Source organism: Nocardioides marinquilinus, from assembly GCF_039543705.1.
GTDB lineage: Bacteria > Actinomycetota > Actinomycetes > Propionibacteriales > Nocardioidaceae > Nocardioides > Nocardioides marinquilinus.
The window spans coordinates 1-56,950 of sequence record NZ_BAABKG010000002.1 but is presented as its reverse complement, the minus strand read 5'-3'; the positions used below and the strand labels follow the sequence as shown (position 1 = coordinate 56,950).

General features: G+C 73.2%; 50 protein-coding genes, 3 tRNA genes and 1 pseudogene (1 of these 54 cut by a window edge). 12 read left to right on the top strand and 42 right to left on the bottom strand.

Annotation, left to right across the window (positions count from 1 at the left end; translation table 11 throughout):
• On the top strand, positions 1-185 hold the 3' end of the coding sequence (gene serC / locus ABEA04_RS06320; RefSeq protein WP_345455813.1) for a phosphoserine transaminase. Its footprint begins 943 nt before the window's first position; 185 of the gene's 1,128 nt are visible here — the last part of the coding sequence; its start codon lies beyond the left edge, outside the window; the stop codon is at positions 183-185.
• Between the two features lie 67 nt (positions 186-252).
• On the opposite strand, the pseudogene ABEA04_RS06315 reads toward serC, so the two are convergent.
• From ABEA04_RS06315 to ABEA04_RS06295, 5 genes and pseudogenes are all read right to left on the bottom strand, one after another.
• A pseudogene (locus ABEA04_RS06315) lies at positions 253-773 on the bottom strand (O-acetyl-ADP-ribose deacetylase).
• Positions 773-1,780, bottom strand: a complete 1,008-nt coding sequence (locus ABEA04_RS06310) for a DNA topoisomerase IB (RefSeq protein WP_345455810.1) — start codon at positions 1,778-1,780, stop codon at positions 773-775. The pseudogene ABEA04_RS06315 and the gene ABEA04_RS06310 overlap by 1 nt, the downstream one beginning before the upstream one ends.
• Before the next feature lie 39 nt (positions 1,781-1,819).
• Positions 1,820-2,842 carry a hypothetical protein gene (locus ABEA04_RS06305; protein WP_345455807.1) on the bottom strand — a complete coding sequence of 341 codons (1,023 nt, stop codon included), beginning with the start codon at positions 2,840-2,842 and terminating at the stop codon, positions 1,820-1,822.
• Positions 2,839-4,032, bottom strand: a complete 1,194-nt coding sequence (locus tag ABEA04_RS06300) for a class I SAM-dependent methyltransferase (protein ID WP_345455804.1) — start codon at positions 4,030-4,032, stop codon at positions 2,839-2,841. Before ABEA04_RS06300 ends, ABEA04_RS06305 begins: the two co-directional genes overlap by 4 nt.
• A 244-nt stretch (positions 4,033-4,276) precedes the next feature.
• Positions 4,277-5,569: a hydroxyacid-oxoacid transhydrogenase gene (locus ABEA04_RS06295; RefSeq protein WP_345455801.1), complete on the bottom strand. Its 1,293-nt coding sequence runs from the start codon at positions 5,567-5,569 to the stop codon at positions 4,277-4,279.
• A gap of 224 nt (positions 5,570-5,793) precedes the next feature.
• Here ABEA04_RS06295 and ABEA04_RS06290 point away from each other — a divergent pair, with 224 nt between their 5' ends.
• The 5 genes from ABEA04_RS06290 to ABEA04_RS06270 all read left to right on the top strand — a co-directional run bounded on the left by ABEA04_RS06290 (position 5,794) and on the right by ABEA04_RS06270 (position 11,576).
• Positions 5,794-6,060: a hypothetical protein gene (locus ABEA04_RS06290; RefSeq protein WP_345455798.1), complete on the top strand. Its 267-nt coding sequence runs from the start codon at positions 5,794-5,796 to the stop codon at positions 6,058-6,060.
• The gene (locus ABEA04_RS06285; RefSeq protein ID WP_345455795.1) at positions 6,057-8,192 is read left to right on the top strand and encodes a GspE/PulE/PilB domain-containing protein; all 2,136 of its coding nucleotides are present in this window, start codon (positions 6,057-6,059) and stop codon (positions 8,190-8,192) included. Before ABEA04_RS06290 ends, ABEA04_RS06285 begins: the two co-directional genes overlap by 4 nt.
• Entirely contained in the window at positions 8,189-9,781 is a 1,593-nt protein-coding gene (locus ABEA04_RS06280) for a hypothetical protein (protein WP_345455792.1), read from the top strand. The genes ABEA04_RS06285 and ABEA04_RS06280 overlap by 4 nt, the downstream gene beginning before the upstream one ends.
• A 140-nt stretch (positions 9,782-9,921) precedes the next feature.
• The gene (locus ABEA04_RS06275) at positions 9,922-10,515 is read left to right on the top strand and encodes a hypothetical protein (RefSeq protein ID WP_345455789.1); all 594 of its coding nucleotides are present in this window, start codon (positions 9,922-9,924) and stop codon (positions 10,513-10,515) included.
• A 2-nt stretch (positions 10,516-10,517) separates the two neighbouring features.
• Entirely contained in the window at positions 10,518-11,576 is a 1,059-nt protein-coding gene (locus tag ABEA04_RS06270) for a PstS family phosphate ABC transporter substrate-binding protein (protein ID WP_345455786.1), read from the top strand.
• 25 nt (positions 11,577-11,601) lie between these two features.
• Here ABEA04_RS06270 and ABEA04_RS06265 read toward each other — a convergent pair whose 3' ends face one another.
• The 25 genes from ABEA04_RS06265 to ABEA04_RS06145 all read right to left on the bottom strand — a co-directional run bounded on the left by ABEA04_RS06265 (position 11,602) and on the right by ABEA04_RS06145 (position 40,316).
• Positions 11,602-12,531: an NUDIX domain-containing protein gene (locus ABEA04_RS06265; RefSeq protein ID WP_345455783.1), complete on the bottom strand. Its 930-nt coding sequence runs from the start codon at positions 12,529-12,531 to the stop codon at positions 11,602-11,604.
• 10 nt (positions 12,532-12,541) lie between these two features.
• Positions 12,542-13,342: a lysophospholipid acyltransferase family protein gene (locus ABEA04_RS06260; protein WP_345455780.1), complete on the bottom strand. Its 801-nt coding sequence runs from the start codon at positions 13,340-13,342 to the stop codon at positions 12,542-12,544.
• 19 nt (positions 13,343-13,361) lie between these two features.
• Positions 13,362-14,606: a geranylgeranyl reductase family protein gene (locus ABEA04_RS06255; RefSeq protein ID WP_345455777.1), complete on the bottom strand. Its 1,245-nt coding sequence runs from the start codon at positions 14,604-14,606 to the stop codon at positions 13,362-13,364.
• Between the two features lie 62 nt (positions 14,607-14,668).
• Complete coding sequence (locus ABEA04_RS06250; protein WP_345455774.1) at positions 14,669-15,331, bottom strand: DUF4232 domain-containing protein; 663 nt, start codon at positions 15,329-15,331, stop codon at positions 14,669-14,671.
• Positions 15,332-15,342: 11 nt separating this feature from the next.
• Complete coding sequence (locus ABEA04_RS06245; RefSeq protein ID WP_345455771.1) at positions 15,343-15,936, bottom strand: DUF4232 domain-containing protein; 594 nt, start codon at positions 15,934-15,936, stop codon at positions 15,343-15,345.
• A gap of 190 nt (positions 15,937-16,126) precedes the next feature.
• Positions 16,127-19,999 carry a DNA-directed RNA polymerase subunit beta' gene (locus tag ABEA04_RS06240; RefSeq protein WP_345455768.1) on the bottom strand — a complete coding sequence of 1,291 codons (3,873 nt, stop codon included), beginning with the start codon at positions 19,997-19,999 and terminating at the stop codon, positions 16,127-16,129.
• 95 nt (positions 20,000-20,094) lie between these two features.
• On the bottom strand, positions 20,095-23,601 hold the full coding sequence (rpoB, locus tag ABEA04_RS06235; protein WP_345455765.1) for a DNA-directed RNA polymerase subunit beta: 3,507 nt from the start codon (positions 23,599-23,601) through the stop codon (positions 20,095-20,097).
• A gap of 259 nt (positions 23,602-23,860) precedes the next feature.
• Positions 23,861-24,898 (bottom strand): J domain-containing protein, encoded by a 1,038-nt coding sequence (locus ABEA04_RS06230; RefSeq protein WP_345455762.1) that lies wholly within the window; start codon positions 24,896-24,898, stop codon positions 23,861-23,863.
• Positions 24,895-25,626 carry a hypothetical protein gene (locus ABEA04_RS06225; RefSeq protein ID WP_345455756.1) on the bottom strand — a complete coding sequence of 244 codons (732 nt, stop codon included), beginning with the start codon at positions 25,624-25,626 and terminating at the stop codon, positions 24,895-24,897. Before ABEA04_RS06225 ends, ABEA04_RS06230 begins: the two co-directional genes overlap by 4 nt.
• A 65-nt stretch (positions 25,627-25,691) precedes the next feature.
• On the bottom strand, positions 25,692-26,978 hold the full coding sequence (locus ABEA04_RS06220; protein ID WP_345455753.1) for an MCE family protein: 1,287 nt from the start codon (positions 26,976-26,978) through the stop codon (positions 25,692-25,694).
• Positions 26,975-28,501: an MCE family protein gene (locus ABEA04_RS06215; protein WP_345455751.1), complete on the bottom strand. Its 1,527-nt coding sequence runs from the start codon at positions 28,499-28,501 to the stop codon at positions 26,975-26,977. The genes ABEA04_RS06220 and ABEA04_RS06215 overlap by 4 nt, the downstream gene beginning before the upstream one ends.
• Positions 28,498-29,688, bottom strand: a complete 1,191-nt coding sequence (locus tag ABEA04_RS06210) for an MCE family protein (protein WP_345455750.1) — start codon at positions 29,686-29,688, stop codon at positions 28,498-28,500. Before ABEA04_RS06210 ends, ABEA04_RS06215 begins: the two co-directional genes overlap by 4 nt.
• Entirely contained in the window at positions 29,685-30,683 is a 999-nt protein-coding gene (locus ABEA04_RS06205) for an MCE family protein (RefSeq protein WP_345455748.1), read from the bottom strand. The genes ABEA04_RS06210 and ABEA04_RS06205 overlap by 4 nt, the downstream gene beginning before the upstream one ends.
• 70 nt (positions 30,684-30,753) lie before the next feature.
• Positions 30,754-31,794, bottom strand: a complete 1,041-nt coding sequence (locus ABEA04_RS06200; RefSeq protein ID WP_345455746.1) for an MCE family protein — start codon at positions 31,792-31,794, stop codon at positions 30,754-30,756.
• Positions 31,791-33,077, bottom strand: a complete 1,287-nt coding sequence (locus ABEA04_RS06195; RefSeq protein WP_345455743.1) for an MCE family protein — start codon at positions 33,075-33,077, stop codon at positions 31,791-31,793. Before ABEA04_RS06195 ends, ABEA04_RS06200 begins: the two co-directional genes overlap by 4 nt.
• The gene (locus tag ABEA04_RS06190) at positions 33,074-33,901 is read right to left on the bottom strand and encodes an MlaE family ABC transporter permease (RefSeq protein WP_345455740.1); all 828 of its coding nucleotides are present in this window, start codon (positions 33,899-33,901) and stop codon (positions 33,074-33,076) included. Before ABEA04_RS06190 ends, ABEA04_RS06195 begins: the two co-directional genes overlap by 4 nt.
• Positions 33,902-33,914: 13 nt before the next feature.
• Complete coding sequence (locus ABEA04_RS06185; protein WP_345455737.1) at positions 33,915-34,700, bottom strand: MlaE family ABC transporter permease; 786 nt, start codon at positions 34,698-34,700, stop codon at positions 33,915-33,917.
• A gap of 8 nt (positions 34,701-34,708) precedes the next feature.
• Positions 34,709-35,665: an ABC transporter ATP-binding protein gene (locus ABEA04_RS06180; RefSeq protein WP_345455734.1), complete on the bottom strand. Its 957-nt coding sequence runs from the start codon at positions 35,663-35,665 to the stop codon at positions 34,709-34,711.
• Between the two features lie 310 nt (positions 35,666-35,975).
• Entirely contained in the window at positions 35,976-36,368 is a 393-nt protein-coding gene (gene rplL, locus ABEA04_RS06175) for a 50S ribosomal protein L7/L12 (protein WP_345455731.1), read from the bottom strand.
• A 61-nt stretch (positions 36,369-36,429) separates the two neighbouring features.
• On the bottom strand, positions 36,430-37,125 hold the full coding sequence (gene rplJ / locus ABEA04_RS06170; protein ID WP_345455727.1) for a 50S ribosomal protein L10: 696 nt from the start codon (positions 37,123-37,125) through the stop codon (positions 36,430-36,432).
• A 300-nt stretch (positions 37,126-37,425) separates the two neighbouring features.
• Entirely contained in the window at positions 37,426-38,157 is a 732-nt protein-coding gene (gene rplA / locus ABEA04_RS06165) for a 50S ribosomal protein L1 (protein ID WP_345455725.1), read from the bottom strand.
• Positions 38,158-38,248: 91 nt separating this feature from the next.
• Positions 38,249-38,677, bottom strand: coding sequence for a 50S ribosomal protein L11 (gene rplK / locus ABEA04_RS06160; protein WP_345455723.1), 429 nt, complete (start codon positions 38,675-38,677; stop codon positions 38,249-38,251).
• A gap of 110 nt (positions 38,678-38,787) precedes the next feature.
• Positions 38,788-39,828, bottom strand: coding sequence for a transcription termination/antitermination NusG family protein (gene nusG / locus ABEA04_RS06155; protein ID WP_345455721.1), 1,041 nt, complete (start codon positions 39,826-39,828; stop codon positions 38,788-38,790).
• An 85-nt stretch (positions 39,829-39,913) separates the two neighbouring features.
• Positions 39,914-40,168, bottom strand: coding sequence for a preprotein translocase subunit SecE (gene secE / locus ABEA04_RS06150; RefSeq protein ID WP_345455719.1), 255 nt, complete (start codon positions 40,166-40,168; stop codon positions 39,914-39,916).
• Positions 40,169-40,243: 75 nt separating this feature from the next.
• Positions 40,244-40,316, bottom strand: a tRNA-Trp gene (locus tag ABEA04_RS06145).
• 109 nt (positions 40,317-40,425) lie between these two features.
• Between ABEA04_RS06145 and ABEA04_RS06140 the strand changes: the two genes are divergently transcribed.
• From ABEA04_RS06140 to ABEA04_RS06130, 3 genes are read left to right on the top strand one after another with little or no spacing between them, the layout of a single operon-like run.
• A complete protein-coding gene (locus tag ABEA04_RS06140; protein ID WP_345455717.1) occupies positions 40,426-41,730 on the top strand; it encodes an aspartate aminotransferase type Ic in 1,305 nt (434 codons plus the stop codon).
• Positions 41,720-42,748 carry an adenosine deaminase gene (locus ABEA04_RS06135; protein WP_345455714.1) on the top strand — a complete coding sequence of 343 codons (1,029 nt, stop codon included), beginning with the start codon at positions 41,720-41,722 and terminating at the stop codon, positions 42,746-42,748. The genes ABEA04_RS06140 and ABEA04_RS06135 overlap by 11 nt, the downstream gene beginning before the upstream one ends.
• 7 nt (positions 42,749-42,755) lie before the next feature.
• Entirely contained in the window at positions 42,756-43,262 is a 507-nt protein-coding gene (locus ABEA04_RS06130; protein WP_345455712.1) for a DUF4190 domain-containing protein, read from the top strand.
• Here the strand turns inward: ABEA04_RS06130 and ABEA04_RS06125 are convergent.
• From ABEA04_RS06125 to ABEA04_RS06085, 9 genes are all read right to left on the bottom strand, one after another.
• Complete coding sequence (locus ABEA04_RS06125; RefSeq protein WP_425577009.1) at positions 43,259-44,356, bottom strand: UDP-N-acetylmuramate dehydrogenase; 1,098 nt, start codon at positions 44,354-44,356, stop codon at positions 43,259-43,261. The two genes, ABEA04_RS06130 and ABEA04_RS06125, sit on opposite strands and share 4 nt — an antisense overlap.
• Positions 44,335-44,742 carry a MaoC/PaaZ C-terminal domain-containing protein gene (locus ABEA04_RS06120; RefSeq protein WP_345455706.1) on the bottom strand — a complete coding sequence of 136 codons (408 nt, stop codon included), beginning with the start codon at positions 44,740-44,742 and terminating at the stop codon, positions 44,335-44,337. The genes ABEA04_RS06125 and ABEA04_RS06120 overlap by 22 nt, the downstream gene beginning before the upstream one ends.
• Complete coding sequence (locus ABEA04_RS06115) at positions 44,739-45,146, bottom strand: FAS1-like dehydratase domain-containing protein (RefSeq protein ID WP_345455704.1); 408 nt, start codon at positions 45,144-45,146, stop codon at positions 44,739-44,741. The genes ABEA04_RS06120 and ABEA04_RS06115 overlap by 4 nt, the downstream gene beginning before the upstream one ends.
• Before the next feature lie 68 nt (positions 45,147-45,214).
• Complete coding sequence (gene rpmG / locus ABEA04_RS06110; RefSeq protein ID WP_345455701.1) at positions 45,215-45,385, bottom strand: 50S ribosomal protein L33; 171 nt, start codon at positions 45,383-45,385, stop codon at positions 45,215-45,217.
• Between the two features lie 45 nt (positions 45,386-45,430).
• Positions 45,431-45,507 (bottom strand) — tRNA-Met (locus ABEA04_RS06105).
• Positions 45,508-45,518: 11 nt separating this feature from the next.
• Positions 45,519-45,591: transfer RNA gene (locus ABEA04_RS06100), tRNA-Thr, on the bottom strand.
• Positions 45,592-45,638: 47 nt separating this feature from the next.
• Complete coding sequence (locus tag ABEA04_RS06095; protein WP_345455698.1) at positions 45,639-47,045, bottom strand: amidase; 1,407 nt, start codon at positions 47,043-47,045, stop codon at positions 45,639-45,641.
• A gap of 22 nt (positions 47,046-47,067) precedes the next feature.
• Positions 47,068-48,435, bottom strand: a complete 1,368-nt coding sequence (locus ABEA04_RS06090) for an FAD-binding oxidoreductase (protein WP_345455695.1) — start codon at positions 48,433-48,435, stop codon at positions 47,068-47,070.
• Positions 48,432-49,013 (bottom strand): DNA-3-methyladenine glycosylase I, encoded by a 582-nt coding sequence (locus ABEA04_RS06085; RefSeq protein ID WP_345455692.1) that lies wholly within the window; start codon positions 49,011-49,013, stop codon positions 48,432-48,434. The genes ABEA04_RS06090 and ABEA04_RS06085 overlap by 4 nt, the downstream gene beginning before the upstream one ends.
• Positions 49,014-49,062: 49 nt before the next feature.
• Here ABEA04_RS06085 and ABEA04_RS06080 point away from each other — a divergent pair, with 49 nt between their 5' ends.
• Positions 49,063-49,992 (top strand): hypothetical protein, encoded by a 930-nt coding sequence (locus ABEA04_RS06080; protein ID WP_345455689.1) that lies wholly within the window; start codon positions 49,063-49,065, stop codon positions 49,990-49,992.
• Here the strand turns inward: ABEA04_RS06080 and ABEA04_RS06075 are convergent.
• The 3 genes from ABEA04_RS06075 to ABEA04_RS06065 form a co-directional block, all read right to left on the bottom strand.
• On the bottom strand, positions 49,979-51,121 hold the full coding sequence (locus tag ABEA04_RS06075) for a PAS domain-containing sensor histidine kinase (RefSeq protein ID WP_345455686.1): 1,143 nt from the start codon (positions 51,119-51,121) through the stop codon (positions 49,979-49,981). The genes ABEA04_RS06080 and ABEA04_RS06075 overlap by 14 nt on opposite strands.
• 90 nt (positions 51,122-51,211) lie before the next feature.
• The gene (locus tag ABEA04_RS06070) at positions 51,212-53,578 is read right to left on the bottom strand and encodes an FdhF/YdeP family oxidoreductase (RefSeq protein ID WP_345455683.1); all 2,367 of its coding nucleotides are present in this window, start codon (positions 53,576-53,578) and stop codon (positions 51,212-51,214) included.
• 106 nt (positions 53,579-53,684) lie between these two features.
• A complete protein-coding gene (locus ABEA04_RS06065) occupies positions 53,685-54,872 on the bottom strand; it encodes a homogentisate 1,2-dioxygenase (protein WP_345455680.1) in 1,188 nt (395 codons plus the stop codon).
• 19 nt (positions 54,873-54,891) lie between these two features.
• On the opposite strand from ABEA04_RS06065, the gene ABEA04_RS06060 reads away from it, so the two are divergent.
• Together ABEA04_RS06060 and ABEA04_RS06055 are read left to right on the top strand one after the other, a co-directional pair.
• Positions 54,892-55,716, top strand: coding sequence for a hypothetical protein (locus ABEA04_RS06060; protein WP_345455678.1), 825 nt, complete (start codon positions 54,892-54,894; stop codon positions 55,714-55,716).
• The gene (locus ABEA04_RS06055) at positions 55,713-56,822 is read left to right on the top strand and encodes a fumarylacetoacetate hydrolase family protein (protein WP_345455675.1); all 1,110 of its coding nucleotides are present in this window, start codon (positions 55,713-55,715) and stop codon (positions 56,820-56,822) included. Before ABEA04_RS06060 ends, ABEA04_RS06055 begins: the two co-directional genes overlap by 4 nt.
• Positions 56,823-56,950 lie beyond the last annotated feature (128 nt).

Below are 56,950 nucleotides of genomic sequence, written 5' to 3'. Positions count from 1 at the left end.
TCGAGGGCGTCGACGCGGCGCAGGTCGCCGCCGTCCTGCGGGCCAACGGCGTCGTCGACACCGAGCCCTACCGCAAGCTCGGCCAGAACCAGCTGCGCGTCGCGATGTACCCCAGCGTCGACCGCGCCGACGTCGAGGCCCTCACCCGCTGCGTCGACTGGGTCGTCGAGCACCTCGAAGCCTGACGCCGAGCGCGGTAGTCCCTGACGTTTGGGGGTCCGCAGGCGCGTTCGACCCCCCAGACGTCCGGGACTATCCCCCAGGGGCCTCGTCGACGGCTGCGCGCACGGCGTCGAAGGTGTCGCGACCGAAGGCGACGATGCGGGCCTCGGTGACGTCGGTGGGCGTCGTGCGGAGGGTCTCGACGGCGGCGCGGACGGCGTCGTCCGGGGCCAGCCGTAGACGCCGGCCGAGACGAGCGGGAAGGCGACGGTGCGGGCACCGAGCTCGTCGGCCACGGCGAGCGCGCGGGCGTAGCACGAGACGAGCAGCGAGCGGTCGGTCTCACCGCGCGTGAAGTTCGGCCCGACGACGTGGACGACCCAGGTGGCGGGCATCGCGCCGGCCGTCGTCCAGCCGGCGTCGCCGGTGGCCAGGCCGTGCGGGAAGCGGCGGCGGCAGTCCTCGAGGACGGCCGGCCCACCGGCCCGGTGGATGGCGCCGTCGACCCCTCCCCCGCCGCGCATGCGGCGGTTGGCGGCGTTGACGACGGCGTCGACGTCCTGGGTGGTGATGTCGCCCTGGACGACGGTCACCTCGGCGTGACCGGCCATCACGCCACCTCCTTGATCAGCCTCAGCGTGGCCCGCTCGAGCGCGGCCTGCCGCTCGTCGGGCGTGGCGAAGCGGCGGCGGGTGGTCCTCTCGATCGTCAGGCCCCGCTCGTAGGCCTCGATGACGCGCGGGTCGACGTAGCTGCTGCGGGCCAGGGTGGGGGTGTTGCCGAGGAAGGCCGAGACCTCCTTCATCGCCCCCGACACCGCCCGCTTGCGCGACGCCTTCGTCTGCCCCGGCTCCGAGCTCTCGGCCAGCGCCGCGGCGGCGAGCACCGTGGCGTGCCAGGTGCGGAAGTCCTTGGCCGTGGCCTCGAGCCCGGTCGTCTCGCGCACGTAGGCGTTGACCAGGTCGGGGATGACCGAGCGCCAGCTGCGGCCCTCCTTGTAGGCCATCAGCCGCGGGTCGTCCTTGGCCTTGCGGCGCCGCATGATGTCGACGGCCTCGATCACCGTGCGGTCGTCGATCTCGATGCGGTGGTCGACCCCCGACTTGCCGACGAAGGTGAAGACCAGCCTGTCCTGGTGCCGCTTGACGTGCCGCCGCTCGAGCGTGGTCAGCCCGAACGAGCCGTGGGTGTCGGCGTAGACGTCGTTGCCGATGCGGAAGTAGCCGAGGTCGAGCAGCCGGACGGCGGCCGCGCACGCCCGCTCCAGCGGCATGCCCTCGCGGCCGAGGTCGCGCAGCACCAGCTCGCGTGCCTTCACCAGGCCCTTGCCGAACAGCAGCATCCGGTCGAACTTCTCCGCGTCGCGCCGCGCGCGCCACTCCGGGTGGTAGAGGTACTGCCGCCGCCCGGCGTCGTCGGTGCCGACGGCCTGCAGGTGGCCGTTGGGGTAGGGCGTGATCCACACCTCGCGCCACGCCGGCGGGATGACGAGGTCGCGCACGCGCTGCACGTCGTCGTCGGGCAGCCGCCGGCCCGCGTCGTCGAGGTAGACGAAGCCCTTGCCCGCCCGGCGGCGCGTCCAGCCGCGCTGGTCGGGCGAGGTCCGCCGCAGTCTCACCACGCGCGCCACCCTAGGAACGGCGCTCGCGCCCCGGCCTCACCCACGGGGACGGGCGCGGCGCACCACCCCGACCAGCAGCAGCACGAGCGCCACCAGGCCCGCCCCGCCCCCGAGCAGCCACGGCCACGCCGGCCGGTCGTCGTCCGGCACCGGCATCGGCGGCGTCTCGGACGCCGCGTCGGGCCCGTCGGTGGTCGACTGGCCCGGTGTCTGACCGGGCGTCGGGCTCGGCGTCGGGTCGGGCGGTGGGGGCGGGACGACGACCCGCCGCAGCGCCGGCGGCAGCGGCACCCGCAGCACGGCCGTGCCGGCGCCCTCGGTGCTGAGGAACAGCGTGCCGTCGTCACCGACGGCCAGGCCCTCGCCCTGCGGCTGGTCGGGCAGCCGCAGGTCGGCGACCTCGTCGAGCCCGGGCCAGGTGTAGACGACCGCCGAGCCGTAGTCGCGGACGACGACGTGCCGCCCGTCGGGGAAGAAGGCCCCGTCGGTGGCGATGCCGAGCACGGTGCCGACCTCGCGCAGCCGGGTGGGCCCGTCGGGATCGAGGCGGCGCGGCGCCAGCAGCACGCGCCCGCCGAAGATCCCCTTCGTCACCACCACCAGGCGGCGGGTGCGGGGGTCGAGCATCAGCGTCTCGGCGTCGGCCGGCCCGCCGGGGTAGACGAGCTCGTACGTCGGCGGCCGCACCGTGCGGTCGCCGCGGCCGACCGGCACCCGCGTCACGCTCACCGAGGCGCGCTCGGCGTCGTTGTCGCCGATGTCGGCCACCCACACCGCGCCGCGCCCGGCCGGGGCCAGCGCCTCGACGTCGACGGCGTCGTCGGTCCAGTCGGTGACGCCGACGGTCTCGCCGGTGGCGGGGTCGACGGTGAAGACGCGGCCGGTGTCGCCGGAGTCGTTGGTGGTCACGAACAGCCCGTCGCGCACGACCAGGCCGCTCGACTCCTCGATGGCGGGGTCGGCGAAGCGGAACTCGACGCGCGCCCGCTCGGGGGCGGCGTCCGCCGGGCCCGCCGCCGTCACGAGCAGCGCGGCGAGGAGCGGCGCCGCGCGCCTCATGCCTCGAGCAGCTCGCCCAGCCGCGGCCGCAGGCCCCAGGTCTCGACGAGCGCGGCGTAGTCGTCGGCGACGCCGTCGGGCACCACCCCGGTGCGCACCGCGCGCAGCAGCGTGTTGCGCGGGGTGTGCCGGCTCTCGACGAACTGGACGACGTCGACGCGGTAGCCCTGCAGCCGCAGCAGCGAGGCGCGCAGCCCGTCGGTGAGGGTGTCGGCGAGCCGTTCGCGCAGGATGCCGTGGCGGGTCAGCTCGGCGTAGGGGCCGGGCGTCGGCGCGCGCCGCAGCTGGGCGGCGACGTCGTGGTGGCAGCACGGCGCGGCCAGCACCAGCGCCGAGCCCCACCCGACCGCCCGGGCCAGGGCGTCGTCGGTGGCGGTGTCGCAGGCGTGCAGCGCGAGGACGACGTCCGGCGGCGGGTCGAGCACGGCGTCGGCGATGGTGCCCTCGACGAACTCGGCGTCGAGGCCGAGGCGGGCCGCCTGGCCCACCACCCGTTCGTGGGTGTCGGCCCGCACGTCGACGCCGGTGACCCGCACCGGCAGCCCGCGGACGCCGGCCAGGTAGCGCTGGGCGGCGAGGGTCAGGTAGGCGTTGCCGCAGCCGAGGTCGGCCAGCCGCAGCGGGTCGTCGGCGGTGGGCAGCCGCAGGTGCCCGGCGGTCAGGGCGTCGGTGAGGGAGGCCTCGAGCAGCCGCAGGAAGTCCTCGACCTGCCGGTACTTCGCCATCCGGCTCGGCTTGACCCGGCCGTCGGCGGCGGTGAGGCCGAGCACCGCGAACACCTCGTCGTCGGGCGGCAGCAGCCGCTGCTTGTCGCGGTCGTGCCCGCGCTCGGGGACGGCGGCCTCGCGCCGCGCCTCGGTGCTGAGCACCGTCTCGCCGCGCTTGGTCACCCGCAGCCGGTGGGTGCGGGTGGCGGTCTCGACGTGCCAGCTGCCGAACGGCTCGGCCAGCAGCTCGTCGACGGCGGCCTGCGCCTCGGCGCCGACGCCGTGGTTGGCGGTGTGGGCCTGCCGCTGGTCGTAGCCGGTGACCTGCAGGTGCCGGCCGGCCTTGAGGTCGACGTAGCGCAGCTCGGCGCGCCGCCACGGCGGCGGGTCGGTGCCGCGCCGGCGTCCGGACGCGATCGCGCGCACCAGCGTCTCGTCGTCGAGCACCGCCGCGCGCACCGTCTCGAACGGGTCGTCGCCCATCACACGACCGCCGCGACGACCACGACCACCAGCAGCGCCACCAGGGCCAGCGAGATGACGAGCCGGCGGTGGCGTGGGTTCACCCCGCCAGCCTAGGCCGGGGCCCTTCGACCGGCTCAGGGTCCGTGGGCGGCCGTCGGCGTGCCCGGCCGACCCCACGGTGGTCGAGGTGCGAGGCCGGCCACGGCCGAGCCTCGAGACCCCCGCAGCGACCACGCGGACGTTCGCGCACGGCGTCCCGTTCTCAGTAGTTCTCCATGGAGGCGCGGAAGACGCCGGCGAGGTCGTCGGGGGTGACCGGCTTGGGGGCGGTGGCGAGCAGGCGCTGCTGGGCGAGGGCGCCCTCGACCAGCGCGTCGACGTCGGCCTCGCCGTAGCCCACCTCGGCCAGGCCGCTGGGGATGCCGATGTCGCGCATGACGGCGGTGAGCACCGAGGGCAGCACGTCGGGGCCGTCGGGGCGGTCGGCCGCGGCCGGGTCGAGCAGCCGCGCGGCGCGCAGGTGACGCTCGGGAGCGGCGTCGAAGGTGAAGCGGAACGCCTCGGCCGCGGTGAGCGAGACCGCCGTCCCGTGGGGCACCATCGGCTCGGCGTCGGGGTAGTCGGCGGGACGGAAGTCGCGCACGCGGCCGGCGATCGGGTAGGCGTTGGCGTGCGGCACGTGCACGCCGGCGTTGCCGAGCCCCATGCCGGCGAAGGTGGCCGCGAGCGCCATGTCGTGCCGCGCGCGCCGGTCGGAGCCGTCGGCGACGGCCTCGCGCAGGCAGCCCGACAGCAGCGTCATCGCGCGCTCGGCCCAGAGGTCGGCGATGGGGTTGGCGCCGCAGAACGGCACCCGCTGCCCGGCCTGCTTGGCCTCGAAGTCGCCGTACCAGCGGGCGGTGTAGCTCTCGACGGCGTGGCCGAGGATGTCCATGCCCGAGGCGGCGGTGACGCCGGCCGGCTGGGTGAGGGTCAGCTCGGGGTCGACGACGGCCAGCGACGGCCGCAGCGCCGGGTGGCTGATGCCGCTCTTGACGTGCTCGGCCAGCACGTCGAGCACGCAGATCGCGGTGCTCTCGCTGCCGGTGCCGGTGGTGGTGGGCACCGCCACGAGCGGCAGCAACGGCTGGGACGGCGCCTGCGCGCGCCCCACGGGGGCGTTGACGTAGTCGAGCACGTCGCCGCCGTTGGTCACCAGCAGGTTGACCGCCTTCGCGGTGTCGATGGCCGAGCCGCCGCCGACGGCCACCAGCGCGTCGAACGGGCCGGCGTCGCGGGCGCTGGACGCCGCCCGGGCGAGCGAGGCGTCGGTGGGCTCGACGTGGGTCTCGTCGTAGACGGTCACCTCGAACCCTTGGGCCACCAGCCCCTCGGCGACCCGCGCGGGGTGCCCCGCGGCGGCGACGCCGGCGTCGGTGACCAGCAGCACGCGTCGTCCGCCCTGGGGACCGAGCAGGGTGCGCAGGTCGTGGCCGATCTCGGCGGAGGCGCCGTCGCCGAACTTCAGCGAGGGGGCGACGTAGGTGAAGACGGTCTCGGACGCGCGGTCGGCCACCTCGCCAACCTAGGCCAGCGGCCCGCGCCGGGGCCACGGACGGGAGGGATGGGGCGCCTGGGACAGGGGTGGTTCGACGGCCCGATCGTTACCCGCGCCAGGTTGACCTGTGCCGAACCGGGTGGCTTACTGCGCCAAGACACGTCCGAGGCCGCCACCACGACCACCGACCGGAGCACGCAGCACACCGGGGGCCTCGAAACATCTGGGGGGATGTGCACCACATGTCGACACCGACGCCTGCGCGCGCGCAGGCGGAGTCACCGCCGCTGCGCGGTCTGGCCGGCCTCGCCGGTCTCGTGGCGACCCTCGTCGCCGCGCTCGGCGTCGTGGCGCTGCTGCTGCTCGCTCCGCTGGTGCTGCTCGCCGCGCCGCTGGTCGCCTACCCGCTGCTGCGCGCCCGCGACCGCCGCGGCGCACGCCCCGCGCCGGCCGCCACCCCGCCCGTGTCCCCGCTGCCCGCCGACCGGTTCGGATCGGGCGCCTGGTGACGGCCGCCGCCCTCAACCTCCCCCGACTCTCCGACGGCGTGGACGACGAGCTCAGCCACGCCGTGCCCGAGCCGGTGTGCCGCGCCTTCGGCGTCGTGCCCTACGGCGAGCGGTCGGGCCGGGTGCTGGTCGCCGTGGTGGACGACGACCCCGTCACCGAGCACGTCGTGGCCGACGGCCTCGACCGGCCGGTGACCCTCGTGCGGCACGACGTCGACGAGATCGTCGAGACCATCGACCGCACCTTCGCCCCGCCGGCGTCCACCGGCACCTCGGCTCCCCGTCCGGCCGCCCCGGCGTCGGCCGACGACTCCGCCGGCGCCGCCGACCCCGCCGACCCCGGTGACGACGCCCGGCTGGCCCGGCTGCTCAGCGAGGCCGGCCTCGTCGAGCCCGGCCCGCTGCGCCGCGGCCTGGTCGAGCACGCCCGCACCGGCGACCCGCTCGCCGACGTGCTGGCCGCCCACGGCGCCGTCCCCGAGCCGGTGCTGCTCGACGCGCTCAGCGAGCTGCACCAGCTGCACCGCGTCGACCTCGCCGGCTTCGAGCCCGACCCCGCCGTCGCGCGACGGTTGCCGGCCCCGCTCGCCGTGGCGCTCGGCGTCCTGCCCCTCGCCGAGGACGCCGGCGCCGTGCTGCTGGCCGTGACCCGGCCGCTGGCCGACGACGACCTGCGCCGTGTCGAGGCCGAGCTGGGCCAGGCCTGCCGGCCGCTGCTGGCCGACCGCCTCGCCCTCGACGCGCTCGTGCAGTCGGTGCACGGGCCGGCGTGGGCGCAGGCCGCCGGCCACGCGCTCGACGAGGTCGCCCCGCAGTGGTCGGCGCGCACCCTGCTCTCCCCCGGCCAGCGGGCGGTGCTCGTGCTGGCGCTCGGCGCGGTGGCGGTGAGCGCCGCCGTCTGGCCGCTGCCGACCCTCGCCGGGCTGCTCGCCGCGACCGTCCTCGCCTACCTGGTGGTCGCCGGCTACCGGGTGCGGCTCGCGCTGCGGGTGCTCGGCGGCGCGCCGTCCGTGGTCCCCGCGGTCGCGCCCCCGGTCGACGACCGCGACCTCCCGTGCTGGTCGGTGCTGGTGCCGCTCACCGACGGCGCGGCGGGCCTGCCCGGCCTGCAGTGCGCCGTCGACTCGCTCGACCACCCGCGAACCCGCCTCGACGTGCTGCTGCTGTGCCCGGCCGACGACACCGCCACCGTGGCCTGGGTGCGCGGCCTCGCGCTGCCGCCGCCCTACCGGCTGGTCGTCGTCCCGGCCGGCGCCTCGGCCCTCGCCCACGGCCTGCACGCCGCCCGCGGAGAGCTCGGCGTCGTCCTCGACCCCGGCGCGCGACCCGACCCCGACCAGCTGCGGCGCGCGGCCGCCTTCCTCGCGCTGCACGACGGCGACGACGGCGTGGTCGGCGTCCGGCCCCGGGTCGTGGCCGACGCCGCCGAGGGCGGACTGCTCGCTCGGTGGACGGCGGTCGAGAGCGCCGTCCTCGGGGCGGTCGTCGCGCCGCCGCTCGAGTCCGACCGGGCCGCGCTGCCGCTCGCCGCCGGCCCCACGCACCTGCGGCTGGACGCCGTGCGGGCGGCCGGGGGCTGGAGCCCCCACCACCGCACGCCCGGCGCCGAGCTCGCCGTCCGCCTGCACCGTCTCGGACGCCGCACCCTGCCCCTCGACTCGACCACGCACGTCACCGCTGCCGTCGACGCCCCCGCGTGGGTGCGTCACCGCGCCCGGCTCGTCGCCGGGACCCTGCAGACCTGGCTCGCGCACGCCCGCCACCCGGCGCGGCTGGTGCGCGACCTCGGCCTGCGGGGCGCCGTCGCGTTCCACCTCACCGCCGGCCAGGTGCTGGTGCCACTGCTCAACCCGCTGCTCTGGGCGCTCGTGACGCTCCTCGTCGTGACCCGCGACCCGCTCGTCGACGGCGTGCTCGGCGCGCCGGTCGTCTACGCCGGCGGCGCGCTGGTCGTGCTGGCGCAGGTGGCGCTGGTGCTGGTCGGGGTGGTCGGCTGCCTGCAGCGCGGGCAGTTCCACCTGGCCCGCGCGGCCCTGCTGGCCCCGTGGGCGTGGGGCCTGACCAGCCTGGCCGCCTGGCGTGGCGCGCTGTCGCTGCTGCGACGCCCGGGGCGGGGCGGGGCCGAGGCGTGAGCACCGCACACGACACCGCCGCCACGGTGCAGTCCACGGGTCGGCCGACGCACGACGTCCCGCGGCGTCGGGGCGAGAGCCTGGCCGTGCTCGCCGGCTTCACCGTCGTCTACGCCGCCGTCGGTCACTGGCTGGTCAGCGAGCAGCAGGTCGTCGGGTTCGAGACGCTCGACCGGTGGTTCCGCGCGCTCACCGTGTGGCACGACGGGCCGGCGGCGCTCGCCTCGGTGGGCGTCGACTACCCGCCGCTGTCGGTGCTCGCCCTCACCCCGCTCACGCTGGTCGCGGGGCCGGCGGCCTCGCTGGCGCTCGTGCCGCTGGGGTCGGCCGTCTTCGCCGGCGCCACCATGGCGGCCCTGAACACGCTGCTGCGGCGGGCGCTGCTCGGCCTCCCGGCGCGGGCGGCCGTGCTCGTCGCGCTCGGGCTGAACCCGCTCGTCGTCCTCCACGCCGCCACCGGAGGACGGCCGTTCGTGTGGCTCGCGCTCGCCGTCACCGCCCTCGGCTGCGTCGTCGCCTGGTACGTCACCGCCGACGTGCGGTTCGTGGTGCTCGCCGGGCTCGCCTTCGGCGTGGCCGCGCTGGCCGGCTACGGCAGCCTGCTGTGGCTGGCCGTCGCCACCGTGATGCTCGCCGCCGTGCTCGCCCGGCTCGGCGCCTCCGCCCGCGAGGTCGAGGGCACGCTCGTGGGCCTCGCCTCGCCGGCCGCCTACGCCGTCGCCCTCTGGACGGCGCTCAACCTCGTCGTGCTGCTGCGCCCGTTCGCGTGGGTCGGCGACGGGCACGACCTCGGTGGCACGGCCGGCGCCCCGGTCGCGCCCGCCTCCCGCTCGCTGCACGACCTCGCCCTCGACACCGGCTCGCTGCTGCTGCACGGCGCCCCGCTGGCGCTCGTCGTCCTGCCGGCGCTGGTCTACGTCGGCGTCGCCCGCCGCAACCCGCTCGCGCTGTGGCTCGGGGTGCTGCTGCTGGTCGTCGGCCTGGCCCCCGCGGCCGGGGCGGCGCTGCGCCTGGGGCCGTCGCCGTTCGCGATGCAGGCGGCGCTGCCGGTGCTGCTGGTGGCCGTGGTCGGTGCGGCGTGGCTCGCCCGCTCGGCCGGTGACGCCCGGCACCGGGTGGCCGCGCTGCTCGTCGTCGGGCTGCTGGCCAGCGTGCCGTGGACCTTCCGCGCCCTGCCCGACTACCCCTACCAGGGGCTCGAGCGGCCCTTCCACGACGCCCTCACCACCGGCGAGAGCCAGGAGGGCGCCCTCACCGTCGACGGCGCCGTGGTGGGCTACGTCGACGAGCGCGACATGGCCGACGCCGTCCTCGACCGCGTGACCGACGGCGACGTCGTGCTCACCGACCCGGGGCAGACCTTCGCCGTGGTGCTGCTCACCGGCCGGCCCGCGCTGTTCGCCGACGCCGCGCGGGCGGGCGACGACGACCCGCCGGCCGACTACCTGCTGCTCTCGCGCGACACCGCCCGCGACCGGCTCGCCGCCCGTCTGCCCGACGCCGCGTCCGGCCTCGACCCGCGGCTGCCCGTCGTCCACGCCAACGACCGCTACGTGCTGCTCGAGCTGCCCGACGGGACGACGCCGTGACCGCCGCCCCCGACCCCCGCCTGCCGGTGGTGCTGCCGCCCGCCCGGCTGCGCGCAGCGCCCCCACCGGGGGCCGAGGATCAATATGCTCGTCCCCACGCCCCGCCCGCCGTCCCACCCGCCGCACCCCACGAGAGCGCGATGACAGACCGGACAGACCAGCCCCACCCGGAGTCCGACACCGACGCCGACGACGGTCCGCCGTCGCTCGAGGGCGTGGCCGACTTCAACGTCGTCGTGGCCGACGAGGCGGCCCGGGCCGCCCGCGAGCGCGCCCGCCTGGCCGCCGAGGCCGCCGAGGCCGCGCAGGCCGCCGCCGAACAGGCGGCCGCCGAGTCGCGGCGCCACCACGACCGCGTCGAGGACGCCGTGAGCCCGGCCGCCGCCTCGCTGCACGACGTCGCCGAGGTCTCCAAGCAGGTCATCGCGGCGATGCGGGCCATCAACCTGGCCCACCACGCCCACATCGAGTCGCTCGAGCTCGAGGCGGCCCGCCGCTGCGAGCTGGCCACCGCGCAGGCCGAGCTCGACGCCGAGCTGATCCGGCTGCACGCGCGACGCGAGGCGCACGCCGTCATCGCCGCGGCGCGGCTGCGGGCCGGCGAGATCGACGCCGACAGCGGCGAGCCCGACCAGCTGGGCGAGATCGGCGAGACGTTCTCCCGCTTCGCCGAGACCATCGAGATCGCCATGGCGCCCGGCCCCGAGGTGCCCGACCCGCGTCGGCGCGGCTGAGGGTGGTCGCGGCGGCACGTCCCGCGCTCGCGGCGCTGGCCCTGCTCGCCCTCGCGGGGTGCGCCGCGCCCGACGGCCCGACGACGGCCGCCCCGCCGACGCGTGAGGCCGTCGTCCTCGCCCCGGCCGACCTGTCGGGCACGGCGAGCGACCTCGGGCTCGAGGCGCACGAGGCGCCGCAGGACGACGTCGGCCTCGCGCGGCTGTGCGCCGGGGAGGCCGACGTCGTGGTGGCCGGCCGCACCGCGACCGCGGCCGAGCGGGAGCGGTGCGCGTCCGTCGGCCTCGACGTCGTCGAGCTGCAGGTCGCGGCCGGCGCCGACGTGCTCGCCGTCGGACCGCTGACCGACACCCCCGACTGCCTCGGCCTCGCGCAGGCCCGCGCCGTCCTCGCCGGCGACGCGACCCGCTGGAGCCAGCTCGACGCCGGCCTCGCCGACGCACCGCTCGCGACGACCGGCACGCGGACGGCGCTCACCGGTCCCGCCGACGACGTCGCGGCCGCCCGGCGGCTGCCCGCCCTCGAGACCGAGCTGGGCGACCTCGAGGCGCAGGTGCGCGCGGGCTGGGATGCGTGGGCCGCCGCCGACCGGACGACGCGGCCCGCCGTCCGCGAGCAGGTCGACGCGCTGCGCACCCGCCGCAACCAGGTCGAGGCCGACCTGGCCGACGCCGGCGCCGCGCGCGACCGGCTGGCGCCGACGCTGGGTCGCCTCGGCGTGCTCGGCCCGGCCGACCTCGACCCGCCGACCAGCCGGCCCCCGGACGGCGTCCGGCTGCTGGCCGTCGACGGCGGCGCGGGGTGCGTCGCCCCCGACGAGGCGAGCGTGACCGACGGTCGCTACCCGCTGACCCGTCCCGTGCTGCTCGTCACGACCACGCGGGCGCTCGGGCGCCCGGCCGTGCGGGGGCGGCTGCTCGACGCCGTGCGGCGCGTGCCGTCGGCGGCCGCCGCGCACGACCTGCTGCCGGCCCCGGCCGACCGCCTCGCCGCCGCCCTCGACGTGCTCGACGCCGCCACGCCCGCCGAGCCACCCCCGGTCGAGCGCCCCGTGTGGTGACGGCGTCCCAGAGGTCCTAGAGGTCCTAGAGGTCCTGGAGGTCCTGGAGGTCCTGGAGGTCCTGGAGGTCCTGGCGGTCGGCGGCGTCCAGGGCGCGCTCGACGAAGCCGACGACGGGCACGGCGCCGGAGCGGACGTCGGCGACCGGCGTCCAGGCGACGGCGTCGGTGGTGCCGTCGGGCTCGACGACGAGGTCGGCGTCGGGCGCCACGGCGGCGGCGAAGACCAGGCCCACCGTCTGCACCTCCTCGTCGCGGCCGTGGGGGGCGGTGCCGTGCACCGTCTCGGTGCCCACGGTCAGCAGCCCGCCCACCTCGCACGGCGCACCGGTCTCCTCGGCCACCTCGCGGGCGAGCGCGGCCTCGGGCGCCTCGCCGAACTCGACGCCGCCGCCGGGCAGCGACCAGCGGCCGGTGTGGAAGCCGCGCGGCGAGATGCGGGTCAGCAGCACCTCGGGCCCCTCGCTCCCGTCGCGGCGGGCGAGGGCGTAGGCGGCGACGCGCTGCAGCCGGAAGGGCCGGTAGACGTCGAGCGCCTCCTTGACCAGCGAGACCGTCGGCACGGTGCCGTCGAGCACCTCGGCGATCGGCCGCCAGGCGGCCTCGACGGTCGAGCCGTCGACCTCGACCACCCGCGGCTCGGGCGCGTCGACCGGCACCCAGCCGTCGTAGACGATGCGCAGCGAGTGGGCGTCGACGCGGCGGCCGCGCCGCCACGTGTCGGGCAGGTGCAGCGAGAAGGTGCGCGCGGTCGGCCCGATCGAGACGTCGAGCCCGGTCTCCTCGTGCACCTCGCGGACGACGGCGTCGCGCGGGTCCTCGCCGTGGTCGAGCCCGCCGCCGGGCAGCGTCCACAGCTCGTGGCGGGCGATGCGGGGCGCCAGGCGGCTCAGCAGGATGTGGCCGTCACGCACGATCACCGCGTAGGCGGCGACGCGCTGCACCCGGCTCGGCATGGCCTCCACCCTAGAGAGCGGCATTCGCCAGGCCGGGACCCCAGGTCGGGTCGATCGCCGACCGCGGCATCCGGTCGAGCTCGAACGAGGCCGCCCGCTCGACCGCGTCGCCGCCGAGGTGCGCCGGGTGCCACGGCGCCCACTCCCCCGGCCGCGGCTGGTGCTCGGGCAGGCGCTGCAGCTGCTCCAGGCCGGCGTGCAGCCGGGCGCCGAGCGCCCGCGTGGCGGTGGCGAGGTCGGCGTCCGGCGCCACGGTCATCGGCTCGCCGATGCGGACGTCGACGGTGCGGCCCCGGGTCAGCACCGGCTTCGGGAACGGCGCGTCGAGGGCGCGCTTCTGCGGCCACAGCCGCTGCCCGCCCCACACCGTCACCGGCACCAGCGGCGCGCCGGTCTCGCGGGCCAGCGCGACGGCGCCCGGCATCAGCGCCCGCACCACATACGCCGCCGAGATGCCGGCCTCGGGGAAGACGCAGACCACCTCGCCCGCGCCCAGCAGGCGCCGGGCCGTGAGGTACGCCGCCGCCGGCGTCTCGCGGTCGACCGGCACGTGCCGCATCGCGTCGAGGGCCGGCCCGGCCGGGGAGTCCCAGATGTCGGCGCGGCACATGAACCGCACCAGCCGGCGCCGGCCGAGCAGCGCGCGGCCGACGAAGACGAAGTCGGGGAACGAGACGTGGTTGCTGGCCAGCACCACCGGCCCGGACGACGGCAGCCGCTCCGCACCCGACGAGCGCACCGTCAGGTCGAGCGCGCGCAGGGCGACCCGACCCGCGGCGATCGCCGCGCGGTAGGTCAGGTCGGCGCCCACACCCGGTGTTCGGAGCCGGTCAGGCGAACGGCGGCCGGGCGTCGCGCGCGACCGAACGGCGTCCGGCGAAGCGCCACACGCGGGCGGCGCGGTCGCGGTCGTCGTCGGTGACCAGGTTGCCCATCCAGCGCAGCGCGAGGGTCATCAACAGGTCGGAGCGCATGCCGATCGGGCCGAGCCGCGGCAGCACCCACGGCGTGAGCACCAGGCCGGCCAGGCGGCGCGCGATCGAGAACGACTCGCCGTAGTGCTGCGCGAGCAGCGCCGGCCAGGCGTCGGTGAGGTCGGCGGTGCCGTCGCCGAGCAGGTCGGCGAGCAGCCGGCCGCCCTCGAGCCCGTAGTCGATGCCCTCGCCGTTGAGCGGGTTCACGCACGCGGCGGCGTCGCCGACCAGCGCCCAGTTGCGGCCGGCGACGTGGCTGACCGCACCGCCCATCGGCAGCAGCGCGGACGTCGGCATCCGCAGCTCGCCGGTGAGGGCGAGGTCGTCGCGCACCGACGCGGCGTAGGTCGCCATCAGCGGCTTGATGGCGACGTCGGCGGGGCGCTTGGCGGTGGCCAGGGTGCCGGCGCCGAGGTTGACCGAGCCGTTGCCCAGTGGGAAGACCCAGCCGTAGCCCGTCACGATCTCGCCGCGCTCGTCGCGCAGCTCGAGGTGGCTGCTGATCCACGGGTCGTCGCTGCGGTCGGAGTCGACGTAGGTGCGCCCGGCCACCGCGTAGACGGTGTCGCGGTGCCACTCGCGGCCCAGCTTCTTGCCCAGCGGCGAGCGGACGCCGTCGGCCACCACGAGCCGGTTGCAGGCGATCTCCCGGGTGGTGCCGCCCTCGCCCTTGAAGACGACGGCGGCCACGCGGTCGCCGTCCATGCGGACGTCGACCGCGCGCTCGCCGTCGACCGCGGTCGCGCCGCTCTTGACCGCCGTGGTGCGCAGGTGGTCGTCGAGCTCGGTGCGGGCCACCGCACTGCCCCAGTCGGGCAGCGTGCCGCCGGGCCAGCGCAGGTGCAGCGTCTGGCCGAAGCCGTGGGCGCGCAGGCCGTGGTTGACGGTGTGGGCACGCAGCCAGTCGGCGAGGCCGAGGCGCTCGAGCTCGCCGATGGCGCGCGGGGTGAGGCCGTCGCCGCAGGTCTTGTCGCGGGGGAAGACCGCCGCGTCGACCAGGGTCGTCTGCAGGCCCGCACGCGCCGTCCACGCCGCCGTGGCCGAGCCCGCGGGCCCGGCGCCGACGACGAGGACGTCGGTGTCGGGTCCGGACTGGTTCACGTCCCCATTCTTCCAGGGGCTCCCCCACCCCCCGGTGTCGGTCGGGGGGTGGGCCCACGCGCTCAGCCCGCCGCGAACGCCTGGTGGCTGAGCAGGTGCACGTCGGCGTTGGTGCAGACGTCGGTGCGATGCCGCACGAAGAGCGCGTGCGTCTCGTCGGGCAGGTAGAGCCTGAAACCGTCGACCTCGGTCGCGCCGCACCCGCCCTCGTCGTAGGCGCCGGTGCTGGCCTCGCGCACCTCGCTGGAGGCGACGCCGTCCGGCGGCAGCACGATGCGCGTCACCGGGGTGCCGGGGTCGCGGTCGGCCGCGGCGCCCACCTGCTGGCCGTCGCCCTCACCGACGTACGACAGGCCGCCGTAGCCCTGCACGAAGCACGGGGCGCCGCTGGTGTTGAGCACCGCGAGGCTGCCGATGCGGCTGCCCGCGCCGGAGTCGAGGTGGGCGAAGGAGGCCCGCACGTCGGACGCCGTGCACTCCGGCACGACCGGCTCGACCGGCGCAGACGCCGTCGGGGACGGCGACGCCGGGGTGGCGGACGACGCGCTGGCGCTCGGCTCCGTCGGGGCCGCCGGGGCTGTGGACGGCGACGCGGACGTCGTCGGGGCCGGCTCGCCGCCGGCGGTCGCGGCGGGGTCGTCGTCCCCGCAGGCGCTGACGCCGAGCCCGATGCCGACGACGAGCACCCCGGCGGCCAGCACGCGGGAGGTGGTCGTGAACCGCATGACGGCCCCGCTCAGGCGTGCCGGTAGGGGCGCTGGTGCAGCAGGTGCACCGCGTCGCTGCGGCAGCCGGTGGTCGGGTGGGGCACGTACTGCGAGCGGGTCTCGTTGGGCACGTAGACCCGCAGCCCGTCGACCTTCTCGGGCCGGCACGTGCCGCGGGGGTAGTTCTGCGCGGTTCCCTCCGCGATCAGGCTCGTGGCCCGCTGGCCGGGCTGCAGCACCACGGTGCGGACGGCGCCGGGCCGCTCGCGCACGGCCGGCGCCCCGACCTGGGTGCCGTCGCCGCCGCCGACGTAGGAGACCCCGCCGTACCCGCCGGTGCGGCAGGCGTGGTCGGAGACGTTGGTCAGCCGGATGACGCCGTACTCGGTGCCCGCGGCCCCGCCGCGGGGACGGTAGCTCGCCCTCAGGTCGCCGTTGTCGCACTGCGGCACCCGGGCGTGCGTGGACGTCGTGCTCGCGGCGCTGGTGGCCACGGCCAGGGCGGGGGACGTCGTCCCCGCGACCACGACCGGCACACCGGCCACCGCGACGACGGCCGCCACGGCCACGCCACGGGCCAGGCCTCGGCCCAGGCCCCTGGTTCGGTTCGAGATGGTGCGCATGGCACTCCCTCCTTCTGTGCTCCGCGACCCCTCCCCACGAGGAGCCGACAGAAGGTGAGACAGACGCACCGCCCCCGGAGTTGCCGTGCGCACCTGAGAATCCGCTGACCCGTCAGACATGTCTGACGGGTCACGGTGAAAACGACGCTGACCCGTCGGACATGTCCGACGGGTCAGCGTGCGAGGTGACTCAGTTCTGGTAGGAGCCGAAGTCGAAGTCGTCGAGAGCGACGGCCTGCGACCCGGTGCCACTGAACTCGTAGTCGTAGCTGTCGTAGCCGGTGACCGAGTAGGCCGCGGCGCGGGCCTCCTCGGTGGGCTCGACCCGGATGTTGCGGTAGCGCTCCAGTCCGGTGCCCGCCGGGATCAGCTTGCCGATGATCACGTTCTCCTTCAGGCCACGCAGGCTGTCGGAGCGACCGTGGATCGCGGCGTCGGTGAGCACCCGGGTGGTCTCCTGGAACGAGGCGGCCGAGAGCCACGACTCGGTGGCCAGCGAGGCCTTCGTGATGCCCATGAGCACCGGACGACCCGAGGCCGGCTTGCCGCCCTCGGAGACGACGCGACGGTTCTCCTCCTCGAACAGCACGCGGTCGACCAGGTCGGACGGCAGCAGGTTGGTCTCACCCGACTCGATCACCGTGACCCGGCGCAGCATCTGCCGCACGATGATCTCGATGTGCTTGTCGTGGATCGCCACGCCCTGGCTGCGGTAGACCGCCTGGACCTCGTCGACGAGGTGCTCCTGCGCCTTGCGGACGCCGAGGATGCGCAGCACGTCCTGGGGCGACTCGGTGCCCACGATCAGCTTCTGGCCGACCTCGACGTGGTCGCCGTCGGCCACGAGCAGCCGCGAACGCTTCGAGACGGGGTACTCCTGCACCTCCGAGCCGTCGTCGGGGGTGACCAGCAGCTTGCGGGTCTTGTCGGTCTCGTCGATCTCGACGCGACCGGCGGCCTCCGAGATCGGCGCCAGGCCCTTCGGCACGCGGGCCTCGAACAGCTCGACGACGCGGGGCAGACCCTGCGTGATGTCGTCGGCCGCGGCCGAGCCACCGGTGTGGAAGGTACGCATGGTCAGCTGCGTGCCGGGCTCACCGATCGACTGGGCGGCGATGATGCCGACCGCCTCGCCGATGTCGACGAGCTTGCCGGTGGCCAGCGAGCGGCCGTAGCACTTGGCACAGGTGCCGGTGCGGGCGTCGCAGGTCAGCACGGAGCGGACCTTGACCGTCTCGACGCCGGCGGCGATCAGCTCGCCGATCTTGACGTCGCCGAGGTCGCCGCCCGCCTCGACCAGCACCTCGCCGGACTCGGGGTGGGTGACCTCGGTGGCCGCGGACCGGGCGTAGGCCGCGGTCTCGGCGTTCTCGTCCTTGCGGACGACGCCGTCCTCGCCGCGCACGCCGATCACCTTGGGCAGACCGCGCTCGGTGCCGCAGTCGTCCTCACGGATGATCACGTCCTGCGAGACGTCGACCAGACGACGGGTCAGGTAGCCCGAGTCGGCCGTGCGGAGCGCCGTGTCGGCCAGACCCTTGCGGGCACCGTGCGTGGCGATGAAGTACTCCAGGACGGTCAGGCCCTCGCGGAAGTTCGACTTGATCGGCCGCGGGATGATCTCGCCCTTGGGGTTGGCCACCAGGCCACGCATGGCCGCGACCTGCCGGATCTGGTTCATGTTTCCGGACGCGCCCGAGTCGACCATCATGTAGATCGGGTTGGTGCGGGAGAAGTTCTTCTCCATCGCCTCGCCGACCTGCTTGGACGCCTCGGTCCAGATCTCGATGAGCTCCTGACGGCGCTCGTCGTCGGTGACCAGGCCGCGCTCGAACTGCTTCTGCACCTTGGCGGCGTCGCTCTCGTACTTGGAGAGGATCTCGGCCTTGTCGTCGGGCGTGGTGACGTCGTCGATCGAGACGGTCACGCCCGAGTGGGTGGCCCAGTAGAAGCCGGTGTCCTTCAGGGCGTCGAGCGAGGCGGCGACCTCGACCTTGCTGTAGCGCTCGGCGAGGTCGTTGACGATCGCGCCGAGAGCCTTCTTGCCCACCTCGTAGTTCACGAAGGGGTAGTCGGCCGGCAGCGTGTCGTTGAACAGCGTGCGGCCCAGTGTGGTCTCGAGGATGACCGAGGTGGCCTCCTCCTCGGTGCTGACCTCGAGCGGCGGGACGACGTCGGTCAGCCGCACCTTGATCGGGGTCTGCACCGAGATCTCGCCGCGGTCGAGGGCCATGATCGCCTCGGCCTGCGAGGAGAACGCCCGACCCTCGCCCGGGGCGCCGTCGCGCACCGAGGTGAGGAAGAACAGGCCGATGATCATGTCCTGGCTGGGCATGGTGACCGGGCGGCCGTCGGACGGCTTGAGGATGTTGTTGGTCGAGAGCATCAGGATCCGCGCCTCGGCCTGGGCCTCGGCCGACAGCGGCAGGTGCACCGCCATCTGGTCACCGTCGAAGTCGGCGTTGAACGCGCCGCAGACGAGCGGGTGGATCTGGATGGCCTTGCCCTCGATCAGCTGCGGCTCGAAGGCCTGGATGCCGAGGCGGTGCAGCGTGGGTGCGCGGTTGAGCAGCACCGGGTGCTCGGTGATGACCTCCTCGAGCACGTCCCAGACCTCGGGGCGCACGGCCCGCTCGACCATGCGCTTGGCCGACTTGATGTTCTGGGCGTGGGAGAGGTCGACGAGCCGCTTCATCACGAACGGCTTGAACAGCTCGATCGCCATCGTCTTCGGCAGACCGCACTGGTGCAGCTTCAGCTGCGGGCCCGAGACGATCACCGAGCGACCCGAGTAGTCGACGCGCTTGCCGAGCAGGTTCTGGCGGAACCGGCCCTGCTTGCCCTTGAGCATGTCGGACAGCGACTTCAGCGGGCGGTTGCCCGGGCCGGTGACCGGCCGGCCGCGGCGGCCGTTGTCGAACAGCGAGTCGACGGCCTCCTGCAGCATCCGCTTCTCGTTGTTGACGATGATCTCGGGCGCGCCGAGGTCGAGCAGCCGCTTGAGGCGGTTGTTGCGGTTGATGACGCGGCGGTACAGGTCGTTGAGGTCGGACGTCGCGAAGCGGCCACCGTCGAGCTGGACCATCGGGCGCAGGTCGGGCGGGATGACCGGGACGGCGTCCAGCACCATGCCCTGCGGCTTGTTGCCGGTCTTGCGGAACGCGTCGACGACCTTGAGGCGCTTGAGGGCGCGGACCTTCTTCTGGCCCTTGCCGGTGGCGATGGTCTCGCGCAGCGACTCGACCTCGGCCTCGATGTCGAAGCCCTCGAGGCGCTTCTGGATCGCCGTGGCGCCCATGTGGCCCTCGAAGTACTTGCCGAACCAGTTCTTCATCTCGCGGTAGAGCAGCTCGTCGCCCATGAGGTCCTGGACCTTGAGGGTGCGGAAGGTGTCCCACACCTCCTGCAGGCGGTCGAGCTCGCGCTGCGCACGGTCGCGCAGCTGCTTCATCTCGCGCTCGGCACCGTCGCGCACCTTGCGGCGCTGGTCGGCCTTGGCGCCCTCGGCCTCGAGCGCGGCGAGGTCCTCCTCGAGCTTCTTGGTGCGGTCCTCCAGCGAGCCGTCACGACGGCGCTCGAGCATCTCCCGCTGCTGGCCGACCTTGGCCTCGAGCGAGGTCAGGTCGCGGTGGCGGGCGTCCTCGTCGACCGAGGTGATCATGTAGGCGGCGAAGTAGATGACCTTCTCGAGGTCCTTCGGCGCCAGGTCGAGCAGGTAGCCCAGGCGCGAGGGGACGCCCTTGAAGTACCAGATGTGGGTCACCGGAGCGGCGAGCTCGATGTGGCCCATGCGCTCGCGGCGCACCTTGGATCGGGTCACCTCGACGCCGCAGCGCTCGCAGATGATGCCCTTGAAGCGCACGCGCTTGTACTTGCCGCAGTAGCACTCCCAGTCCCGGGTGGGACCGAAGATCTTCTCGCAGAAGAGGCCGTCACGCTCGGGCTTGAGCGTGCGGTAGTTGATCGTCTCCGGCTTCTTGACCTCGCCGTGGCTCCACTGGCGGATGTCCTCCGCGGTGGCCAGGCCGATCTTGAGCTGGTCGAAGAAGTTCACGTCGAGCACGGTGGCTGCAACCCTTCGTAGTACTGAAGAAAGAAGTAAGTAGGGGGGCGGAGGCCGGCGCCCCGTCGCGGTCGAGCCGGACGGGGCGCCGGGTCTCACACCTCTTCGACCGAGCTGGGCTCGCGGCGGGACAGGTCGATGCCGAGCTCCTCGGCGGCGCGGAAGACGTCCTCCTCCGCGTCACGCAGCTCGATCTGCGAACCGTCCTGGCTGAGCACCTCGACGTTCAGGCACAGCGACTGCATCTCCTTGACGAGCACCTTGAACGACTCCGGGATGCCGGAGTCGGGGATGTTCTCGCCCTTGACGATCGCCTCGTAGACCTTCACGCGGCCCGGGACGTCGTCGGACTTGATCGTCAGCAGCTCCTGCAGGGCGTAGGCGGCGCCGTAGGCCTCCATCGCCCAGACCTCCATCTCGCCGAACCGCTGGCCGCCGAACTGGGCCTTACCGCCCAGGGGCTGCTGCGTGATCATCGAGTAGGGGCCGGTCGAGCGCGCGTGGATCTTGTCGTCGACGAGGTGGTGCAGCTTGAGGATGTACATGTAGCCGACGGCCACCGGGTCGGGGAACGGGTCGCCGGAGCGGCCGTCGAACAGCGAGGCCTTGCCGTCCTCCTTGACCATGCGGACGCCGTCGCGGTTGGGCCGCGTGGCACCCAGCAGGCCGGTCAGCTCGTCCTCGCGCGCACCGTCGAAGACCGGGGTCGCGACGTTGGTGTTCGGCTCGGCCTTGTCGGCGTGGATGTCGATGAGCCGCTGCTTCCAGTCGGCCTTCGAGGTGTCGTCGGCGAGGTCGAGGTCCCAGCCCTGCTTGGCCAGCCAGCCGAGGTGCAGCTCGAGGATCTGGCCGATGTTCATGCGGCGCGGGACGCCGAGCGGGTTGAGCACCACGTCGACCGGGGTGCCGTCCTCCATGAACGGCATGTCCTCGATCGGCAGGATCTTGGCGATGACGCCCTTGTTGCCGTGGCGTCCGGCGAGCTTGTCGCCGACCGAGATCTTGCGCTTCTGGGCGACGTAGACGCGCACCAGCTGGTTGACGCCCGGGGGCAGCTCGTCGCCGTCCTCGCGGTCGAAGACGCGGACGCCGATGACCGTGCCGGACTCACCGTGAGGCACCTTCATCGAGGTGTCGCGCACCTCGCGCGCCTTCTCGCCGAAGATCGCGCGCAGCAGCCGCTCCTCGGGGGTCAGCTCGGTCTCGCCCTTGGGCGTGACCTTGCCGACCAGGATGTCGCCGGTCGAGACCTCGGCGCCGATGCGGATGATGCCGCGCTCGTCGAGGTCGGCCAGCATCTCCTCGGAGACGTTGGGGATGTCGCGGGTGATCTCCTCGGGGCCCAGCTTGGTGTCGCGGGCGTCGACCTCGTGCTCCTCGATGTGGATCGAGGTGAGGATGTCCTCCTGCACCAGGCGCTGGCTGAGGATGATCGCGTCCTCGTAGTTGTGGCCCTGCCACGGCATGAAGGCGACGAGCAGGTTGGTGCCCAGCGCGATCTCGGCCTCGTCGGTGCAGGGGCCGTCGGCGATCGGCGAGCCGACCTCGACGCGGTCGCCCTCGGCCACCAGCGGGCGCTGGTTGATGCAGGTGCCCTGGTTGGAGCGACGGAACTTGGCCAGCTTGTAGGTGGTGTAGGTGCCGTCGTCGTTGGCGGTCTCGACCAGGTCGGCCGAGACCTCCTTGACCACGCCGGCGTGGTCGGCGACGACCACGTCACCGGCGTCGACGGCGGCGCGGTACTCCATGCCGGTGCCGACCAGGGGCGCGTCGCTCTTGATGAGCGGCACGGCCTGGCGCTGCATGTTGGCGCCCATGAGCGCGCGGTTGGCGTCGTCGTGCTCGAGGAACGGGATGAGCGCGGTGGCGACCGAGACCATCTGGCGCGGCGAGACGTCGACGTAGTCGACCTCCTCGGCCGGGACCTCGGAGACCTCGCCGTCGCGCTGGCGCACCAGCACCCGCTCGTCGGTGAAGCGACCCTGGTCGTCGACGGTGGCGTTGGCCTGCGCGATGACGTAGCGGTCCTCGTCGTCGGCGGTCAGGTAGTCGACCTGGTCGGTGATGACGCCCTTCTCGACCTTGCGGTAGGGGGTCTCGACGAAGCCGAACGGGTTGATGCGCCCGTAGGTCGCCAGCGAGCCGATCAGACCGATGTTCGGACCCTCGGGGGTCTCGATCGGGCACATGCGGCCGTAGTGGCTCGGGTGGACGTCGCGGACCTCCATGCCCGCGCGGTCACGCGAGAGACCACCGGGGCCGAGCGCGTTGAGCCGGCGCTTGTGCGTCAGGCCCGCGATCGGGTTGGTCTGGTCCATGAACTGCGAGAGCTGCGAGGTGCCGAAGAACTCCTTCAGCGCCGCGACGACGGGGCGGATGTTGATCAGCGACTGCGGCGTGATCGCCTCGACGTCCTGGGTCGTCATCCGCTCGCGGACGACGCGCTCCATGCGCGCGAGACCGGTGCGCAGCTGGTTCTGGATCAGCTCGCCCACGGTGCGCATGCGGCGGTTGCCGAAGTGGTCGATGTCGTCGGGGCCGACCTCGATGGTGCCGCCCGGCGCCTCGATGTCCTCGCGGCCGTCGTGCAGGCTCACGATGTAGCGGATCGCGTTGACCACGTCGGAGATGGTCAGCGTCTGCTGGTCGAAGGCCTCGGTGAGACCGAGCTTCTTGTTGATCTTGTAGCGGCCGACCTTCGCGAGGTCGTAGCGCTTGGGGTTGAAGTAGTAGTTCTTCAGCAGCGTCAGCGCGGCCTCGCGCGTGGGCGGCTCGCCCGGGCGCAGCTTGCGGTAGATGTCGAGCAGCGCGTCGTCGGGACCCTGGGTGTGGTCCTTCTCCTCGGTGAGCTGGATCGACTCGAACTGGCGCAGGTCGGCCATGACGGCCTCGTAGTCGTACTCCTCGCCGGTGTCCTCGGCGATGGCCTGCAGGGCCTTGAGCAGCACGGTGATGTTCTGCTTGCGCTTGCGGTCGAGGCGGACGCCGACCATGTCGCGCTTGTCGATCTCGAACTCGAGCCAGGCGCCGCGCGAGGGGATCAGGCGGGCGGTGTAGACGTCCTTGTCGGAGGTCTTGTCGGCCGAGCGCTCGAAGTAGACGCCGGGGCTGCGCACCAGCTGGGAGACCACGACACGCTCGGTGCCGTTGATCACGAAGGTGCCCTTGGGGGTCATCAGGGGGAAGTCGCCCATGAAGACCGTCTGGCCCTTGATCTCGCCGGTGTCGTTGTTGGTGAACTCGGCGGAGACGTAGAGCGGGGCGGAGTAGGTGAAGTCCTTCTCCTTGCACTCGTCGACCGAGTACTTGGGGTCGTAGAAGACCGGGTTCTCGAACGAGAGCGACATGGTCTCGGAGAAGTCCTCGATCGGCGAGATCTCCTCGAAGATCTCGGTCAGACCGGACTTGCGGGACACGTCGTCGCCGGCGGCGAGACGACGCTCGACCACGGCGTCCCACCGCTCGTTGCCGACCAGCCAGTCGAAGCTGTCGGTCTGCAGGGAGAGGAGCTGGGGAACCTCGAGTGGTTCGTCGATCTTCGCGAACGAGACGCGGTTGGCGGTGCGGGTGGAGCTGGAAGCAGAGGTGCTGCGCGCGGCCAAGAGGGATCCTTCGACGTCAGAGCCGGTGAAAGCGGCCCGTCCACCACGACATCGCCACCGGGTAGGCAGATGCGCATCTGAGGGCAGGCGCAAAGCGCTACATTACACGACTCGGAGGCGCACGCCAACCACAGCGTGCGTCGACTCGACGAGCGTGCACCGATGATGACCCCACCGTCGGCGCCGGGTCAAGCACCCACGCCCGCCCGGCGGGCGTTCTGTGGACGACGGCGCCCGGCAGCGCCCGGGCCGTGACGGGTCAGCCGCCGTCGCAGGCCGCGCCGACGCCCGGCGTGCGGGGCACCGCGATGATGCAGCCGACGCGCCAGCTGCCGTCGGTCTCGTCGGTCATCCGCAGGATGACCTGGTCCTCGGAGATGAAGCTGCGCTGGATGTTCGTGGTGGGCCGGTCGACGAACAGCAGCACGTCGACGATGCCGCGCCCGGTGCCCGAGATGCCCGAGGCGACCGGCTCGACCTGCACGATCGTCTGGGTGCGCGGGGCGTTCTCGCGGATAGCGGCGAACAGCTGGCGGTACTCCTCGGCGAACTCGGGCGTCATCACCGCCACCGCCGCCTGCTCGGCCTCGTCGAGGCGGCGGTAGTCGTAGGCCAGCACCGGCACGACGGCGCTCTCGGCGGCGCGGCGGGCGGCGTCGACCGCGACCGCGTCGGGCAGGCCGTCGGCGTCGGTGCCGCCGGCGTCGCCCGAGGGCTGGTCGTCGGAGCCCTGGCTCGTCGACCCGGCGGCCGGCTCCTCCCCGCCGCGGGTCACCGCGACCACGCAGGCCACGACCAGGACGGCGGCGAGCAGCCCGAGCGCGACCACGAGCCACGGCCCGACGAACGCCGGGGCCGGCTCGTCGTCCTGCTCGGCGGCCGTGGCTGCAGGCTTGGCGGCAGGCGTGGCGGCGGGCTTCGTGACGGGCTGCTGGTCGGCGGGGTCGTCGCGCCGGACGGCCGGGGGCGCGGCGGGCGCGGCGGGCGCGGCGGCGGTCGGCGCGGCGGTCCGCGCGGCCGGTCGGTCGGCCGCGTCGGCGTCCTGCTCGTCGGCGGTGTCGTCGGTGTCGTCGGTGTCGTCGGGCTCGTCGTCCGCCTCGTCGCCGCCGCCCGCGAGGTCGGCGTCGTGCTCGGCGCGACGCTGCGGGTCGAGCAGCACCTCGGCGGCGCGGCTGCGCTGCCTGAACCGCCGGTCGGTGGGGTCGAGGTCGGCGATGGAGTCCTTCCAGGCCGCCCGGATCTCCTCCGGCGTGGCGTCGTGCTCGACGCCGAGGACGTCGTACCAGCTCGGGCTCACGAGCCGCTCCCCTCGCTCGGGCTGGCCGCGCCGCTCGGGCTGCCCGGCTCACTCGACGACTGGCCCGACGACCGGCCCGACGGCTGGCCCGACGGCTGGCCCGACGGCTGGCCGGACTGGCTCGGCCCGCCCGGCTGGTCGTCGGTCGGCGGGGCGGCGGGGTCCTCCTCGTCGTTCTCGGACGCGGGGGCGAAGTTGTCGACGAGCCACCGCTCCTCGACGCGCTGCAGCGAGACCCGGTAGCGGAACGGCTGCGCCTCGTAGACGACCCGGTCGTCGCCGGTGCCCTGCGGGTCGGGGTAGGACCCGGTGAAGGCGCCCGCGACCAGCACCGTCGCACTGTCGTCGCCCAACGACTCCAGGCCCGTGCCGTAGACCTCCACGACGCGGGCGTAGCCGGCGTCGGCGACGGCCTGCTCGGCCAGGGTCACCGACCGCTCGAACCCGACCCGGAACTGCGGGGTCATCAGGGAGCCGACGCGCTCGACGTAGTCGGGCATCCGGTTCTGGTCGTCGAGGTCGGCCGGGCCGTAGGTGTTGAAGCGCAGCACGAACTGCTGGGCCTGACCGGTGACGAGCGCGCGCGTGCGCGGGTCGTCGACGGTGACGCCGGCGCCACCGCCGTCCTCGCCGGCCGCCGGGCCGTCGGCCGAGACCTTCGAGAACAGGCCGTCGGTGCCGTGGGCGGCCAGCCGCACCCCGAGCAGCACCAGGCACGCGACCACCACGACACCGAGGACGGCGGCCAGCGCCGCCGACGTCGAGGTGCGCGAGCGCGTGGGGGTGCCTGTGCCTACCGACCCGTCATGGGTTCGAGGTACAGCCACTTCCACGACTCCCTTCCCAGTGAGGCCGGCGCCACCGTACCGGGCGTGGTCTCGGGCTCGTCGGTCTCGTCGGCCCAGGTGAGCTCGCCGGTCTCGGGGTCGTAGGCGGCCACGACCGGCGCCTGGTCGAGGCTGGTCGCCGGCCGGGGCGGCAGGTTCTGCGCGCCGCGGGCGTTGCTCTGGGTCGGCGGCTCGGTGCAGCGGGCGTCGACGTTCATGGGGCGGTTGCCGCCGTCCTGGGGCGGACGGCGGTCGGTGCCCTCGTAGCCCTGGTAGCAGGGCATCTTCGTGGAGATGATGGCGCCGAAGTGGGCGTCGTACAGGCCGGTGTCGGGCGACTTCGAGACCACGGTGAAGCCCCCCTCGACCACGTAGGGGTAGATGACGAAGACCTGCTGGATGCCGTTGAGGTTCTTCACCACCACGTTGCCGGTGGTGATGAGGTTGTTGATCAGCGAGCCCAGCTCGACGCGGTTGTCCTCGATCAGCCCGCGCAGCTGCCGGGCGCCGAAGGAGCCGTCGTCGAGCAGCTTGCGCAGGTCGGGGTCGGCGTCGGCCAGGCTCTCGCTGAACAGGGCCAGCTGCGAGGCGAACTGGCGCAGCGAGGTCTGCGAGGCCAGCTGGCCGCGGAGCACCACGTTGGCGTCCTCGATCAGCTTGGTGGTGGTCTCGAAGTTGGCGTCGGCGGTCTCGATGAAGGAGTTGCTGGTGTCGATGATCTGCTGCAGGTCCTCGCCGGTGCCGTCGAAGGCCTTGCCGAGCTCTTCGACGGTGGTGCGCAGCGCGTCCTGGTCGACCGAGCCGACCGTGGTGGCGAGGTCGGCCAGCAGTGTCTCGGTCTGGATCGGGGTGCGGGTGTTCTCGACCGGGATCTCCGAGCCCTCGCGCAGCGGCGGGCCGTCGTCGACCTGCGGCTGCAGCTCGACGTACTGCTCGCCGACCGCGGAGCGGTTGCCGACGAGCGCGATGGACTCGCGCGGGATGTCGTCCCACTCGTTGTCGATCTCGAGGACGACGTCGACGCCCTCGCGGGTCAGCTCGAGCCGGTCGACGGTGCCGATGCCGACGCCACGGTAGGTGACCTCGGCGCCGGCGAAGATGCCGCCGGCCTCGGCGAAGTGCGCGGTGACGGCGTAGGAGTCGTCGCGCACCAGCCGGTCGAGGCGGGCGTAGCGGGCGCCGACGTAGGCGACGCCGAGGATGGTGATGATCGCGAAGACCAGCAGCTGGACCTTGGTGCGACGGGTGATCATCGCGTCACCATCCCGGGCACGAGCAGGCTGACGAGGGCGGGGTCGTAGGCGGCCATCAGCTCGCCCATGGTCGGTCCGCGGCCGGACCGGGTGGTGGCGGGTGCGCCGCGGTTGAGCAGCCCGTCGCCGTCGCCCAGGCCGGGCAGGCCCGGCAGGTCGGGCAGCGGCAGGTCGGGCACGCCGGGGATCTCGGGCAGCGGCAGGTCGGGGCCCCCGTTGCCGTTGCCGTTGCCGTTGCCGTTGCCGTTGCCGTTCCCGTTCTCGCCGCACAGCGCGTTGCCGAGGCCGAGCGGGAGATCGATGCTCTCGCAGACGGCGTCGATGAGGCCCTGCGGCAGGTCCTGGCAGTTCTCGAGAGAGGGGTCGTCGGTGCACTCGCCGAGGGCGTCCTGCACCTCCTGGCACAGGTTCGGCAGGTCGATGATCTCCTCGATCGGGAGGTCGTCGGGGATCTCCTCCAGCGGCGTGCACGGCACGCCGGGCAGCGGCGGCAGGTCGTCGAGGTCGCTGAAGTCGAGCTCGAGCTCGACGGAGAGGTTGGTGTAGTCGCCCATGTGCAGGTTGCGCGCGACCTGCGGGTCGCGGCCGACCACCTCGTCGACGAAGGGGTAGGTCAGGATCACGCTGACGGAGTTCACGAGGTCGTCGCCGGAGTTGGCCAGCTGGTTCAGCGTCGGCTGCAGCTGCTCGAGGGTCTCGATGGTGTCGGCCTTCGAGCGCCGGATGACGCGCACGCCGACGTCGCCGAGCCGGTCGAGGGCGCCGAGCATCCGCACCAGGTCGTCGCGCTGGCGGTCGATCGAGAGCAGCGCGCTGGGCACCTCGTCGAGCGCCTTGTTGATGATCGGCTGCTGGCGGCGCACCTGCCGCGAGAGCGCGGTCAGCGACTCGATCGCGTCGAGGATGTCCTCCTTGTTCTGGTCGAGCTGGCCGACCAGGCTCGCGACCTGGGTGAGCACCGACTTGGCGGCGTCCTCGCGGCCCTCGAGGGCGGCGTTCAGCTCGGTGGCGATGGTCTTGACCTTCTGCAGGCCGCCGCCGTTGAGCAGCAGGCTGAGCGCGTTGAGCACCTCCTCGACCTCGCGGTTCGAGCCGGAGCGCTCGAGCGGGATGACGGCGTCGTCCTTCAACCGGCCGGTGGCCCCGGCGGCGGGCGCCTCGAGCGAGACGAACTTCTCGCCGAGCAGGCTGGTCTGGCGGATCTCGGCGATGGCGTTGGCGGGCAGCTCGGTGTCGCCGCGCAGCTCGATCTCGACCAGCGCGGTGTAGTCGTCGACCTCGATGCTGGTGACCTTGCCGACGCTGACGTCGTTGACCTTCACGCTCGACTGGGGCACCAGGTCGAGCACGTTCTCGAACTCGACGGTGACCGAGATCGGGTCGTCGCCGACGTCGGTGCCGCCGGGCAGCGGCAGCTCGTAGACGTCGAAGTCGCAGCCGCTGACGAGCAGGCAGCCGAGCAGCACCGCCACGAGGGCGCGCACCCGAGTGATCGGGCGAGTGCGGGGCCGGCCGCGGGTCATCGGTCGGCCTCCTCGGCGCCGGTCGGCGGGCGGGCCGCGGTGGGCGTCGGGGTGCCCAGCAGGCCGCCGAGGCTCGGGTCGGTCTCGACGTGCGAGCTCGACCCGGTGCCCGGGCCGAAGGTGGCCGCGCGCGGCAGCGGCAGCCCCTCGATGAGGTCGCACAGCCTGCCGTCGGAGTCGTTGGCGCTGACCAGCGCGCACAGCACGGCGGTGGGGTTGGTGCCGATCTCGCGGATCAGGTTGCCGAAGTTGGCGTTGGTGTCGAGGGTGCCGGTGTCGGGGTTGTAGGTCAGCTGCAGGTTGTTCAGCGCCAGCGGCGCGATGCGCAGCGTCTCGTCGAGCGCCGCGCGCTGCTTGACCAGCACCTTGGCCACCCGGTTCAGCCCCTTGATGTTCTTGCCGAGGATCTCGCGGTTGTCGCGCACGAACCCGCCGACCTCGTCGAGGGCGACGGCGAGGTTGCGCAGCGCCGCCACGAGCTCCTGCCGCTCGTCGGCCAGCAGCTGGGAGACCCGGCCGAGGGAGTCGTTGAACCCGCGCACCGTGGAGTCGTTCTCGGCGAGGGTGGTGATGAAGCGCTGCAGCTCGGCGGTCGAGCCGAACAGCTCCTCCTTGTTGTCGTCGAGGGTCTGGCTCAGGTCGCCGAACTTGTCGACGGCGATGTTGAAGTTCTCGCCCTGGCCGTCGAAGTTGGCCGCGGTGGTCCGCAGCAGGTCGGTCAGCGCGCCGGTGCTGTTGGCGCCCTGCGGGCCGAGCGCGACGGTCAGCCGGTCGAGGTTGGCGTAGATCTCGTCGAGCTCGAGCGGCACCTGGTTGTCGTTGGCCCCCAGGCGGGCGCCGTCGGCCAGCACCTTGTCGCCCCGGGTGTAGGCCGGCGTCAGCTGCACGTAGCGGTCGCCGACGATGGCCGGCGCCACGATGGCGGCACGCGCGTCGGCCGGGATCTTGATCTCGGGGTCGTAGCTCATCTCGACCCGCACGAGCACGCCCTCGGGCGTGATGGTGTCGATCTGCCCGACCGGGACGCCGAGCACCCGCACGTCGCTGCCCTCGTAGAGCGAGACGGTGCGCGGGAAGTAGGCGGTGGCGGTCTTGTCCTGCGCACGGTCGGTGAACATCACGACCGCGCCCGCGACCACCAGCATCACCAGGACCAGCGGCACCGCGGCCCGTTGCATCAGGCTCATCGGCCCGTCCCCCGTCCGAGGATCTGCGGCACCGGCGGCAAGTTCTGGATGTAGGTGTCGAACCAGGGGCCGTTGCCGAGGGTGTTGGCGAAGACGCGGTAGAACGGCGCCATCAGCCGCAGGCTGTTGTCGAGGTTGTCCTCGTTCTTGTTCAGCACCTGCAGCACCCGGTCGAGCTGCTCGAGCGCCGGCTTGAGGTCGTCGCGGCTCTGGCGCACCAGGGTGGTCAGCTCGGTGGAGAGCTCGCTGGTGGCGTCGAGCAGGGCACTGATCTGCGCACGACGGTCGAGCAGCGCCTCGAACAGGACGTCGGCGTCGCGCATCAGCTTCACGATGTCCTCGTCGCGGGCGTCGAGCACCGTCGAGACCCGCTTGAGGTTCACCAGCAGCGAGTTGATCTGGTCGTCGCGGGCCGCGAGGTTGGTCGAGAGCCGCGCCAGGCCGTCGAGCGCGCCGCGGAACTCCTCGGGCGTGTTGCGGGTCAGGTCGGCCAGCACCGAGAGCGACTGCGCGAGCTGGTCGGTGTCGATGCCCTCCTCGGTCTGGCCGTTGCCGATCGTCTCGGCGAGGCCCTCGAAGGCGTCGACGACGTTGTAGGGCTCGGTGGTGCGCTCGACGGGGATGGTCTCGCCCTCCTCCAGCTGGCCGCGGCCGGCCGGCTGCAGCTCGAGGTACATCGAGCCCAGCACCGTCTTGACCTTGATCGCGGCCCCGGTCTGCGGGCCGAAGTCGGCGTCGTCCTCGATGCGGAAGGTCACCTGCACCCGGTCCTCGTCGAGGGCGACCTCCTCGACCTTGCCGACGCGGACGCCGGCGATGCGCACCTCGTCGCCGGCCTCGAGGCCCGCGCTCTCCTCGAACTGGGCGTAGTAGGTGTCTCCCCCGCCGATCAGCGGCAGGTCCTGGGCGCGGAAGGCGGCCAGCAGCAGCATCGCCAGCACGACGATGCTGATCGCGCCGATGATCACGGGGTTGCGCTCGCGGAAGGGTTTCATCGCTGCCCCCGCGCCGTTGTTCGCCGAAGGAGCGCAGCGGGAGGAGCGGAGAACCGCGTGGGGTGAGGCCTCATCCGAGATCACACCTCTCGCCCTGGTCGAGCGGGACCTTCACCGGCAGCGTCAGCCCGGGCAGGCGGACCGTGCCCTTGAAGTCGCAGAGGTAGAAGTTGAACCAGGAGCCGTAGATCGCGGTGCGGCCGACCTTCTCCAGCTTGATCGGCAGCACCTGCAGCGCCCGGTCGAGCTCGCCCTTGCCGCGGTCGAGGTTCGCGGTGAGGCGGCGCAGCTGCTTGATGTCCTCGACGAACGGGGGCCGGATGTCGCCGACGAGGTCGGCGGTCTCGACCGAGAGCTGGGTGATCTGGTCGAAGGACGACAGGATCGCCTGCCGGTCGTTCTTCAGCCCGGCCACGAGCTGGCGGAAGTTCACGATGAGCGCCGAGAGCTGCTGGTCGCGGTCGGCGATGTTGTCGAGGACGGCGTCGAGGTTGGTCAGCAGGTCGCCGATGACGGCGTCGCGGTCGGCGAGGGTGTCGGTGAGGGACGCCGTGCTGCGCAGCAGCCCCTCGAGCGTGCCGCCCTCGCCCTGGAAGACCTGGATGACCTCGAAGGAGAGCTGGTTGACGTCGTCGGGCGAGAGCGCCTCGAACAGCGGCTTGAAGCCGTTGAACAGCCGGGTGAGGTCGAGCGCCTCCTCGGTGCGGTCGGCCGGGATGGTGTCCCCCTCGTCGAGCACCGTCACGTCGCCCTCGGTGACCCCCTGGCTGAGCGCGATGTAGCGCTGCCCGACCAGGTTGCGGTAGCGGATCTTGGCCTCCGTGGCGGTGGTGAGCTCGTTGCCCTCCTCGACGGTGAAGGTCACCTCGGCCTGCGTGCGGTCCTTGATCCGGATGTCCTTCACGCTGCCGACCTTCACGCCGGCGATGCGCACGTCGTCGCCCTTGATGACGCCGGTGACGTCCTCGAAGACCGCGGTGTACTCGCGCTCGTCGGAGAAGCTGATGTTGCCGATGACCACCACCAGCAGGCCGGTGGCCACCACGGTGACGACCATGAACACGCCCAGCTTGACCAGGGCGACGAGCGTCTTGGTGTCGAGCAGTCTCATCGCAGGCTCACCTCCGCGCCGCGCGCCATGGGCGCCAGCAGCAGCGGGCCGAGGTCGCTGACGTCGTCCGGCGCCACGCCCATGCCGGGGGCGAGCAGCTGCTTGTACAGGTCGCGCTCGGCGGGGCTGCCGGCGTAGCTCGACCCGTCTCGGATCATCCAGCCGGTCGCCACGCGCTGGGTGCCCTTGCCGGTGGGGCGGTCGACGCCGTCGTTGAAGTCGGGCACCCGCTTGACCGGGTTGTCCTGGCTCCACGGCGGGTTCGGCAGGTTCAGGCACGTGGCGGGACTGGTCTCGGCGACCCGCGGCTGGTCGTCGACGTCGTAGGGGCGCGGCTGGCGAGGCAGCGTCTCGAGCACGATGTGCAGCGTGTAGTTGCGGAACGCCTCGGCCTGGTACTTGCCGGCGGTCACGATGCCGCCCGTCAGGCACGGGAACTCGGTCGCGTAGCGGGAGATGACGCGCAGCTGGGCCACGTTGAGCTCGCCGAGCCGCACGATGTTGTCCTCGTTGTCGGCCAGGAAGGTGCGGGTGGTGTTCGCCAGCGAGGTGACGTCGCGCAGCAGGGTGCGCAGGTTCTTCTCCTTCTCCTCCAGCGTGCCGGTCGTGGTGACGGTGTTGTCGAGGATGGTCGCGACCTCGGGGAGGATCTCGGCGTAGACGTCGGAGACCTGGCCGGTCAGCCGGAGGTCCTCGATCAGCTCGGGGATGCGCGGGTTGAGCCGCTTGAGGTAGGCGTCGAGCGTCTCGAGGTTCTCGCCGATCGCCTCGCCCCGGCCCTCGAGCGCGGTGGCCAGGGCGGTGAGGGTCTTGTTGATGTCGGCCGGCCGCACGGCGACGAGCAGCGGGTAGAGGTCCTCCAGCACCGCCTCGACCTCGGTGGGCACCTGCGTCTTCTTGATGACGTCGCCCGCCGCCAGCGTGCCCTTCGGGTCCTTCGGCACCACGAGCGAGACGTACTTCTCGCCGAACAGCGTCTTGGGGACGATCGAGCCGGTGACGTTCTCGGGGATCTGGTCGATCTGGTCGGGGTAGATGCCGAGCGTGACCTCGGCGCCGCTCGCGTCGGCGTCGTAGTCGAGCACCTCGCCCACCAGCACGCCGCGGATCTTGATGTCGGCGCGCATCGGCAGCTGCAGGCCGATGGTGCTGGTCTGCAGCGTCACCTCCTCGTAGTCGGCGAACTTCTTGGTGAACACCGCGTAGACGAGGTAGACCGAGGTGACCAGCAGGGCCAGGAAGATCACGCCGAGCACGCGGGCGTGGAGCAGCACGCCCTTCATCCGGCCAACCTGACCGTCGTGGTCGTGCCCCAGATCGCCATCGAGAGGAACAGGTCGATGACGTTGACGGCGACGATGCTCGAGCGCACGGCGCGGCCCACCGCCACGCCCACGCCGGCCGGCCCGCCGGAGGCGTTGTAGCCGTAGTAGCAGTGGATGAGGATCACCACGACGGCGAAGACCAGCACCTTGCCGAAGGACCACAGCACGTCGCCGGGTGGCAGGAACTGGTTGAAGTAGTGGTCGTAGTTGCCGGTGCTCTGCCCGTAGAACTGCGTGACGACGAGGCGGCTCGCGACGTAGGACGACAGCAGGCCCACGACGTACAGCGGGATGATGGCGATCAGGCCGCCGACGATGCGGGTGGTCACCAGGAACTGCATCGAGGGGATGGCCATCACCTCGAGGGCGTCGACCTCCTCGGAGATGCGCATGGCGCCCAGCTGGGCGGTGAACCCGCACCCGACGGTGGCCGCGAGCGCGATGCCGCTCACGAGCGGGGCGATCTCGCGGGTGTTGAAGTAGGCCGAGACGAAGCCGGAGTAGGCCGCCGTCCCGAGCTGGTCGAGGGCCGCGTAGCCCGAGAGCCCCACCTGGGCCCCGGTGAAGAAGGTCATGCCGATGATGACGCCGACCGTGCCGCCGATGACCGCGAGCGCGCCCGAGCCGAGGGTGACCTCGGCCAGGATGCGCGCGATCTCCTTGGGGTAGCGGGTCACCGAGCGCGGGGTCGCCGCGAGCGCGCGGAGGTAGAACCGCAGCTGTCCGCCGAGGTCGTCGAGCGAGCTCAGGGGCTTCTCGTAGACCTGCTTCAGGTTCGCCATGTCGTCGCCGCCCTCATCCGGTCTTCGGGGGGACGATCTGCAGGTAGATCGTGCTCAGGACGAAGTTGACGACGAACAGCAGCAGGAAGGTGATGACGACCGACTCGTTGACCGCGTCGCCCACGCCCTTGGGGCCGCCGTCGGCGTTCATGCCCTTGTAGGAGGCCACGACGGCGGCGATCAGCCCGAAGATGGCGGCCTTGATCAGGCCGATGTAGAGGTCGGGCAGCTGCGCGAGCGCGGTGAAGCTGGCGATGTAGGCGCCCGGTGTGCCGTCCTGCAGGATCACGTTGAAGACGTAGCCGCCCGAGACGCCGACCACGCTCACCAGGCCGTTGAGGAAGACCGCGACGAGCATGCAGGCCAGCACGCGCGGCACCACCAGCCGCTGGATCGGGTCGATGCCCAGCACCATCATCGCGTCGAGCTCTTCGCGGATCTTGCGGGCGCCGAGGTCGGCGGCGATGGCCGAGCCGCCCGCGCCCGCGATCAGCAGCGCGGTGCCGATCGGCGCGGCCTGCTGGATGACGGCCAGCACCGACGCCGAGCCGGTGAACGACTGCGCACCGAACTGCTTGATGAGGCCGCCGACCTGCAGCGCGATGACGGCGCCGAACGGGATGGCGACCAGCGCGGTCGGGATGATCGTCACCGAGGCGATGAACCACGCCTGCTGGATGAACTCGCGCAGCTGGAAGGGACGCCGGAACAGGCCGCGGGCGACGTCGAGGGCGAAGGCGAACAGCTTGCCCGTGCTGCCGAGCGGCGCGAGCACGCGTGAGGACGTGAGGGTGGACATGGGCGGCGTCAGGTCCCGGGGGTCAGGCCGGCGTTGGCGGACTGGAAGGACCCCTCGGGCGGGGTGACGCCGTTCTCGCGGCACCACGAGCCGGGCTCGCGCTGGCTGCGCCGCGGGATGCCGTTGGAGGGCTCGAGCTGCATGGGGATCGGCGGCAGCGGGGGCAGCTCCTGGCCCGACTCGGCGGCCAGCTCGTCGGCGTCCTTCTCCTCCGACATGCCGATCGGGCCGACCCGCTGGGCGTTGAGGAACTGCCGCACCACCGGCTCCTCGCTGGAGAGCAGCATCTCGCGCGGGCCGAACATCGCCAGGTGCTTGTGGTAGAGCAGGCCGATGTTGTCGGGCACCGTGCGGGCGGTGTTGATGTCGTGGGTGACGATGAGGAACGTCGCGTCGATCTGGGCGTTCAGGTCGACGATGAGCTGGTTCAGGAAGGCCGTGCGCACCGGGTCGAGGCCGGAGTCGGGCTCGTCGAAGAGCACGATCTCGGGGTCGAGCACGAGCGCGCGGGCCAGGCCCGCCCGCTTGCGCATGCCGCCGGAGATCTCGCCCGGCAGCTTGGTCTCGGCGCCGAGCAGGCCGACGAGGTCCATCTTCTCCATGACGATGTCGCGGATCTCGGACTCGGACTTCTTGGTGTGCTCGCGCAGCGGGAACGCCACGTTGTCGTAGAGGTTCATCGAGCCGAACATCGCGCCGTCCTGGAACAGCACGCCGAACAGCTTGCGGATCTCGTAGAGCTGCCGCTCGGAGCAGGAGGCGATGTCGACGCCCTCGATGACCACCGAGCCCCGGTCGGGCTTCAGCAGGCCGATCAGCGTCTTCAGCAGCACCGACTTGCCGGTGCCGGAGGGGCCGAGCATCACGCAGATCTCGCCGGCGGGGACGGTGAGGGTGACGTCGCCCCAGATGAGCTGCTTGCCGAACGACTTGGTCAGGTTCTCGATCTTGATCTCGACGCCCATGTCCGTCCTCCCTCTGGTCCGACCGCTGCCCACCGATCGTTCTGGCACCCCGAGGCGACCGACACGGCGTGACCAGGCGCGGGTCTCCCCACACTCGCCGGTAACAACGCGTCCGACCCGGTGAGGTTACGCGGGATTGTGCGTGACGTCACGTCTCCTTCAGAACCTGGTCGGACGGCCCCGACACGGCTCTCACCTGCGAGAACGCCGAAGACGCGACGAAGCGGCCACCCCTAGGGAGAGGGGTGGCCGCTTCGGGTGGCTCACGTGCCGGGCGCGGACGACGTCCGGGCCGGCACGCGGCCGGGGGTCACTTGAGGGTGACGGTGGCGCCGGCGCCCTCGAGGGCCTCCTTGGCCTTCTCCGCGGCGTCCTTGTCGACCTTCTCGAGGACGGCCTTGGGCGCGGACTCGACCAGCTCCTTGGCCTCCTTGAGGCCGAGCGAGGTGAGGGCGCGCACCTCCTTGATGACGTTGATCTTCTTGTCACCGGCAGCCTCGAGGACGACGTCGAACTCGTCCTGGGCCGCGGCCTCCTCGCCACCGGCGGCAGCGCCACCGGCCGCCGGGGCGGCGGCGACGGCGACGGGAGCGGCGGCGGTGACGCCGAAGGTCTCCTCGAACTGCTTCACGAACTCGGAGAGCTCGATGAGGGTCATCTCCTTGAACGCGTCGAGGAGCTCGTCAGTGCTGAGCTTCGCCATGATTGCGAACCTTTCGTTGCGGTGGTGCGTGGGTGGTGTGACGTACGGGTGGTGCTGACGGCTACGCGTCGGCCTGGTCGGCCTCGGCGCCCTCGGTGCTGGCGCCCTCGGTGCTCTCGCCCTCGGTGTTCTCGGTGCTCTCGGTGCTCTCGGCAGCGGCCTCGGCCTCGGGGGCCTCGGTGCTGTCCTCGGTGCTCTCCTCGGCGGCGGGGGTGCCCGCGCCACCGGCGAGGACCGACGGGTCCTCGGTGGCCTTGGCCTGCAGCGCACCCGCGAGGCGGGCGGCCTGGGCCAGGGGCGCGTTGAGGAGGTAGACGGCCTGGGAGAGCGAGGCGAGCATCGCGCCCGCCAGCTTGCCCAGCAGCACCTCGCGCGACTCGAGGTCGGCCAGCTTGGCGATCTCGGAGGCGTCGAGGATGGCGCCGTCGAGCACGCCGCCCTTGATGACGAGGGCGGGGTTGGCCTTCGCGAAGTCGCGCAGGCCCTTGGCCGCCTCGACGACGTCGCCCTTGATGAAGGCGATCGCGGTCGGGCCGGTCAGCAGCTCGTCGAAGCCGGTGATGCCGACCTCGTTGGCTGCCCGCTTGGTGAGGGTGTTCTTGACCACGTTGTAGGTCGCGTGGTCGCCGAGGGAGCGGCGCAGTTCCTGCAGCTCCTTGACGGTCAGGCCGCGGTACTCGGTGAGCACGGCACCGTCGGAGTCGTTGAACGACTCGACGATCTGCTCGACGGCGGCCTGGCGTTCTGCTCGCGCCATGGGTCTCCTTCCGGACGGGGAGACCTCCGGCCCTGGGTCCGGCGCCGTGGGACGACGAACGCCCCGAGCGCAGGCTCAGGGCGTGGGACCGGATCCGCGTGGACGGCGTCCGGCTTGCTCTGTCACCTGCGCGGGCCGTCCGCCTCTCGGCGGCGCCTTCGGTCTCGCTGCTGGTGCAGCGCGACGACCGGCGGTCTCTGGTTTCGGGTGTGAACGCTACGCGCTGCGCCGCGGGCGGCCAAAACGGCGACGACCCGGGCCAGGTGGCCCGGGTCGTCGTCAGGTCGTGCGCGCGGAGGCTCAGGCCTCGTCGGTGGCGGCCTCGTCGTCGGTGCCCGCGATGTTGCGGGTGCGGTTGGGGTCGACCTGGATGCCGGGGCCCATGGTCGTGGAGACGGTGACCTTCTTGACGTAGCGGCCCTTGGAGCTGGCCGGCTTGAGCCGCAGCACCTCCTCGAGCGCCGCCGCGTAGTTCTCGGCGAGGGCGACCTCGGAGAACGAGGCCTTGCCGATGATGAAGTGCAGGTTGGCGTGGCGGTCGACGCGGAACTCGATCTTGCCGCCCTTGATGTCGGTGACGGCCTTGGCCGGGTCGGGGGTCACCGTGCCGGTCTTCGGGTTCGGCATCAGGCCGCGGGGGCCGAGCACGCGGCCGAGGCGGCCGACCTTGCCCATCATGTCGGGGGTGGCGACCACGGCGTCGAAGTCGAGCCAGCCGCCGGCGACGCGGTCGATGAGCTCGTCGCCACCGACGATGTCGGCGCCGGCCTCACGGGCGGCGTCGGCCTTGTCGGCGTTCGCGAAGACCAGCACGCGGGCGGTCTTGCCGGTGCCGTGGGGCAGGTTGACGGTGCCGCGCACCATCTGGTCGGCCTTGCGGGGATCGACGCCGAGACGCATGACGACGTCGAGGGTCTCGTCGAACTTCTTCTTCGAGGCGGTCTTGGCGATCTTGATGGCCGCGAGCGGGGCGTGGAGCTCGTCGCGGTCGAAGCTGGCCGCGGCCGCCCGGTAGGTCTTGCTGCGCTGCATGGTGGATGTCCTCTTGGTTGGTGCTCGGGGCGCGCCCCGGAGGACGCGCAGGAGGGGTGTGGTGAACGGGCCGCAGCGGCCCTGCCACGAACTACTCGGTGGTGACGCCCATGGAGCGGGCGGTGCCCTCCACGATCTTCATCGCGGCCTCTTCGTCGTTGGCGTTGAGGTCGGGCAGCTTGGTGCGGGCGATCTCGCGCACCTGCTCCTTGGTGAGGGTGCCGACCTTCTCCTTGTGGGGGACGCCGGAGCCCTTCTGCAGACCGGCGGCCTTCTTGATCAGCTCGGCGGCCGGCGGGGTCTTGGTGATGAAGGTGAACGAACGGTCCTCGAAGATCGTGATCTCGACGGGGACGACGTTGCCGCGCATGGACTCGGTCTGGGCGTTGTAGGCCTTGCAGAAGTCCATGATGTTGACGCCGTGCGGACCGAGCGCGGTACCGACCGGCGGAGCCGGGGTCGCGCCACCGGCCTGCAGCTGCACCTTGACGAGCGCAGCGATCTTCTTCTTCGGAGGCATGCTTCCTCTTCCTTCTCGTGTGGTCACGACGAGGGCGGTCGGCCCTCTGCCACGTGGTGCTGGTTCCAGTCTCGCCCGACTCCGCGGGACGCGGAAATCGGGCGCGGGGCTCAGACGCGCTGGATCTGGCTGAAGCTGAGCTCGACGGGGGTCTCGCGGCCGAAGATCTCGACGAGGGCCTTGACCCGCTGCGACTCGGCGTTGAGCTCGGTGATGGTGGCGTGCAGGGTCGCGAACGGACCGTCGACCACCATGACCGAGTCGCCCTCGGAGAAGTCGGCGACCTCGACCTGCTTGGTGGCGGTGGCGGTGCCGCCGCCGGAGCCGGACCCGCCGGCGGCCGCCGCGGCGACCTCGGCCGCGGCCTGGACGGCGGGGGCGAGCATGTTCTCGACCTCGTCCATCAGCAGCGGGATCGGCTGGTGGCTGTTGCCCACGAAGCCGGTGACCGACGGCGTGTGGCGCACGGCCGACCACGACTCGTCGGTGAGGTCCATGCGCACCAGCACGTAGCCGGGGTGCGAGGGGCGCTTGCGGGTGCGGCGCTGGCCGTTCTTGATCTCGACGATGTCGGACATCGGGACCACGATCTCGTGGATGTAGTCCTCCATGTTCAGCGACACGATGCGGTTCTCGAGGTTCGACTTCACCCGGTTCTCCATGCCGGAGTAGGTGTGGACGACGTACCAGTCGCCGGGCTTGGCCCACAGCTCGCGGCGGAACGCCTCGAGCGGGTCCTCGTCCTCGACCTCGGCGGCCGCCTCGACGGCGGCGTCCTCGCCGATCACGTCGGTCTCGTCGGCCAGCTCGTCGTCGGCCTCGGCCACGACGTCGTCGGCCACCTCGGCCTCGGCCTCGACCAGGTCGGCGAGCGGCTCGTCGGTGACCTCGACCTCGACGACGTCGTCGTCGGTGTCCATGTCGAGCGGCGCGGTGCCCTCGGCGGCCCGCGCGGTGGCCTCGTCGACGTCGTCCTCGAAATCAGGGGTCTCGAGGACCTCGGTCTCGTCGGTCTCGTCGGTGTCGAGGGCCGGGTCGGCCTGCTCACCGGGCTCGACGGTCTCGACGGTGGCGTCGTCCGGGTCGCCGGCGAGCTCGTCGAGGTCGTCGGTGGTCTGCTCGGGGTACTGCTCGGACACGTACTGCTCCATTGCTCGTCCGGTGGGGGGCGCCGTCCGCGACGGGACGACGGGCACCACCGGGGGTGGGCGGGCGGCGCTCGCGCGCGGCCTGCGGCTAGATGTCGTCGCCGCCGGTGAAGATCGCGAAGGCGAGCTTGCCGAAGGCGAGGTCGAGGCCGGAGATCAGCGCCATCATCACGATCACGAACACCATCACCACGATGAAGTAGGTGACCAGCTGCTCCTGGGTCGGGTAGACCACCTTGCGCAGCTCGGCGACCACCTGACGGTAGAACGTCGGGATGCTGGTGCGCTTGCGGGGCTCGCTCGAGTTGTCGTCTCGGGAACCGCGGACGGCGCTCTCCGCCACGCCACTCACCCTCTTGTCGTCGTGATCGATCGGTCGGTGCTGCTCTGGTTGCTGCCTGACCTGCTTGGTGCGGTGCAGGGCACGAGGGACTTGAACCCCCAACCTTCGGTTTTGGAGACCGATGCTCTGCCAGTTGAGCTAGTGCCCTCCGGTGGTCGACTCCGGGCAGGCTGAAGCATGCGGGAGATCCACCGCGGATGAGTCTAGGCCCAAGCCCATGACGAGTCGAACCGAGCGGCCCGTGGAACGATGGGACCGTGACGTCGTCCTCCGTGCAGCAGCGGCCGCTGGCCGACCGGTCCCCCGACGAGCTCGCCGCCTTCCTCGAGGCCGAACGGGCCGCCCACGAGCGGCTGGTCGCCGCGGGCCTGCGCCTCGACCTGACCCGCGGCAAGCCGTCGTCCGAGCAGCTCGACCTGTCGAACGGGCTGCTCGCCGGCCTCGCCGGGCCCGACGACGTGCGCGACCGCGACGGCGTCGACGTGCGCAACTACGGCGGCCTCGAGGGCATCGCCGAGCTGCGCGAGCTGTTCGCCGACCTGCTCGGCGTGACGCCGGCGCAGGTCGCCGCCGGCGGCAACTCCAGCCTGGTGATGATGCGCGAGGTGCTCGTCGACCTCTGGCTGCACGGCGGCGTCGACAGCGAGCGGCCGTGGGGCCGTGAGGAGCGGGTGCGCTTCCTGTGCCCGGTGCCGGGCTACGACCGCCACTTCACCCTGCTCGACTGGTTCGACATCGAGATGGTGCCGGTGCCGATGACCGCCGACGGGCCCGACGCCGCCGAGGTCGCGCGGCTGGCCGGCAGCGACCCCACGATCAAGGGGATGTGGGTGGTGCCCACCTACGCCAACCCGGACGGCTCGGTGGTCAGCCACGAGATCGCCGAGGCGCTGGCCTCGATGGAGACCGCGGCCCCCGACTTCACGATCCTGTGGGACAACGCCTACGCCCTGCACCACCTGACCGACGACGAGCACGCCAGCGCCGACGTCCTCGGGCTCTGCGCGGCGGCCGGCCACCCGAACCGGGCGATCATGTTCGCCTCGACGTCGAAGATCACCTTCGCCGGCGCGGGCGTGGCCTTCCTGGCCGGGTCGGCCGACACGGTGGCCTGGTACACCCGCCACCTCGGCAAGGGCGCCATCGGTCCCGACAAGCTCAACCAGCTGCGGCACGTGCGCTTCTTCGGCTCCGCCGACGGCGTGCGCGCGCACATGCGACGCCACCGCGAGATCATCGCGCCGAAGTTCGACGCCGTGCGCCGGGTGCTGGACGCCGAGCTGGGCGGCCTGGGCATCGCCTCGTGGACCGAGCCCGCGGGCGGCTACTTCATCAGCCTCGACGTCATGGCCGGCACCGCGGCGCGCGTCATCGCCCTCGCCAAGGAGGCCGGCGTGGCGCTCACCCCGGCCGGCTCGTCGTTCCCGCACGGCGACGACCCCGACGACCGCAACATCCGGCTGGCGCCGACGTTCCCCTCGCTCGACGACGTCGAGGCCGCCACCCGGGTGGTCGCCACCTGCACGCGGCTGGCCGCGGCGGAGCAGCTGGTTGGCGGCTGAGGGCGGCGGCGCCCGTCCGCTGCGGGCGCTCCCCAAGGCCCACCTGCACCTGCACTTCACCGGCTCGATGCGGCACGCCACGCTGCTCGAGCTGGCCGAGCGCGACGGCATCGCGCTGCCCGACTCGCTCGTCGAGGACTGGCCGCCGACGCTGAGCGCGGCCGACGAGAAGGGCTGGTTCCGCTTCCAGCGCCTCTACGACGTGGCCCGGTCGGTGCTGCGCACCGAGGACGACGTGCGGCGGCTGGTGCTCGAGGCCGCCGAGGACGACGTCCTCGACGGCGGACGCTGGCTGGAGATCCAGGTCGACCCCAGCGGCTACGCCGCCCGCTTCGGCGGCATCACCGCCTTCACCGACCTGGTGCTGGACGCCGTGCGCGACGCCTCGGAGCGCACCGGGCTCGGCATGGCCGTGGTGATCGCGGCCAACCGCATCCGCCACCCCCTCGACGCACGCACGCTGGCCCGGCTGGCCGGCCAGTACGCCGGGCGCGGCGTCGTCGGGTTCGGGCTGTCGAACGACGAGCGGCGCGGCTCGACGTCGTCGTTCGCCCCCGCCTTCGCGATCGCCGGCCGGGCGGGGCTGCTGCTGGTGCCCCACGGCGGCGAGCTGCGCGGACCCGACCACGTGCGGGTCTGCCTCGACGACCTGCACGCCGACCGGCTCGGGCACGGCGTGCGCACGGCCGAGGACCCGGCGCTGCTCGAGCGGGTCGTCGCCTCCGGGGTCGCGCTGGAGGTGTGCCCGGTCTCGAACGTGGCGCTCGGCGTCTACTCCGACCTGTCCTCGGTGCCGCTGCCCACGCTGCTCGAGGCGGGCGCGACGGTCGCCCTCGGCGCCGACGACCCGCTGCTGTTCGGCTCGCGGCTGGCCGGCCAGTACGCCACCATGCGCGCCGCCCACGACCTCGAGGACCCCGCCCTGGCCGAGCTCGCCCGGATGTCGTTCCGGGCCAGTCGGGCGCCGTCCGACGTGGTCGCGACGGCGCTCGCCGACATCGACGCCTGGCTGGGATGATCGCGCCGTGACCCAGCCCCCCGACCGGTCAGAGCGGCCCGACGGGTCCGAGCCGGAGCCGACCAGCCCGTTCCTGGCCAAGCCGGCGTCGCCGTCCGGTGACGACGTGCCGACCGCCCCGCAGCCGACGCAGGTGCAGCCCCAGCCCCCGTACGCGCCGTACGCCCCCGGCTACCCGCCGCCGGGCGCACCGGGCGCCTACCCGTTCACCCAGTCGCACTCGGGGGCCAACACGGCGCTGACGCTCGGCATCATCAGCCTGGTCTGTGCGGTGTTCTCCTTCACCTGCCTGACCATCCCGGGCATCCTGTGCGGCCCGTTCGCGATCTACTTCGGCATCAAGGCGCAGCGCGAGATCGGCGCGCAGCCGGGTCGCTACGGCAACCAGGGCGCGGCGGTCGGCGGGCTGGTCTGCGGCATCGTCGGCACCGTCATCGGCCTGCTGATGGTGGCGCTGCTCGTCTTCGTCTTCGGCACGTTCTTCGGCATCCTCGGACTGTTCGGCGGCTCCTAGAGGGAGCAGCCGACGAGCACCGGCTCGGGCACCAGGCTCACCCCGAACGCGTCGCGGACGCCGTCGCGCACCTCGCGCGCCAGCGCGAGCAGGTCGGCGGTGCCGGCGCCGCCGCGGTTGGTCAGGGCGAGCGTGTGCTTGGTGGAGAGCCGAGCCGGCCCGGAGCCGTGGCCACGCTCGAAGCCGGCGTGCTGGATGAGCCACGCGGCGCTGGTCTTGACCCGCTCACCGCCGGGGCTGTCGGGGTCGGGCCACGCCGGCGCCCCCGCGGGCAGGTCGGCGGCCGGCAGCACCGGGTTGGTGAAGAACGAGCCGGCACTCCACGTGTCGTGGTCGGCGGGGTCGAGCACCATGCCCTTGCCGCGGCGCAGGCCGAGGACGGCGTCGCGCACCTGCGCGAGCGGGGCCCGGGCACCGACCTCGACGCCGAGGGTGCGGGCCAGCTCGGCGTAGCCGACGGGAGCCGAGAGCTCGCCGCGGGTCAGCTGGAAGGTGACGTCGAGGACGACGTGGCGGCTGCCGGCGTCGTCGTGGCGCTCGCGCTTGAAGCGGGAGTCGCGGTAGCCGAACCCGCAGTCGGCGGCGGCCACGGTGCGCACGGCCCGGTCGTGGCGGTCGTAGACGCGCACCCGGGCGATGGTCTGGGCGACCTCCTGGCCGTAGGCGCCGACGTTCTGGATCGGGGTGGCGCCCACGGCGCCGGGGATGCCGGCGAGCGCCTCGAGGCCCACCCAGCCGCGCTCGACGGCGAGGGCGACGAGGGCGTCCCAGTCCTCGCCGGCAGCCACCGTGACGAGGACGCCGCCGCAGGTGGGGTCGTCGTCGGTGCCGTCGGTGTCGGCCGTCACGCCGCGGGTGGCGACCCGGACGACGGTGCCGGCGAAGCCCTCGTCGGCGACGACGAGGTTGCTGCCGCCGCCGAGCACCAGCACCGGCTCGCCGGCGGCGTCGGCCCCGGCGACGGCTGCCACGAGGTCGGCCTCGGTGGTGGCGGTGACCAGGCGACGGGCGGGGCCGCCGAGGCGCAGGGTGGTGAGGTCGGCGAGGCGGGGGGCGGGCTCGCCCGGCCCGCTCAACGCAGGGTCACCCGGCAGCGACCGAGCACCTTGACGCCGTCGCAGACGACGTCGACCGTCACGGTGCCGTCGTCGGCCCGGCTGCCGGTGACCACGACGTCGACGCCCTCGGGCGGCACCACGACGGGCTTGGTGAACTTGGCGCCGATGGTGGCGATGCGGCCGGGCTCGCCGACCCACTCGTCGACGTAGCGCGCGGCGAGGGCGAGGGTGTACATGCCGTGGGCGATGACCCCGGGCAGCCCGACCGAGCGGGCGACGTCGTCGTCCTGGTGGATCGGGTTGTGGTCGCCGCTGGCGCGGGCGTAGGCGACGAGGTCGTCGCGGGTGACGCGGAAGGTGTGCTCGGCGGGGTCGGGCAGGTCGGCGAGCAGGTCGGAGGGCAGGTCGGGGGGCGTGGTCACGACGGCTCCTCCCCCGCGGTGGCGCGGTGCACGAGCGTGGCCGTGCCGGTGCAGACGAGCGCGCCGTCGGCGTCGGTGACCTCGCTGGTCGTGCCGACGATGTCGTTGCCGCCGATGCTGCGCAGGCTGGCCACGGTGAGGGTGACGCTGAGCACGTCGCCGGGGACGACGGGGCGGGCGTGCTCGAAGCGCTGCTCGCCGTGGACGATGCGGGCCAGGTCGACGTCCTCGGCCTCGAGGAAGCCCATCATCGCGGCGAAGGCCGGGACGATCGGGTAGGTGGCCGGGGCCGGGCCGCCGTCGTAGGCGGCGCCGGTGGAGGTGGCGAAGGCACGCACCGAGTCGGCGGTGACCTCGTGGGGGGCGGGCGGCGGATAGCTGCGGCCGACGATGGTGGCGTCCACGATCGCGACGCTAACGCAGTCGAGCCCGCCGCCGGGGGTCCGGGGGCGGGCTCGTGGACGACGAACCGTCAGCGGGTCTCGCGGTGCGCGGTGTGCTTGCGGCAGCGCGGGCAGAACTTCGACAGCTCGATGCGGTCGGGGTCGTTGCGCCGGTTCTTCTTGGTGATGTAGTTGCGCTCCTTGCACTCGACGCACGCGAGCGTGATCTTGGGGCGAACGTCGGAGCTCTTGCTGGCCACGGTGCTTCCTCTGTCGAACGGCTTGGGGAAATGATCTGGTCGGGCTGGTAGCGGGGGCGGGACTCGAACCCGCGACACCACGATTATGAGCCGTGTGCTCTAACCACCTGAGCTACCCCGCCGAGGGCGTGAGAGCCCCTTTACGGAATCGAACCGTAGACCTTCTCCTTACCATGGAGACGCTCTGCCGACTGAGCTAAAGGGGCAACGACGCAGAACGATACACAGGGGTCGGTGCAGGTCGGAAATCGGTTCAGGCCCCGTCGATCCGCGCGGGCGGCCGGGCCTCCTCCAGCTCGAGGGCCAGGCCCAGCAGGGCGGCCTCGTGGCCCCGCGCGGCGGCGAACATCATGCCCGCCGGCAGGCCGTCGGCGGTGGTGGCGAGGGGCAGCGAGACGGCCGGGTCGCCGCTGGCGTTCTGCAGCGGCGTGAACGCCACCCAGCGCATCAACCGCTCGATGACCTCCTCGAACGGCTGGGTGGGGTCGAGGTGGCCGAGCCGGGGCGTCGCGTGGGCGAGCGTCGGCGTCAGCACCATGTCGAGGTCGTCGAACAGCGCCGCGGTGACCGCGCCCGAGCGGCGCAGCCGCCGCACCGCGCCGGGCAGCCGGTGCAGCCGTCGCGCGGTGTGGCGGGCCAGGCCGCGGGTGAGGGCGTCGTGGTTCTCGGGGGTCCAGGAGCGGCCGTGCGCCCGTCGTCCGGTGCGCAGCAGCACGAGGGCGAGCGAGGCCCAGTAGAGGAGGAAGTCGTCGCGGAACCCGGGCGGCACGGGCGGCTCGGCGACCTCGACGACGGTGTGGCCGAGCTGCTCGAGCAGCGCCGCGGTCTGCAGCGTCAGCGCGGTCATCTCGGGCGAGGCGCCGTAGCCGGAGTCGCCGGCGGTGTGGACGCCGATCCGCAGCCGCTTGGGGCTGGGCCGGGTGACGTCGCCCACCGGCGGCAGCGCGAGGTCGCGGTAGACGTGCTCGGCCTCGCGCAGGAACGCGGCCGTGTCGCGCACCGACCGGGTCAGCACGCCGTCGGCGACGATGCGCACCGGCATCTCACGCAGCTGCCGGTCCTGGGCCAGCCGGCCGCGGGTCGGCTTGAGACCGACGAGGCCGTTGACCGCCGCCGGGATGCGGATCGAGCCGCCGCCGTCGTTGGCGTGGGCGATCGGGACGGCGCCGCTCGCGACGAGGGCGGCCGAGCCGGCCGACGACGCCCCGGCGGTGTGGTCGGTCGACCACGGCGAGCGCACCGCCCCGAGGCGGGGGTGCTCGGCCGAGGCGGAGAACCCGTACTCCGAGAGCTGGCTCTTGCCGAGCGCCACCAGGCCGGTGGCGAGGTACATGCGGGCGAAGTCGCCGTCGCGCCGGGCGGGCCGTGGCTCCCAGGCGTCGGTGCCCTGCCGGGTGGGCAGGCCGGCGACGTCGACGTTGTCCTTGACCACGGTGGGGACGCCGCTGAACCAGCCGTCGCGCGGCGTGCGGCCCTCGAGGCGCGCCCGGTCGAAGGCCCGGTAGGCCAGGGCGTTCAGCCGCGGCTGCACCGCCTCGACGCGCGCGATGGCGGCGTCGACGACCTCGGCGGCCGAGACCGACCCGCGCCGCAGCGCCTCGACCAGGCCGACCGCGTCGTGGTGCCCGAGGGCGTCGTCGGAGAAGGCGCTGACCCGCATGGCGCCGACGCTAGGTCAGCGGTCAGTCGAAGACCGCGCCGGGGTTGAGGATGCCGAGCGGGTCGAGGGCGTCCTTGACCCGGCGGTTGAGGGCCATGACGTCGTCGCCGAGGTAGCCGCCGAGCCACGGTCGCTTGAGGCGGCCGACGCCGTGCTCGCCGGTGATGGCGCCGCCGAGCGAGACGGCGAGGTCCATCACCTCGCCGAAGGCCGTCTGGGCGCGCTGCGCCATGTCGGCGTCGGCGGGGTCGTAGACCACGAGCGGGTGGGTGTTGCCGTCGCCGGCGTGCGCGATGACGGCGATGGTGACCTCGCGCGCGGCCGAGATGGCGGCGATGCCGTCGACGAGGGCGCCGAGCTGCGGCAGCGGGACGCCGACGTCCTCGAGCAGCAGGGTGCCGGTGCGCTCGACGGCGGGGATGGCCTCGCGGCGGGCGGTGACGAACTGCTGGCCCTCGGCGGGGTCGTCGGTGGTGAAGACCTCGGTGGCGCCGCGCTTCTCGCACAGCGCCTCGATCTCGGCGATCTCGGCGGCGGCGTGGCCGGCCGGCTCGTCGGACTGGACGACGAGCATCGCGGCGGCCTCGCGGTCCAGGCCCATGCGGGTCATGTCCTCGACCGCGTTGATGGTGGGCCGGTCCATGAACTCCAGCATCGAGGGCCGCAGCCGGCGGGTGATGTCGAGCACCGCGCCGGTGGCGTCGTCGAGCTCGGCGAAGGTGGCGACGAGCGTGGCGGTGGGCCGCTGCTGCGGCACGAGCCGCAGCGTCACCTCGGTGACGACGCCGAGGGTGCCCTCGCTGCCGACGAACAGCTTGGTGAGCGAGAGGCCGGCGACGTCCTTCAGGCGCGGCCCGCCGAGCCGCACGGCGGTGCCGTCGGCCAGCACGACCTCGAGGCCGAGCACGTAGTCGGTGGTGACGCCGTACTTCACGCAGCACAGGCCGCCGGCGTTGGTGGCGACGTTGCCGCCGATCGAGCAGAACTCGTAGGACGACGGGTCGGGCGGGTACCACAGGCCGTGCTCGGCGGCCGCCGCCTTCACCTGGGCGTTCATGGCGCCCGGCTGGGTGACGACGACGCGGGTGACGGGGTCGACGTCGATGGCCGTCATCCGCTCGAGCGAGACCACCAGGCCGCCGTCGACGGCCGAGGAGCCGCCCGACAGCCCGCTGCCGGCGCCGCGCGGCACCACCGGCAGGAGGTGGGCGGCGGCGAAGCGGACGGCGGCCTGCACGTCGGCGGTGTGCCGGGCGCGGACGACGGCGAGCGGCGTGCCCGCGTCGGGGTCGTGCGCGCGGTCGTAGCGGTAGCCGGCCATGCGGTCGGGCTCGGTGACGACGACGTCGTCGCCGAGCTCGGCGACCAGCTCGTGGATCGGGGCGCTCACGCGGCGCTCCCCCGCCGGAAGCAACCCACGAGGTGCGGGTCGAAGACGCCGATCGCCTCCATCAGCGCGTGCATCGTGGTGGGGCCGACGAAGGCGAACCCGCGGCGCTTGAGCTCGCGCGAGAGGGCCTTCGACTCCTCGGTGGTGGTGGCGAGGTGGTCGGTGTCGTCGGCCGTCGGCGGGTCGGCGGGGGCGAAGCCGAGCACCAGCCGCTCGAGGCCGCCGTCGTCACGCAGGGCGACGGTGGCCCGCGCGTTGACGACCGCGGCGGAGATCTTGCGGCGGTTGCGGACGATGCGTGCGTCGTTCATCAGTCGCTCCTCGTCGTCGGGCCCGAAGGCGGCGACCTGCTCGGCGTCGAAGCCGCGGAACACCTCGCGGAAGGCCTCCCGCTTGGCCAGGATCGTCGACCACGACAGGCCCGACTGGAAGGCCTCGAGGGTCAGCCGCTCGAGGTAGGCGGTCTCGCCGTGCACGCGGTCGCCCCACTCGGTGTCGTGGTAGTCGCGCATCGGGCTCGGCAGCACCCCGGCCCACGGACAGCGGTCGAGCCCGTCGTCGCCGGTCTGCGGTCCCATGCCGCCATCCTGCCCGACCACGCCCGCCGCGGCTCCTAGTCTGCTCCGCGTGAGGGGTGAGCGCGTCGGTCGTGCCGGCCGGGTGGCCGCGCTCGGCTGCGCCCTCGTGCTCGTCGCCGCCACGGCCGCCTGCACGGGCGGGGACGAGGCCGGGGACGACGCGGGCGGTCCCGCGGCGCCGGTGCGCACCGGCCCGGCGCCGACGGCGGCCGGCGACCCGCCGGTGGTCGAGCTGCTGAGCGCGGGCGCCGAGCCCCGCGCGACGCTGCGGCTCACGCCCGAGACCGGCGCCTCGACGTCGACCCGGGTCGGCCTCGACCAGCGACTGGTGAGCGACGGGACGCCGACGACGGTGCCGTCGCTCACCATGACCGTGACCACCACCGTCGACGGCGTCGACGGCACCCGCCTCGACCTCGGCCAGTCCTTCACCGACGTCGCGGCCGGTGGCGAGGGGTCGGGCGCGGGCACCCGGGCGGCGGTCGAGGCGCTCGACGGGGCGGACGGCCGGGTCGGCCTCGGCACCGACGGCGTCGTCCTCTCCGCCTCGCTCGGCCTGCCCGAGGACGTCGAGCCCGCGGTGCGCCGCACCGTCGACGGCCTGCGCGACCAGGTGCTCGCCCTGACGCCCGTGCTGCCGTCGGAGCCGGTCGGCGAGGGGGCGTCGTGGAGCGTCACCTCGGTCGTGGTGGTCGGCGGGGTGACGGTCGACCAGACCACGACCTACACCCTCGACACGATCGCCGACGGCGACTACGTCGTCGACTACGTGCTCGACCAGGAGTACCGGCCCGGCGAGGTCGGCCGGGTCACCCTCACGCAGGGCACCGCGAGCGCGTCCGGGCGCCTGGAGGGCAGCCTCGGCTCGGTCGTCCCGCGCCGCGCGGTGGGCTCGACGTCCTCGACGGTCGGCTACCGGGTCGGCGGCGCCGTGACGCTGGTCGAGAGCTCGGTGCGCGTCGAGCTCACGGCGTCGTGACCGCCCGCAGCGGCAGCTCGACGGTGAAGGTGCTGCCGCGGCCGGGGGTGCTGTCGACCTCGATGGTGCCGCCCATCAGGTGCACCAGCTGACGCGAGATCGCGAGCCCCAGGCCGGTGCCGCCGAACTGCCGGGTGATCGAGGAGTCACCCTGCTGGAAGGCCTCGAAGACGTGGTGGTGACGGCCGTCGGGCAGGCCGATGCCGGTGTCGGTGACCTCGAAGCGGACGCCGAGCCCACCGCGGCTGGTGCGCACGGCGATCGAGCCCTCATGGGTGAACTTCGCGGCGTTGCCGACCAGGTTGCCGATCACCTGCGCGATGCGCTCGGGGTCGCCGACGAGCTGCTCGGGCAGCGTCGCGTCGAGGGTGGACGTGCACGCCAGGCCCTTCTCGACCGCGCCCGTGCCGAGGAAGATCGTCTCGGGGTCGACGATCGGTGCGAGCCGGAACGGGATGGCGACCAGGTCGGCGCGCCCGGCCTCGACGCGCGAGAAGTCGAGGATCTCGTTGACCAGCCGCAGCAGCCGCTCGCCGGAGCGGCCCATCACGTGCACGAGCTGGCGCTGCTCGTCGTCGAGCTCGGTGGTCTCGAGCAGCTCGGCGGCCGCGAGCACGCTGGTGAGCGGCGTCCGGATCTCGTGGCTCATCGTGGCCAGGAACATCGACTTGGCGTCGTTGGCCGACTCGGCGGCGCTGCGCGCCTCGGCGAGGGCGCGCTGGAAGCGCTTGCGCTCGGTGATGTCCTCGGCGATGCCGAGGATCTCGGTGAGCTCGTCGTCGACGATGATCGGCAGACCGATGATCTCCAGCTCGCCGATCGAGCCGTCGCGGCGGATGAAGTGGATGTCGAAGGTGCGGGCCTCGCGCTGCAGCAGCGCGACGAAGTTCCCGGTGGCGACGGCGCGGCCGTCCTCGCCGAGCAGGTCCTGGAACGAGGTCCCGAGCAGCTCGTCCTCACGGTACCCGCCGCTCTGGGCGAGACCCTGGGCGTTGACGGAGGTGAAGCGGCCCTCGAGGTCGAGGGTGAAGACGCCGTCGGGGTGGAAGTCGAACAGCGACCGCAGCTTGGCGGTGGCCAGGCGCAGGGCGCGCGCCGTGTCGGCGGCGCCGGGGTGGGGGGACGTCACGGCGCTCATGGTCGCACCGCCGTCCCCCCGTCGTCGCCCCGCCGTCACCCGTGTCTCCGGTGGGCGCCGGTGGGCGCCGGGGCGCCCGGCTCAGCTGGGCGGGCTGGTGTCGATGGGTCGCTTGTGGCCGGTCTCGGCGTCGCCCCGGGCCGCCCGGGTGATGCCGGTGTGGACGCCCTCACGGGCGGGCTCGAGGCGCACCACCACCGACTTCGAGGTGGGGGTGTTGCTGCCCTCGGCCTTGGAGTCGAGCGGGATCAGCGGGTTGGTCTCGGGGTAGTAGGCCGCCGCGCAGCCGACCGGCTGCTCGTAGGAGACGATGCGGAACCCGGGCGCCGTCCGCTCGGAGCCGTCGAGCCACTCGCTGACGAGGTCGACCACGTCGCCCTCGGCGAACCCGAGGTGGCGGACGTCGTCGGGGTGCACGAAGACGACCCGGCGGCCGTTGCTGATGCCGCGGTAGCGGTCGTCGAGGCCGTAGATCGTGGTGTTGAACTGGTCGTGGCTGCGCAGGGTCTGCAGCAGCAGCCGCCCCTCGGGCACCTCGAGAACCTCGAGCGGGCTCACGGAGAACACCGCGCGGTCGACGTCGGTCGGGAAGGTGCGCGAGTCGCGCGGCGGGTGCGGCAGCGTGAAGCCGCCGGGCCGGTCGACCTTCTCGTCGTAGGCGGCGCAGCCCGGGACGACGTCGGCGACGCGGCGGCGGATGGCGGCGTAGTCGGCGCGGAACTCGCCCCACGGAACGACACCGTCGGGGCCGAGCACCGCCTCGGCCAGCGAGCAGACGATGTCGACCTCGGAGCGCAGGTGCTTCGAGGCCGGCGGCAGCGGCCCGTGGGAGGCGTGGACGACCGACATCGAGTCCTCGACGGTCACGCGCTGCTCGCGGCCGCCGGTGCGGTCGCGCTCGGAGCGGCCGAGCGAGGGCAGGATGAGCGCCTCGCGGCCGGTGACGACGTGCGAGCGGTTGAGCTTGGTCGAGACGTGCACAGTGAGGTCGACGTTGCGCAGCGCCGCCTCGGTGACCTCGGTGTCGGAGACGGCCGAGGCGAAGTTGCCCCCCATCGCCATGAAGAAGCCGACGCGACCCTCGCCCATCGCCTCGACGGCGTCGACGGTGTCGAGGCCGTTCTCGCGCGGCGGCTCGAAGCCGAACTCCTTCTCGAGCGCGTCGAGGAACTCCGGCTGCGGCCGCTCCCAGATGCCCATGGTGCGGTCGCCCTGCACGTTGGAGTGGCCGCGCACGGGGCACAGGCCCGCGCCGGGCTTGCCGATGTTGCCCTGCAGCAGGGCGACGTTGACGAACTCCTTGATGGTCGCGACCGAGTTGCGGTGCTGGGTGATGCCCATGGCCCAGCAGAAGACGGTGGCGGACGACGCCGCCAGCATCGCGCCCATCTCCTCGACCTGCTCCCAGGTCAGGCCGCTGGCGCGCTCGACCTCGGCGCGGTCGAGGCGGCCGATGTGCTCGACCCACTCCTCGAAGCCGTGGGTGTGGTGCTCGACGAAGTCGCGGTCGATCGCGTCGTGCTCGAGCAGGTAGGCGGCGACGCCCTGCCACAGGGCGAGGTCGCCGTTGAGGCGCACCGGCAGGTGCAGGTCGGCCAGCGCGGTGCCGTTGCCGACCCAGCCCTTGGGCTTCTGCGGGTTCTTGAACCGCACCAGCCCGGCCTCGCGCAGCGGGTTCACCGCGATGATCCGGGCGCCGTTGGCCTTGGCCTTCTCGAGGGCCGAGAGCATCCGCGGGTGGTTGGTGCCGGGGTTCTGGCCGGCCACCACGATCAGCTCGGCGGTCTCGACGTCGTGCAGCGAGACCGACCCCTTGCCGATGCCGATGGTCTCGGCGAGCGCGACCGACGTCGACTCGTGGCACATGTTCGAGCAGTCGGGCAGGTTGTTCGTGCCGAGCACGCGGGCCAGCAGCTGATAGGTGAACGCGGCCTCGTTGGAGGTCTTGCCCGAGGTGTAGAAGACCGCCTCGTCGGGGCTGCCGAGCGCGCGCAGGCGGTCGGCCATCATCGCGAAGGCGTCGTCCCAGGCGATGGGCTCGTAGTGGGTCGCGCCCGCGCGGCGCACCATCGGCTCGGTGATGCGGCCCTGCTGGCCGAGCCAGTACTCCGAGCGCTCCTCGAGGTCGGCGAGGGAGTGCTCGGCGAAGAACCCGGGGCCGACGCGGCGCTTGGTGGCCTCCTCGGCGACCGCCTTGGCGCCGTTCTCGCAGAACTCGGCGGTGTGGCGGTGCTCGGGGCTCGGGTCGGGCCAGGCGCAGCCCTGGCAGTCGAAGCCGTCGACCTGGTTCAGCTTGAGCAGCGTGCGGGCCGTGCGGGTGGGCCCCATCTGCTCGATCGAGCGCTTCATCGCGACGGCGACCGCGGTGGGGCCGGCGGCGGCGTGCGACTCGCTGCCGACCGAGAGGTCGCTCTCGTCGATGTCACGGCGGGGTGCGCGGCGGACCATGCCGACCATCCTCGCTCGCGGCCGCAACCGACGGACCACCCCGTCGCCGTCCGTGCGGGTGACCTCGGGCCCGCGAGAGTCGGGGCGGTCGGGACGGTCGAGTCCGTCAGGACGTCGGGTCGGCGGCCCACGTCCAGGCGTAGGCGGGGTCCTCGCAGGCCAGCCCGCCCTCGCCGAGCTCGAGCGGGGCGAAGGTGTCGACCATGACGGCGGACTCCTCGAACGCCTCGGCCCCGAGCGAGGCCTCGATGGCCGACGGCTGGGGCCCGTGCGCGTGGCCGCCGGGGTGCAGCGAGATCGAGCCGAGCCCGATGCCCGAGCCCTTGCGCGCCTCGTAGTCGCCGCCGACGTAGAACATGACCTCGTCGGAGTCGACGTTGGAGTGGTAGTAGGGCACCGGGATCGCCAGCGGGTGGTAGTCGACCTTGCGCGGCAGGAAGTTGCACACCACGAAGTGGTGGCCCTCGAAGACCTGGTGCACCGGCGGCGGCTGGTGCACCTTGCCGGTGATCGGCATGTAGTCCTCGACGTTGAAGGTGTACGGGTACAGGCAGCCGTCCCAGCCGACGACGTCGAAGGGGTGGGTCGCGTAGGTCATCCGGGTGCCGACCACCTGGCCGCCGGTGCGGTGCTTGACCAGCACCTCGACGCCGGCGTCACCGTCGTCCTCGGCGAGGTGCACCTCGTCCGGGCCGTGCAGGTCGCGCTCGCAGTAGGGCGCGTGCTCGAGCAGCTGGCCGTAGCGCGAGAGGTAGCGCTTGGGCGGGGCGACGTGGCTGTTGGCCTCGATGGCGTAGAGCTGCGAGGGCTCGCTCGGCACCCAGCGGTGGGTGGTGGCGCGCGGGACGACGACGTAGTCGCCGGTGCGGTAGGGCAGCACGCCGAAGACCGTCTCGACGGTGCCGGCGCCCGACTCGACGTAGACGCACTCGTCGCCGATGGCGTTGCGGTAGAGCGGGCTGGGGTCGACGCCGGTGACGACGTAGCCGATGCGCACGTCGGCGTTGCCGAGCACGAGCCGCCGGTCGGTCACGGCGTCCTTGCCGGTGCCCAGCTCGTGCAACCTGAGGTGACGCGGCTTGAGCGGGTGGTTGGCGACGCGGGTCTGGTCGGGCAGCTCCCAGACCTCGGAGGCGAGGATCGCCGACGGGACGCCGCGGTGGTAGAGCAGCGAGGAGTCGGACGAGAAGCCCTCCTCGCCCATCAGCTCCTCGTAGTAGAGCCGGCCGTCGGGGTCGCGGTGCTGCGTGTGTCGCTTCGGGGGGACCTCGCCCACCCGTCGGTAGTACGCCATGTCTGGCAGGTTAGTCCTCGTGGCCCCTGCTGACGCTGCACCGAATCCGTGGGCTGGCTTCGTCGACGACGCCGCCGTCTTCCCCCCGGGCGAGGCGCCGCTGGACGACGCCCTCGCCGCCTACGCGGCCCGTGACGCCGCCGACGCCGAGCTGGTCGGCGGCTTCGTGCTGCGCGACACCGACCTGCCGAGCGCCCGTGGCCTCGACGCGCCGCTCGCCGTCGTCCTCACCGGGGGCGCGGGTCAGGTGGCGGGGGTGGCCGGGCTGTGCGAGCGGCTCGGGCTGCGCCTCGGCGCGCTCGAGGTCGCGCTGCGCGACCCCGACGACCTCGCCGGCAACGCGCGTCGCGTCGTCGCGGCCGTCGACGCCGCCGGGGTGCAGGCGCCGGTCTTCGTCGAGATCCCCGCTCCCCCGGGCCGGCCGCCCACGCCGGACTGGCTCGCCGCGGCCGACGAGGTCGCCGCCGCCGAGCTGCGCCTGAAGTTCCGCACCGGCGGGCTCACCGCCGACGCCTTCCCGCCGCCTGCGGTGCTCGCCGCCTGGATCGACGCCGCGCTCGACCGCGAGACGCCGTTCAAGTGCACCGCCGGCCTGCACCGGGCCCGCCGCCACGTCGCCGCCGACGGGTTCACCCACCACGGCTTCGGCAACGTGCTGCTGGCCACCCAGGACGCCTTCGACGGCGCCTCCCCCGCCGACGTCGCGGCGGTGCTCGACGACGCCGACCCGGCGCTCGACCGGCTCGAGCCGGCGCGGGCCCGGCGCTGGTTCACCTCCTTCGGCTGCTGCGGGGTGGCCGAGCCGATCGCCGACCTGCGCGCGCTGGGCCTGGTGGCGGCGTGAGCGCCCCCGCCGACGGGTTCGGCGTCGACCACCTCCCCTACGGCGTCTTCTCGGTCGCGGGCGGACCGCGGCGGGTCGGCGTCCGGCTCGGGGACGGCGTCCTCGACCTGGCCGCGCTGACCGACCGGCCGGAGTTCGCGGCCGCCTCGCTCAACCCGTTCCTGGCCCTGGGCCGCGAGGTGTGGCACGAGACCCGCGAGCAGGTGCGCGCCCTCGCCGGGTCGGACGCCGCCACGGTGTCGCTCGCCGACGTCGTGCTGCACCTGCCGTTCGAGGTGGCCGACTACGTCGACTTCTACGCCTCCGAGCACCACGCCTCGAACGTCGGGCGGCTGTTCCGGCCCGGGCAGGAGCCGCTGCTGCCGAACTGGAAGCACCTGCCGGTCGGCTACCACGGTCGCGCCGGCACCGTCGTCCCGTCGGGCACCGACGTCGTGCGGCCGAGCGGCCAGCGCGGCGCCGGCGACGTCGGCCCGAGCCGACGTCTCGACATCGAGGCCGAGCTCGGCTTCGTCGTCGGCACGCCGTCGCCGCTCGGCGACCCGGTGCCGGCGGGCGCCCTCGCCGACCACGTCTTCGGCGTCGTCGGCCTCAACGACTGGTCGGCCCGCGACCTCCAGGCGTGGGAGTACGTGCCGCTCGGGCCGTTCCTCGGCAAGTCGTTCGCCACCTCGATCAGCCACTGGGTCACCCCGCTCGAGGCGCTGGACGCCGCGTGGTGCGACCTGCCGGGCCAGACCGACCCGCGCCCGCCCGACTACCTCGACCCCGACCACGCCCGCGGCCTCGACCTCGCCGTCGAGGTCGAGGTGAACGGCGAGGTGGTCGCGCGGCCGCCGTACGCCTCGATGTACTGGGGGCCGGCGCAGATGCTCGCCCACCTCACCGTCAACGGCGCCTCGGTGCGCACCGGCGACCTGTTCGCCTCGGGCACCATCAGCGGCCCCGAGCCCGACCAGGTGGGGTCGCTGCTCGAGCTGCACCGCGGCGAGCGGTTCCTCGACGACGGCGACACCGTCGTGCTGCGCTACTCGGCACCCGGGGTCGACGGCGGCCGGCTCACCCTCGGCGAGGTGGCCGGCACGGTGCTGCCCGCCCGCGGCTAGGTGTGATGCCCAGGCACGTTGTGCGATCGGGTACGGCGCGTCCGTAGATGGGTGAAGGCCTCCCGCGGTGGAGTGGAGCTGTCTAGAAACCGCTTCACCGCCAGGAGGCCTTCATGTCCCACGCTAGT

Bases quoted from the DNA above. Each gene is read 5' to 3' on its own strand.
- ABEA04_RS06305 (WP_345455807.1), bottom strand. From the start codon at position 2,842: ATGAGGCGCGCGGCGCCGCTCCTCGCCGCGCTGCTCGTGACGGCGGCG.
- ABEA04_RS06300 (WP_345455804.1), bottom strand. From the start codon at position 4,032: ATGGGCGACGACCCGTTCGAGACGGTGCGCGCGGCGGTGCTCGACGAC.
- ABEA04_RS06290 (WP_345455798.1), top strand. From the start codon at position 5,794: ATGTCGACACCGACGCCTGCGCGCGCGCAGGCGGAGTCACCGCCGCTG.
- ABEA04_RS06275 (WP_345455789.1), top strand. From the start codon at position 9,922: ATGACAGACCGGACAGACCAGCCCCACCCGGAGTCCGACACCGACGCC.
- ABEA04_RS06265 (WP_345455783.1), bottom strand. From the start codon at position 12,531: ATGCCGAGCCGGGTGCAGCGCGTCGCCGCCTACGCGGTGATCGTGCGT.
- ABEA04_RS06250 (WP_345455774.1), bottom strand. From the start codon at position 15,331: ATGCGGTTCACGACCACCTCCCGCGTGCTGGCCGCCGGGGTGCTCGTC.
- ABEA04_RS06245 (WP_345455771.1), bottom strand. From the start codon at position 15,936: ATGCGCACCATCTCGAACCGAACCAGGGGCCTGGGCCGAGGCCTGGCC.
- ABEA04_RS06220 (WP_345455753.1), bottom strand. From the start codon at position 26,978: ATGATCACCCGTCGCACCAAGGTCCAGCTGCTGGTCTTCGCGATCATC.
- ABEA04_RS06215 (WP_345455751.1), bottom strand. From the start codon at position 28,501: ATGACCCGCGGCCGGCCCCGCACTCGCCCGATCACTCGGGTGCGCGCC.
- ABEA04_RS06210 (WP_345455750.1), bottom strand. From the start codon at position 29,688: ATGAGCCTGATGCAACGGGCCGCGGTGCCGCTGGTCCTGGTGATGCTG.
- ABEA04_RS06205 (WP_345455748.1), bottom strand. From the start codon at position 30,683: ATGAAACCCTTCCGCGAGCGCAACCCCGTGATCATCGGCGCGATCAGC.
- ABEA04_RS06200 (WP_345455746.1), bottom strand. From the start codon at position 31,794: ATGAGACTGCTCGACACCAAGACGCTCGTCGCCCTGGTCAAGCTGGGC.
- ABEA04_RS06195 (WP_345455743.1), bottom strand. From the start codon at position 33,077: ATGAAGGGCGTGCTGCTCCACGCCCGCGTGCTCGGCGTGATCTTCCTG.
- ABEA04_RS06190 (WP_345455740.1), bottom strand. From the start codon at position 33,901: ATGGCGAACCTGAAGCAGGTCTACGAGAAGCCCCTGAGCTCGCTCGAC.
- ABEA04_RS06185 (WP_345455737.1), bottom strand. From the start codon at position 34,700: ATGTCCACCCTCACGTCCTCACGCGTGCTCGCGCCGCTCGGCAGCACG.
- ABEA04_RS06180 (WP_345455734.1), bottom strand. From the start codon at position 35,665: ATGGGCGTCGAGATCAAGATCGAGAACCTGACCAAGTCGTTCGGCAAG.
- rplL (WP_345455731.1), bottom strand. From the start codon at position 36,368: ATGGCGAAGCTCAGCACTGACGAGCTCCTCGACGCGTTCAAGGAGATG.
- rplJ (WP_345455727.1), bottom strand. From the start codon at position 37,125: ATGGCGCGAGCAGAACGCCAGGCCGCCGTCGAGCAGATCGTCGAGTCG.
- rplA (WP_345455725.1), bottom strand. From the start codon at position 38,157: ATGCAGCGCAGCAAGACCTACCGGGCGGCCGCGGCCAGCTTCGACCGC.
- rplK (WP_345455723.1), bottom strand. From the start codon at position 38,677: ATGCCTCCGAAGAAGAAGATCGCTGCGCTCGTCAAGGTGCAGCTGCAG.
- nusG (WP_345455721.1), bottom strand. From the start codon at position 39,828: ATGGAGCAGTACGTGTCCGAGCAGTACCCCGAGCAGACCACCGACGAC.
- ABEA04_RS06095 (WP_345455698.1), bottom strand. From the start codon at position 47,045: ATGCGGGTCAGCGCCTTCTCCGACGACGCCCTCGGGCACCACGACGCG.
- ABEA04_RS06085 (WP_345455692.1), bottom strand. From the start codon at position 49,013: ATGGGACCGCAGACCGGCGACGACGGGCTCGACCGCTGTCCGTGGGCC.
- ABEA04_RS06070 (WP_345455683.1), bottom strand. From the start codon at position 53,578: ATGGTCCGCCGCGCACCCCGCCGTGACATCGACGAGAGCGACCTCTCG.
- ABEA04_RS06065 (WP_345455680.1), bottom strand. From the start codon at position 54,872: ATGGCGTACTACCGACGGGTGGGCGAGGTCCCCCCGAAGCGACACACG.